We start from the raw sequence: 57,671 nt of genomic DNA, 5'->3' as shown, positions 1-57,671 counted from the left end.
TCCTACGCGGAGGCCGCCGCCTTCGCCGACCTGCACTTCATCGTCGTTGGCACCCCGCAGCAGCCCGGCGAGCACGCCTACGACCTCACCCACCTCTTCTCCGCGGTCCGCCAACTCGCACCCCGTATCAAGAACCCGGCCGTCGTCGCGGTGAAATCGACCGTCCCGGTCGGCACCGCACCCCGCGTCCGCGACCTCCTCCACGAACACGCACCCGCCGAGGACCGCGTCGAGGTCGCCTGGAACCCGGAGTTCCTGCGCGAGTCGTTCGTCATCGAGGACACCCTCCGCCCCGACCGGCTCGTCCTCGGCTTCGACACCGAGCACTCCTGGGCGGAAGCGATGCTGCGCCAGTGCTTCGACAAGATCATCGAAGCGGGGACACCGACGATCGTCACCGACTGGGCCACCGCCGAGCTCGCCAAGGCATCTGCGAACGCGTTCCTGGCCACGAAGATCTCCTTCATCAACGCCGTCGCCGAGGTCTGCGAAGCCTCCGGCGCCGACGTCACCCAGCTTGCCGACATCCTCGGCCACGACGCACGCATCGGCCGCCGCGGCATGCGCCCCGGCCTCGGCTTCGGCGGCGGCTGCCTGCCCAAGGACATCCGCGGCTTCATGGCCCGCACCGGCGAACTCGGCGCCGACCAGGCCCTGACGATCCTCCGCGAGGTCGACTGCGATCAACAACCGGCGCCGCGAACGCATGGTCGACCTCGCCCGCCAGCAACTCGACGGCAACCTCCTGGGCAAGCAGATCACCGTCTGGGGCGCCGCCTTCAAGCCCAACACCGACGACATCCGCGACTCACCCGCCCTCGCCGTCGCCCAGAAGCTCCACGAACTCGGCGCCGAGGTCACCGTCACCGACCCCCAGGCTCTGGATAACGCCCGCAAGGTACACCCCGACCTCGACTACGCCGACGACCCCATCACCGCCGTCCAGGACACCGACCTGCTGCTGCACCTCACCGAGTGGCCGCAGTTCTCCCACATCGACCCCCACCGCCTCGCCGCCCGCACCGCCACCCCGCGCGTCATCGACGGCCGCGGCACCCTGAACGCCGACACCTGGCGCGACGCCGGAAGGACCGTCCGCGCCCTCGGACGCCCCTGAGCTGCAGTTTCGTCGCCCGGCCCGTGACGCCTCTGCAATCGGCGCACGCGGCCGGGGCTACGCCAGAGCCGCCAACAGCGTCCTGACGATCATGGAACGGATGGCACACTGATGGGCCCAACTTGCCCATCGCGCCTGGGAGATCACCTGATGAACGCCACCCCCGCCGCCGACGCCCAGGGAGCCGAAGAAGCCGACGGACGTACCGGCGGCTGCCTGTGCGGCCGCATCCGCTTCACCACCCGGGGTCCGGCCGTCTTCCCCCACACCTGCGCCTGCGAGCATTGTCAGAAGCTCGGTGGCACCCCCGTGATGTGGTGGGTGGGCTTCGAGACGGTCACCTGGACTGGCGAGAGCGAGCCGATCTGGTACGAGACCTTCGAAGGCGAGGCGAAGCGTGGCTTCTGCCCGACCTGTGGCAGCCGCGTCGCGGCGATCGACAGCGACATCCCGGAGATCGGCATCAACGTCACCGCCCTTGACGACACCCGCGGCACAGACCTTGTCCCCATTCACGCGTCCTTCCGCGACAACGCCGTGCACTGGCTGCCCCCGGTGCCGGAGACCGAGCACAGCGCGGCCGGTTGACCGCCCGTCCGCTGGTCGGCGACTTCACCCACACCCTCGATGGTCCCGGCCGGCTGGCGCTCCCCGAGGACATCCCGGACAGCCGACTGCGGTGTCTTCTCCAGCCGTTCGGTGACGACCTGGTCGCAGTCGACGCCGTCGACCGGCCGCACGTGCTGCGGAGCGCGTACCCACACCTGGTACTCCGCAGCCTCCACCTCGCCGTTCTCTCGAACTCTGTACGACGGCATCCCCACCACCTACTAGCTAGCTCCCAGAGAGCTCCTTGTTCTCGATGTCCAGGTCACATGCGGAGCAGACGAGATGTAGGGCGTGAAGACCACGAGGGACTTGTTCGTCTCGTCGATGTGGGTGGTGCCCATCGCGGCTACGCCGACCGATGGCCGCGCCGATCGCCGCGGCGTCACAGTGATCGCCAGGCCGCCATCGACACACCTCGGTCGCCCTGCTCCGTGCTGCGACCGTCGTCGGGCTCGCGTAGCGGAGCCCTCCGCCTGACCAGCCCATAACAAGAGAATCACATCGGCTCGTCCCTTCTGCTGGTTTCGGCGGACGGCATCTAAGGTCACGCCAGCCGCTGCGCCGGAGGATCCCGGCAATGCGGCATGCGCCTCGAAGGGAAAGGACCGATCGTGCGCAAGCGTTCTCTCATAGCTGTCACCGCCGCGTTCGCCGCTGGAGCGCTTTCGCTCACGGCGTGCGGTTCCCGTGACGCAGGATCAGCCGACGACACCTCCGGCGGTTCCACGGTCGTCACCATCGGTTTCGATGCCCCTCTGACCGGAGACCTGTCGGCTCTCGGCATCGGTATGAAGAACTCGGTCGACCTCGCCGTCAACCAGGCCAACAAGAACAAGGAGGTGCCGGGCGTCACCTTCAAGGTCGTGGCGCTCGACGACCAGGCCCAGCCGTCCTCCGGCCAGCAGAACGCCACCAAGCTCGTCGGCGACAAGAGCGTGCTCGGCGTCGTCGGCCCGCTGAACTCCTCCGTGGCCCAGTCCATGCAGAAGGTCTTCGACGCCGCCCAGGTGTCCGAGGTCTCGGTGAACACCAACCCCGCCCTGACCCAGGGTGACAAGTGGGACACGGGGGAGAAGGTCCGGCCGTTCAAGACGTACTTCCGCACCGCGACCACGGACGCCATCCAGGGCCCGTACGCCGCCGAGTACCTGTACAACACCGCCAAGAAGAAGAAGGTCTTCGTTGTCGACGACAAGAAGACCTACGGCGCCGGCCTGGCCGCGACCTTCTCCGCCCACTTCAAGAAGCTCGGCGGCACGGTGGTCGGCAACGACCACGTCAACCCCGACGCCAAGGACTTCTCGGCCGTCGCCACCAAGATCAAGAACTCGGGTGCGGACGTCGTCTACTACGGCGGTGAGTACCCGGCGGCCGGCCCGCTCAGCGCACAAGTCAAAAAGGCGGGCGCCGCGATCCCGCTCATCGGCGGCGACGCGATCTACAGCGACGAGTACCTCAAGCTCACCGGCCCGCGCGGCGACGGCGACCTGGCCACCTCGGTTGGTGCACCCGTCGAGGACCTGCCCTCCGCGAAGAAGTTCATCGCGGACTACAAGGCGGCTGGGTACAAGGAGGCGTACGGAGCCTACGGCGGCTTCTCCTATGACTCCGCCTGGGCGATCATCCAGGCAGTGAAGGCGGTGGCCAAGGACGGAAAGCTGCCCTCCGATGCCCGCGCCAAGGTCACCGAGGCCCTGCAGAAGGTCTCCTTTGAGGGGGTCATGGGCAAGGTCTCCTTCGACGAGTACGGCGACGCCACCAACAAGCAGCTCACCGTTTACAAGGTCAAGGGCAGTGCCTGGAAGGCCGAGACCACCGGCACGTTCGCCGGCTGACCGGACCCGGTCACTGGGCGAGCCGCGGGCGACACTGGACGTCTCGCCCTTCCGGGCAGGCGGCGGCCGTTCGCCCGCAACGACACGAGGCCGGGCTGCTCCTCCCCATGCGGGACGGGGCGCCCGGCCTCACCGGTACTGCGCCCGCGGCCGTCGGGCGCGCCTGCGTCACCGCCGCCCGCCGCGCCGTCAGCGTCGGCGCCGGACGACGCCGTCGTCGGGTTGCGCAAAGCCCAGGCGGAGCACCTGCCGGACATCACGCTGGCTGCGCTGCGCTGGGCTCGCGCCAACGACCCGACCTTCCCCGGCTCGGTCGGTAAGCGCGGCGCTGAACTCCTCTACCGCGTCGGCGACCTCAAGCGCTGGGCGTGTGACAGGGCCAGCGGCAGGTGTCCCAGCTCGCGCGGCAGGTCCGTGGCCTGCGCGTCCAGCAGTCGGGACGTGTCCGTGTCGGTGAACCGGTGACGCAGGTAGGCAAGGGCTTCGTCCGGGGCGTAGGTACCGACATCGACGACCGCCCGGCCGCCGCCGGACATCAGAGCGTCGCGGCGCCGGGACGTGGCCAGCACCCGGCCGTCCGTGTTGGACGATGACGGCGGCCACCACAGCTTGATGCTCTCCGTGTCGGCGACGTCGTCGAGTACGACCAGCCACGAGCGGGAGGTGGCGGCCAGCCACTCCAGAAAGGCCCGTGCGTCACTCTCGGCGTTCTGCCCCTGCGCGCCCTCTGCCCGGACGCGGAGCGCCGCGGCAGCGTAGCCGGTGATGACCTGAGCTGTATCAACGGCGTTCACCCACACCGCCAGTTCGGTGTCGGCGGCCAGGGCCTGCTGTGCCCGGGCGGCCGCGAGCTGGGACTTGCCCACACCGCCGCCGCCGGAGAGCACCACCGAGGTATGTCCGGCCCAGGCCCGGTCGATCCGGTCACGAAGACCGGGGCGGTGCTGGAAGGCAGAGGCCAGGAGCGGCACGTCGCCCACCAGCACCGGCCAGACCACGGGAGGACGCGGCGGAAGCTGGATAGCGACCCGGTCGATGTAGCCGGCCGCGAGCGAGTACGGCTGATTCGCGATGATCGCCATACCCGTGGTGATGCGCGGAAGAGGGGTGCCGCCGGGCGCGGTCAGCTCTGGTCCGGACCCGGCAGGGGAGGGTTTCCGAAGGTCACATCGCCCATCTTCACCGCGGCCGCCGCATGGTTCTGGGCCTGAATATGAACATCTCGGCCGATGGCGATGCCATCGTCCGTGGCCGACACTCCGCCGTCGGCCTGCTGAGCCAGGGCGACCAGCTCCCGCAGCTGGGCTGCCACCTGCTCACGGCCCTCTTCGTCCAGTTCCCCCAGCAGATCCCGAAAACGGATCCGCCAGGCAGTCGCCGCGTCATCCCGCGCCTGCCCGGCCACGCTGGTATCGGCGCTCTCCAGTTCGGCTGCCGTACGGTCCAGCCTGTCCAGGGCTGCTTCCTCGGCGGCACCCGGCGCAGGGCCACGCCCGAAGACACGGGCCGCCCGTTCCCGGAAGCCCTGCCAGGCGTCCGTGCCGGCCGACTGGGCCACTGCTACCCCGGCCGCCGAAGCCAATGCGATCAACGCCTGATCCAACATGCCGCCCCCGTACCCCTGAGCGTGGGTGAAATCGCCCGTTCCGGAGTAATCAGCGTACTGCGGGCGCGGCCGCATCGGCTGGTCCTTCGCACTGGAACAACGCTCAGCTATCACTACAACCCGCGTCTGCCGAGGGCCGCACCTGCTTCGGCGTCGGGGAGCAGGCAGGTGGACCGCAGTGAGGTCGAGCCGTTTTTCCATGTCGAGGTGGAAGGTGCCGTACGGGTTGATGTTCGACCAGAAGAGCGCGGTCAGCCCGCGCCGGTCCTCGCCCGAGAGCTTCTTGGCCCAGGCCGGTTCGGCAAGAACGCATTGAAGCAGCAGGGTGTTGATGTGGACCAGGCTGGACTGGAGAAGGTGGAGCGCGAGCATCGAGGTCTCGGCGTGCTCCTTGTCTGGGCCGGTGAGCGCGCCGTCCCTGCCGTAGTGCAGCACGGTGTTCGCCGAGTTCCAGTTCTCCACGACCTGGAGGCCGCCGTGGATCTCGCGGCGCAGGTCCGGGCTGGCAAGGTAGTCGCACGCGAAGATGGTTCGCACGGCGCGGCCGAGTTCTTCGAGCGCGGCGTAGGTGGGGTGTTTGGTGCCGCCGCGGGTGAAACGGCGCAGGACCTGTTCCGCCTCCGCGGTGCCCAGGCGCAGGGCGGTGGCGTACTTGACCATCTGGTCGTACTGCTGAGCGATCAGGTCCCACTTGATGGCACGGGTCGTCAGCGAGGCGCCGAGCGCCGGCCAGCCGGGCGGGGTGTCGTCCGGGCGGTACAGGCGGATGCTGCCGATGTTCTTCAGCCTCGGCAACAGGCGGAAGTTGAGCAGTTCTGTGAACGCGAAGCCGACGACGGACGCGCCGTGCGTGTCGACGTAGTTCGACTCGATCTCGATGTCGGTGCAGTGCCGCAGCAGGCCCTCGATCATCGCCGCGACCTCGGACGACGAACAGCTCTTGAGCTGCGAGTAGATGCAGACGTTCTTCCGCTCCGCATGCCAATAAATCATCACGCCGTTGCCGGAAGCCCGTGGGTTCGCCGATTCTCGGCAGCCCAATGCGCCGAACCGGCGCGCGGTGAAAGCCCGGGCGGCACTACTGGGACGGGTTCGGCGCAGTCCGATGGGGTTCATTCAGGCTTGTCGGTGCGACTGCCGTCTACCTCGCTGAGGTAGGTGCCCAGAGGCTGGAGAGCCGCCCAGAGCTGATCAAAGTACGCGGCAAAATGGGTCATGAACGTGGGATCCTCGACGCTGAAGCCGTTCAGCCTCTGACGTGGCCCCCCGGAGAACGCCAAGAACACCACGCTGTCGTCGAGCAGCGCCATGTTCAGGCCGTCAGCCACCGCGGTCCACCGCAGTACGTTGGCCTCATAGTTGAGGACGTGCTTGCTGTCCTCGTAGTGCTGACGAGCCCAGGAGAACATGTCACGGTCAGGAAGCCCGTTGCGTTCGGGGATGCCGATGGTGCGCCGTACGCTTCGTTCGTCGTCGCTGTCTTCGCTGGCCCAGTCCAAGGGGCCGGAAGATGTCGTTGATGACCATGGTGGAGACGGGCGGGAGCCGGTCGTCTGCCACGGTCTGCTGGCTGACCAGCAGGTAGGGGTTGGTAGTCAGGGGCCAGCGTCGGTTGCGGTCGCGGCGCCAGTCGGCGGCGAGGGTGTGGGTGAGTTCGTCCAGGTAGACGGTGTGCGGCAGATCCCGCCGGACCGTCAGACGACCGCGAGCGAGGTCGAGATCGGTCAGGAGGAGGCAGCGGGTCTCACGCCGGCCGAGACCGTGGACGGCGACGAGCGCGACGGTGAACTTCGCCATCGGCGTGCTGGCCTGGTCGATCAGGCCGCGGAGTCGGTCGGTGGGGATGGGCACGGGGTCATCGCCCAGATCATCCGCCGTCACATCAGCGCGCACGGCACCGTTCCGATCTGCGTGCGTTACGACCTGCACGAAAAGGTCTGGAGCGAGCCGCTGCCCTACCTGTTCCAGAACATGCACGCCGGGGGACTGCGGGCGATGTCCACCACGACGATGTGGCGGATGATCCGGCGGGCCCCGAGGGACTGGTCGACACCGATCCACGGTTCACCGAGGTGAAGTTCGCTCCCCACGATTTCCGCCGGCTCTTTGCGACCGAGCTCATCAACAGCGGCCTACCCGTTCACATCGGCGCCGCTCTGCTCGGCCACCTCAATATCCAGACCACTCGTGGCTGCGTTGCGGTCTTCGACGACGACGTGGTCCGCGACTACCAGCAGTTCCTCGACCGTCGACGCGCTCAGCGACCCTAGAGCGAGTACCGCACACCGGGTCTGCTGCAGGTTTGGGTGACAGGTTCAGTCACGCGGCCTGGAGGGCCGGTGTGGTCATGACGGTCTCGAATTCGACGGGGGTGAGTCGGCCGAGTGCGGCTTGTCTGCGGCGCCGGTGGTAGGTCCGTTCGATCCAGGACACGATTGCGATCCGCAGTTCCTCGCGGGTGGCCCAGGTCCGGCGGTCGAGGACGTTCTTCTGTAGAAGGCTGAAGAAGGACTCCATGGCCGCGTTGTCGCCGGCTGCCCCGACCCTCCCTATCGATCCGACCACGCGGTGCCGGTCGAGGGCCTGGACGAACTTCCGGGACCGGAATTGTGATCCGCGGTCGCTGTGCAGGATGCATCCGTCGACGTGTTCACGTCGGGCCACGGCGTTGTCCAGGGCCGCGACGGCCAGGCGGGACTTCATCCGCGCGTCGATGGAGTAGCCCACGATCCTGTTGCTGAACACATCCTTGATCACGCAGAGGTACAGCTTGCCTTCGCCGGTGGCGTGTTCGGTGATGTCGGCGAGCCACAGCCGGTTCGGGCCGGTCGCGGTGAAGTTGCGGCTCACGAGATCGTCGTGCACCGGCGGGCCGGCCTTCTTGCCCCGGCCGCGCTTCTTGCCGAACACGCTCCACCAGCGGTTGTCCCGGCAGATCCGCCACGCGGTCCGGTCCGCCATCGAAGCCCCGGCACCACGCGCTTCGTCGGCCAGGAAGCGGTAGCCGAATTCCGGGTCGTCGCGGTGGGCGTCGAACAGTGCGTTCGCGCGATACGACTCTTCCAGCACGGCATCGGCCACCGGCTTGTCGAGCCAGCGGTAATAGGGCTGCCTGGCGAGCTTCAGCACCCGGCACGTCACCGTGACGGGCACCCCGTCCACGGCCAGCTCCTTCACGAGCGGGTAGATCCTTTTCCCGGCAGATGCGCCTGCGACAGATAGGCCGCGGCCCGGCGCAAAACCTCGTTCTCCTGCTCCAGCAGCTTGATCCGCCGACGTGCTTCCCGCAGTTCCACGCTCTCCTGGCTGGAGGTTCCGGGCTTGGAGCCGTCGTCGATGTCCGCCCGGCGCATCCATTTCCACAACGTCATCGGGTGGACCCCGAAGTCGGCGGCCACCTGCTCCACCGTGACCCCCGGACCGCGGTTCCTCGCGACCCGCACGACATCCTGGCGGAACTCTTCCGGATAAGGCTTGGGCACAGCGACATCCTTCCCACCCGCCCCACAGGGCAAGCCAGTTCAGATGTCACCCGATCGTGCATCAGACCCACCGACCAAGACCGAATGGTCGGAGTTCAACGAGCACTTCGACAAGCGACGCGTCGAACTCGGCTCCTGCGGACGCCCCTAGGGAACCCCCTGCCAGCACGAACACGCCTGCATCCGCTGCCCCATGCTGAGCATCAACCCGAAGATGCTGCCCCGCCTGGACGAGCTGGAGGAAGACCTTCTTACCCGCCGCGGGCGCGCTGTCGCCGAGGACTGGCGGGGTGAGATCGACGGACTCGATCTCACCCTCGCCTTCCTGCGCAGCAAGCGCGAGCAAGCCCGACGGTTCCAGCGGACTGGGCACGTCGCCCTGGGATTGCCTGCCGTTCCTCACCAGAAACCCCCGATTGAATAGGCCAGCGCAAGAGCTGCCTGCGCTGCGATAGTCAAGGCATGGATCGAACACATGGACCCGCCGACGGGATGTTCCTGACAACAGAGGAGCAGAAGGCGGTACACGCTGCTCTGGTCTCTGCTGGCGCCGATCGCTGGGCTGGGGGACAGCCATGCACGTTCCACTCGCTGCTCGCGCGTTGGGCCGGCGAAGTGGCAGGGGTGGAAGAGGGCTATTCGTGGTGCGCGCCAGAGCTAACGACCTCGTGCATGGTTGGCCGTGGCTCGTCGATGTCTGCGGTGCCGACGGGGTTCACGCTGGAAGGTTGCGGTCGAGGGTGGTGGTCTGCTGGTGTGAGAGCAGTCCAGCTACGGCTTGGATGATGTCGCTCATGTGCTCGCGACGGCCATGGTGGCGGGCAAGGGCCCTCCAGTTCTTCAGGTGTGCGATGCCGTGCTCGACGCGGATGCGCCGTGAGGAGTGTGCTTTGCGTTGCTGTTCGTGCCGCTCCTCGTACCAGGCGGGAGGGTTCTTCTTGAACTTGCGGTGTGGCGGTGTCACCACCCGTCCGGCGGTCTGCGCGCCCATACCCTGATAGCCGGCATCCGCCAGGATCTCGATGAACGGACCGCCGGCCAGGAGCTTGACCAGTCCGAGCTGGCGGGCCTGGGTGATGTCGGCACAACTGCCCGGCTGGACCGGGCTGCAGAACAGCATTCTCCCCTCGGCGTCGGTGAGGACCATCGACTTCACGGCGTTCTGCTTGGTCTTGCCGGAGACGAACTTGTCCCGGTCCTTTCGGCCTGCAGCTGGGCGTCGCACCCGGATCTCCGTGCCGTCGATGATCCCGGTCTGGCCGTCGGCGCCCAGGTACTCGATGACCTCGGCGAGAGTACGCAGCCGGATGCCCGGCGCGACGGTGCAGCCCCGCTCGGCCAGCAGGGGCCGCACCTCGCCGACGGCACGCGTGATGGTGGAACGGTCCACGCCGAACCAGCAGGCCAGCACGTCATGAGTGGTGCCATGGCGCAAGTTCACCAGTGTGGCCAGCAGTCTGTCGACGAAGACGAACTTGTGCTTTGCCCCGGCTCCGACAGCCCTCCGCCGCGGTCGGTCTTTGAGCCGAGCCTGATGCTGCTCGTGCCACAAAGGGCCCACCTCAGCGATGAGTTCAGAGATCACATCAGGCGACAGCCCAGTGACTCGGTACTCCGCCACGATCAACTCACGCGCCCCAACCCCCGTCACGCACAGTTCAACGAGCTACCCGGGCGCCGAGCCACGGCCAACCATGCACGAGGTCGTTAGCCAACGACATCTGGTGTCGGAGCGCACTGGCGCGCATCTGGCCCCTCTTGCCCCCACGCGTCCAGTCCGTTTGGCAACCAAGGCTCCATGAGCTCGATGGGCGGTTCCGCGCGGCAACGATCCAGTGGCCCGGCCGAGGCGATGACGAGGGACATTGGTGGAAGTGGCGCATCCCTCGACTACTTGAGGCTGAAGCTGGAGACCCCTGTGAACGAGGCTGGCCCTCAGGCTGGGACATGATGCCGTTCCCTAAGCCAGATTCCGTTCACGTGGTCGTCTGAAGAGCGAGCAAACTTCGTCGGTTCTCACCGCGATTTAGTGCAGAGAAGGTCGCGTAGGTCGCGGCCGTTACGTGCCCGGCCATTGCCGCCTGCCGGATCAACTCGGTGCCCAGGAAGCCGCTGCCGCCGATGACCAAGACCGTCATGATGCGAGACGGTAGACCGTCCCGGTCGGTATCGGACACGGCACCACAGAAAGTTGAGCGGGAGTCACTCCCGCTGGGAGATCGTGGACGCCATCGTGCAGCACCCCGAGCGGCCACAGCACCTGCTGGACAGGGGTCTCGGCTGCCAATCATGCTGTGCAGATGTTCCGACGTGGATGGCGAGCGTGGCAGGACCGACTGGCACAGAACCGGGGCGTGGCGGCCGGATGAACGCGTTCTACGACTCGCTGTCGGAGCAAGAGAGGACGTCTGCCCAGGACGTCGCCATCAAGTACGGCCGAGAAGTCGACTACCTGCGCCTACTGCGCGCGAAGAACGCCTCGACCGCCCCGTACTAGGTCGGGCTGTCCTCAGAGATGGGGAGCTTCACGCATGTCACCAAGCGGGTTGTCCTGGGCGCGGACACCATGCTGTTGTCCGAGCACGGCACCGGAGCCGTGCACCAGCTCGGGTTCCACCCGACCCAAACCCATACGGTCGACCCATCAGGATACGGACTTTCCTACACCACAGGTCTGATCAGCCGCTACGGGATGGTGACCAAGGACATTGGCGAGTTAGGCCAGTGGCTTCTGAACGCTGAGCCTCTGCTACGCAGCGGGCTGGTCTGGTATTGCCCGGTCAAGATTTTCGGGACCTCTGTCCAAGATTCGGACCTTGACCGGGAGCCTGCGGAGCCCGATCCACTCCCTTCGTTCAGTGACCGGTCGATCGACTTCGTGGTGGAGCACGGCCGGGCCGTGGATGTATCGAGAGCCAAGCCCCTCGCCAGCCGGGTGGTCCGACCGATCCTGGAGATCGATCTGCCGTTCATCAACGGGCTCAGCCTCAGCGACTTCGCGCAGGTCACCAGCGAGGAGTTCGACTCCTACACCCAGTACCGTGACTTCATGCTCTCTCGGCTCCTCGAACTCGACGACGCGCTGGAAGCCGTCGACTCCCAGGTCGCCCTGGAACGAATCGCGCTACGCCATCCGTGACGAGTTGAGCGCCGCTACCGCTGAGATAGACAAGGCGGCCCGGTCCCGGGCCCTGATCCGGTCCGGTGCTGTGCTGGGTTCGACGAGCGCCGTCCTTGCCGCGGTCCGCCCCGATGCCCTCCAAGGTGCACTCGCCACCAGCGCGACGATCGCGGCTGGTGCAACCGGCCTGTGGCCGACCATCCAGGCGTTTGCCGACATCAAACCCAAACGCGCACACGGCAAGTGGCACTACGTATGGGTCCTGCAAAAGAAGGCCGCCCGCTGAGCCCGCTGTCACTTCTCTCGGCCGGGGGCAACACCGTCTACAACTACGTGCCCCAGCTAAAGGGGAGTCGCCTCGTGCTCGACGAGGCGACCAGCATGACAGAACTGCCCCAAGGACTGGTCACCGCCGTTTGCGGCTGGTGACGATCCTGCTGGCTTATTCGGTCACGCGGCTAGGGAGGTCGAGGCGGGCAAGGCGGCTGACGCGGGTGCGGTCGAGCGGGTGGCCGTTCCACCAGGCATCGAGGCGAATGAGGCTGAGCGCAACGGCGGAGAAGACGTGCTGCGCCTCGGCGAACTGAGGCCCCCGGAACCCGCCGACTACTAGGCTCGCCGCATGACCTCCAACGAGAACACACGCCGCTCGGAACCCTAGTTGGAGGACGTGCAGGCCGCCCCGCCACCAGAAGGCAACGATGGGAGAAGTCCCCTGCGCCGGCGCATCGCTGACCACTGGAACGGCCTTGGGGTCGCCGGCAAAGTGGGTGTGATCGGCGGCGTGGCCGCTGCGGTGGTCGGAGGGTTCGTCGCCGTCGCGCTTTTCAACACCCGCGCGACCGCGGCCGGCGTGCCAGCGGTGAACGATGAATATTGGTATCACTGCCGTGACTGCGGCGGCCAGGGGACTCGATGAGCAGCGGCCGCATGGGGGCCCGGACGGTGAACCGTCCGGGACCCCATGCGCGGTGTGGACGCAGCCCGGGGATGAGGTGCGCTCCCCTGGATTCAGGTCGGTCCCTTCACGGAGTTCGACACGGTCCTGGCCATAGCGCCCGAGCGGGAGAGTCAGCGGGCGGCACAGGGTGCAACACCGGCACCTCCTGCCTGGCCGACCTCAACGGGTAGCGCACGTTCCCCGCGTCACGGCGGGGCACCGTGGACACCTTGAGGCGTGCGGAGATCCGCGGTGAATGCAGCCACGATCTGGCAGCAGCGGCAGCGCTGTTCGGGAGGGCACTGGATGGGGGAGTGAACGAATGCGCTGCGCACGACCCGGTGGGGGAGTGCCTTGCAGTGCGCGACTCATCGCGCCGCGCGCGCCCAGTACGCATCGGTGCGCTGCCGACTCCGGCGTGGTGGCGTGCGTGGTGCGCGACTGTCGGCGCCCGGCGGTTCTACGATCCGCGCGTGGGACAGACCCCGGGACAGAAGGCCGGGAAGGCAGCACGCGGGCAGCAGCCGAAGAAGCGGTCCGGCAAGGTGCAGCGCGAGGCGATCGAGCGGGCGCAGGCGGCGAAGAAGGCGGTGCCGCTGCCGCGGAGCTCGCTGCGGGCTGCGTACCCGGGTGCCTGTCCGGTCTGCTTCAAGGACTACGGCAAGGGCGAGGTCATCACGAAGGTGACCGACGGGTGGGGACACCCCGGTTGCGCGCCCCGGCAGATGTCTGGCTTTGTCCATGAGAACGGGTTCTGGCTCACTTTCCGTGAAGCGTGCACCGTGAGTGACGGTTGGAGGCCGCTCCTGCCGTCCGATAGTTGCCTGAAAACCATCAGTGACGATCCTGGATGGGCTGACAGTTCGGGTCCGTGGAAGAGATGGTGCTCCGGCTGGAGGAGCTGCTGTTCCCGTCGATCGCGGATATCGCGGTGCTGTCGGTCGACGTGAACGATGAGGTGGTACGAATAGAGGCCCGGTGCACGATGGCCGGGGCCGACTGCGTTGGGTGCGGGGGCTGGTCGGAGCGGGTTCACAGCTCCTATCTGCGGTATCCCGCTGACGTGCCCAGTGCGGGGAAGCGGGTTCGGTTGTGTCTGTGGGTCCGCCGGTTCATCTGCGGGAACGCGTTGTGCGAACGGCGGACCTTCGTCGAGCTGATAGCCGGGCTGACCCGGCGGTACGGCCGGTGGACCGAGCGCTTGCGGTCGACGCTGGCTACGGTCGGCCTCGCGCTCGCTGGCCGGGCGGGCGCCCGCATGGCCAGTGTCTTCGGGGTTGCTGTCAGCCGCAGTACCGTTCTGCGACTTGTCGAGGCCCTGCCCGATCCTGATGTAGCGGCGCCGCGGGTGGTCGGGGTCGACGAGTACGCGACGCGCAAAGGCCGCTTCTACGGGACCGTGCTGGTCGACGTCGAGACCCGGCGACCAGTGGACATGCTTCCTGACCGGGAAGCATCCAGCCTGGCCGCGTGGCTGGCTGAACGCCCCGACATTGAGGTCGTCTGCCGCGACCGCGCACCGTTCTTCGCGGAAGGAGCCACTGCCGGGGCGCCCCAGGCGATTCAAGTCGCAGACAGGTGGCACTTGTGGCACAACCTGAGCGAGGCCGCCGAGCGATGCGTCGCCCAGCACCGCGGCTGCCTTGGGGTCTTGGCTCGTGAGCCAGCCGAGTCTGCGGTTGCGGCCCCACCGCCCGAGCTGATGACCGGCTCGCCATGGCCAACAGGGCACCGGTTCGCCGACCGCATTCGGGACAGGCACGCCATCGTCCACACGCTGCTGGCGGCCGGCCATAGCCGACGCTCGATCGGCCGCCAGCTCCTGACCCACCGCACCGTCAAGCGCTTGGCCGACGCCGTTGCTCCCGAAGATCTCTTCCAGGGGCAGTGGCAAAACCGACCCACGGTCCTCGACGAGTACCAGCCCTACCTGGACGACCGCTGGAACCAGGGCTGCACCAATGCCTGGGCATTGTGGGAGGAGATCGTGCCGTTCGGCTACAAGGGCAGCTACCAGCGAGTTCGCGCCTACCTGCGGGCGAAACGCCTCTCACCTGGACCGGTTTCCGCCCGGCCGCCGACCCCGCGGACGGTCTCGGGGTGGATTTTGCGGCACCCCGACAGCCTCGCAGAAGGCGAACAACTCCGGCTCAAGGCTGTGCTGGCCCATTGCCCGGACCTGGATGCCCTCACCGGGCACGTCCGGTCCTTCGCCCGGATGCTCACCGAGCGCAAGGGTAAACGTCTACCGGATGGCTCGACGCCGTTCGGCAGGACGATCTGCCACCCCTCCACACCCTGGCCGCAGGCATCGACCGCGACCGTGATGCTGTCACAGCCGGCCTCACCCTGCCCTGGAACTCCGGCGTCGTCGAAGGACACATCAACCGGATCAAGATGCTTAAGAGGTCGTTTTCTTCCGTTGTTTCATCCCGTAATTGGGGTTTGATCCCGGGGTGCCGGGTCGCGCCAGGAGATTGTGGCTTCGTTGGTGAGGCGGCGGGCCATCAGGTCGGTCATGGCGAGGTGGATCATGGCTTCGGAGCGGGCGGGCAGGGTCTCGTAGTCGCGTGTGAGGCGGCGGTGGAACATCAGCCATCCGTAGGTCCGTTCCACGGTCCAGCGCTTGGGTAGCGGGGTGAATCCCCTGGTTCCGGAGGCGCGTTGGACGATTTCCATGTCGATGCCGAGGGTGGCGGCGTGCTCGACGAGGTGCTGGCGGTAGCCGCCGTCCACCCAGACCTTGCCGATGGTGGGGTGGGCGGCGGCCACCTGGTCGATCAGATGGGTGCCGGCGACGGAGTCCTGCACGCTCGCGGCCGTGACCAGCACCGCCAGCAGCAGTCCGAGGGTGTCGGTGACGATGCTCCGCTTGCGGCCGACAATCTTCTTGGCCGCGTCCGTGCCCTGCCCTGCGGCCGGGACGCTGGTGGAGGTCTTCACGCTCTGCGCGTCGATCACGCACGCGGACGGCTCCGCGCGCTTGCCCTCCTGCTGCCGTAACAGCCTGCACAGTGTGCCGGTGAGCTGGGCGAACACGCCGTCCTTCTGCCACTTGGCGAAGTAGCCGTAGCAGGTCTCCCAGGGCGGGAAGTCGTGCGGCGGGTAGCGCCACTGCACCCCAGTGCGGTCCACGTACAAGATCGCGTTCATGATCTCGCGCAGATCGTGCTCCGGCGGGCGACCGATGTTCAGCGCATGTCGGCGTCGCTCGGCCCGCCAGGCACTGAGCACCGGCTCGCCTTCTACAAGAACCTCAATGCCTCCGCCTCTGCCACCTTCACCAACGTCGCGTTCTACGACGCCAGCAAAAACCCGGGTTCGGTGCCCGGTGAGCGGTTCTACACGGGCCTTGTCGACGCCTTCGCCGCCTGGATGCGATCGTGAGGCCGTACAGCGAGCCACGGGGCCAGGCCAGCTTGCGCCTCATGATCACTGTGCCCATTGCATGCCTAGCTCCCGCAGGGCCTCCAACTGCTGCGCGCTGAGCTTGTCGCACCTCGACTTGGTGTTCGAGACCCGTACGCCCAGCCGCACGGGCACCGGCTCTGCCTCGCCTTCGACCGCGATCTCCATGACGGCGCCGCGGGGTACGGGCCGCGGGCATTCCCTTTCGACCCATTGCGCGAGGGCCGCAAGTCCCCGCTGGAACGCCTGCTGCGCCTTGCTCGGCCCATTGCCGCACTCGCGGCGGTCGGCGCCGGAGACGGCGCCTCAAGCGGCTTCACGCCCAACTCGGAGAGCCGTTCCTGCTGCTCGGTGGACAGCTGCGCCCAGGTGCCTGGCTGTTTCTGCCGCTGAAGCCACTTGCCCAGATCATCGCCGTCCATGAGGACGCCGGGTGCGATGTCGGGGATCCGGCCGCCTGGTTCGTCGGCGGCGAGGTCGGCGAGTGGCTTCGAACGAGTCCGCTGCTGTGGACCCGCCTCGACCACCCGAAAGTCCGGAAGATCTGGGCAGACCAGGGCTTCGCCGGCCGCCTGGTCGACTGGGCCGCGCAGACCCTCAGCCGCGAGGTGGAGATCGCCCGCAAGGACCCAGATCAGCGCGGATTCCAGGTCCAAAAACTGATCGAGGCAGAGGTCAGAGTGAGTCTGACGTCGCTCAGTCATCCCGGGTACAGGGTTTCCGGGACTTCGGATCGGCAGGGAGCAGATCCACCTCGCCGCGGGTGAGTTCCCGGTCGCCGATGATGTTGCACAGCTCGCGGTACCACCGACCTGGCGCCAGTTGGAGAGGTCCGCCGGTGCCGTCGGGGCCGACGTGGAGCACGGTGCTGCCGTCCGCCGAGGCGGCCAGGAACGAGTGCTGCCCGTCGAGTGCGCTGTCGCGCGGGCCGGTGAACGAGTAGAACGACTCGTAGCCGGGCTCGCCGATCCGGTAGACGCGTACGGTGTTGTTCGCGGCGACGAGGTAGCGGCCCTCGCCCTCCAGGAATTCGACGGCGAACGGCGTGCCCGCCGACTCGGCGAGGCTGCGCAGGGGGCCGATCTCCTTGTGCGGCGGGTCGCCACGCCGCCACAGTTCCAACACCGAGCCCCTGCGCAGGATCGCGAAGTACTCGCCCTTGGCGTCGAACTGGGCGGCGAGGATGTCGTCGCCGGTCTTCACCGTCTCGGTGATGCGCCCGGTGGTGATGTCGACGACATGGATGCCGGGCCGGTCCAGGACGATGACGGCGACCCGGTTCGCCACTGGGTAGGGGCCGATCATCACCTCCGCGTCCTTGGCTCCTCCGGCTCGGGAGCGGACCGTCGCGGCGTCGAGGCGCGCGAGTCGCCGGCCGGTGCGCGGATCCCATTGCTCGACGATGTTTCCCGAAGCCGTGATCAGTTTCCCGCCGCGGTCGAAGAAGTAGCCGAAATCGTAGTTCGGGTGCTTGCTGCTGCCCTTGTCGTCGATCTCGATGTCCCCGATCGACGGGGTGGAGTCGTCGAGTCGGGGAGGTTCGGCGGTGGTGACGGTGGTGGTGCGGCGCAGCGTGGTGGCGTCGCGAACGGTGACGATGTTCGCGCCCTCGCGGTCGGCGACGAGCCGTCCGGTGCGGTCGAGGGCGAGGGGTTCGGAGGCTTCGGGTACCCAGTAGGGCTTGCGGCGCGGTACGTCGGCGAGCACGCGGGCGCTGTCCTCGCGCGCGTGGTGCCGTTGCATGCGCGAGCCGTCCGCCAGGACGGTGATCGTGTACTTGCCGTCGTGCGTGAGGAGTTCCTGGGCGACCTCGACGAACCAGTTTCCGGGGCGCAGTTGGACGAAACCGATCATCGACTCGTTGTGGCGGACGTAGTAGAGCCTGCCGCCGGACTCCGCGAGCCATGGGCTGCTCTTGGCGAGCGAGGAGGTCGAGTCGGGCAGGCCGTTGCGGGAGAGGACCTTGCCGTCGCGCATGTCGACGACGGTGAGGCCCTTGAGGGAGCTGAGAGCGACACGGAGGCCGGAGCTGTCGAGGGACTGCACGGAGCAGATGGTGGATGCGAAGTCCTTGTTCTTCTCCCTGTAGGCGTAGCCCTCTCGCGAGCCGTCGCGGACCCGGTGGACGGTGACCTCAGTGGTCTCGCCCCGCACGTGGCACAGGACGGCTCGGGTCCGGTCGCCGGAGATGCGGATCTGGTCGGCGTCGGCGCGTACCACGAGCCGGCTCCTGCCGGTCTTGAGGTCGAGGGCCAGCAGGCTGCCCTTCTCGCCCTGCCCGAAGTCGCGGAACCGCTTGTAGACGGGGACCAGCAACGTCCGGTCGTCGGGGGCTGGCCACATCTTGAACTCGAGGCCCTTGGGCGCCGGAAGGTTCCCGGCGAGGATGCCGTGCGGGCCGCCGTCCAGGTTCCACCAGATAATGCGTTTGCGCACGTGGGCGACCATGATCGTGCCGTCGAGGGACATCGCGGGGGTTACGGTGTCGCTCCAATTCGTACCGATGCCGGGGGCGTCGGGGAGCCGGTGCAGCGGCCCGACGGGCTGCTTCGCGTCGGGGCGCACCTCGAACCACACGGCCTTGCCGTCGTACTGGACGTAGGCGGCGCGTCTCCCGTCGGCGGACACCATGACGTACTGGACCTTGTCGGTGGATGGCACCCGCACGGTGCGCAGCGGTCCGGTCAGGGAGTGCACGAACAGGGTGGCGCCGGAGCGCTTGGCCGCCCCGAGGACCACGTCGCCGTCACGGCTCTTGTCGAAGACGGTGTCGCCGAGCTCGCCGGAGAGCACCCGGTCGTAGTCCTTGTACTGAAGGTACTGGCGCAGCAGTTCGTTCTTGGCCTCCTGTGTGGGGGACGTGTCGTAGGCGGCGAGGGAGAGCAACGCGGCGCGGGCCGGGTCGGTGACCGTCGACTCCGGCGCGGCCTGGGCGAGGGCACGGGAGGCACCGAGGGCGGCGCGTTCCTGGCTGCTGCGGCGTTCGACGACATAGAGCATGCCGAGCACCAGAGCGAACGCCAGGGCCGTGGCCAGACCGGAGAACAGGGCCCGCCGCCGACGGGCGCGGGCACGGCGGTGGGTCCGGCCGGCCCTCAGGTAGTCCCGCTCAGCCTCGCTCAGGACCGCGGCACGCTCCGGGAGCCACTGTTCGGCGCCGGCCACCGCCGCGGAGGTCGGCAGGTGGTCGGGGGAACGGTCCGCCTCCTGCCAGCGCTCCATTTCGTGCTGCACGGCCTCCCGCCAGCCGAGGAAGGACCTGTCCTCGGCCACCCACGCGGCGAGCTTGTCCCACTCACCGATCAGCGCCTCGTGCGTGAGCTCCACGGTCTCGGTGCCTTCGGCGCTGCGGTCGGTGACGAGCAGCCGGGTGTGCGCGGCGAGGCGCTGGGCGATGCGCCACTGGTCCTCGCCGAGGTCGCCGCGCCGAGCGAGGCGCCGGGTGGCCGCAGCGGCACCGAGCGGCAACCGGACGAGCTGGGTGAACAGCCGGCGGGCGGTTGCCTCGTCGTCCGGCGGCACATGTTCGGCCCAGACCCGGTCGGCGTGGTTGCCGAGCGCGCCGGTGACGCCGCCGAGTTCGTCGTACGCGCGGTGGGTGAGCACGCCGTCCTCCTGCCCCTGCCACAGCAGGTCGAGGGTGAGGGCGAGGAGCGGCAGCGCGCCTGGTTCGGTGCCGGTGTCGGCGAGGATGCGTTCGGCGAGGTGGGGCTCGTAGGAGACGCCGGGGAGGCGCTCGACGGGGGTGGTGACAATGTCGCGCAAGCCGTCCTCGCCGAGCGGCCCGAGGGCGTGCAGGTGCCGACCGGTGACGGGTCCGAGGTGTGTGTGACCGAGGACGGGTTCGAGGAAGTCGGCGCGCAGGGTGGCGAGTACGCGGACGGCGGGCGGCAGGGCGTCGGCGGCGAACAACACGTCGGCCAGTTCGCGCACCGCGTCCGGGGGCTGCGACAGCAGCTCCTCCAACTGGTCGACGATCACGAGTAGTCGACTGCCACCCTGGACCTCGAGCAGGCGTTCGGTCGTGTCCGCGAGGCCGTGGTGGCGCAGTTGGTCGGACAGTTCGGGCAGGCGTGCCAGTCGTCGGGTCTCGGGCAGGTCGGGTTCCAGCAGCGGCAGCAGTGCGGAGGCGAGGGCCGCGAGGGGGCTGCTCCCGGACGCGGGCCGCAGGACGACGACGCAGGCGTCACGCGCTCGCAGCCGTGGCGCCACACCGGCGAGCGCCAGCGACGACTTGCCGGAACCCGATGGGCCCACGACGGTGACCCATTGCCGGTCGTCGAGTGCCCGGGCGATCGCGTCGCTCTCGTTCCGCCTGCCGTGGAAGACCGCCGCGTCGGCCTCCTCGAAGGCGGCGAGCCCGCGGAACGGCGCGGGAGGCCGCACGAGTGGGCCCAGTTCGGGCCAGGCGGCCACCAGACCGCTGGTGGGAATCAGATAGCTGACGGGCGGCTGACCGGACTCCGCCACCGTGACCATGCCGACCACGCCCGACAGACCGTCGTCCCACACCGGCCCACCGCTGAAGCCCCGCGACACCGGGTAACCGTCACCGGCGAGATCGGCCTGCATCCAGCCGTCGGCCTGCCGCCCCCGCAGCACCCCCGCGTGCCATACCCCGCCGGGGCGCCCGGCCGGCAGTCCGAAGGCCCGCACCCGATGCCCCCAGAGCTCGTCCGCGGCATCGTCGACGGTTGCGTCGGCCGGCTCGTCCGCGTCGACCAACCGCACGGGTCCCGCACCGGGCAGCGGAGCCGCGAACCGCAACACGGCGACATCGGCGGGACCGGATGCCGCACCGCCCGGCCCCCGCGGCGGCACCCACAGTTCGACGGTCGCGTCCGCATGCGGCACGGTGGGCACGAGAGGCAGGTCGACCGACAGGCGCGCGCCGGGTTCCGGTGGTGCGTCGGCCGACGTGCCGAGGGCGGCGGAGACCACGTGCGCGCAGGTCAGGGCGACCGTGTCGGACACCAGGAAGCCCACGCCGACGGGTTGCCGGCGTGCGTCCAGGATGCGTAGCAGCGCTCTGTCCAGGACCTTCGGGCCGATTGCCGCCGACTGGCGTTCCGGTCCCCGCGCCGACATCATCGCGCCGCCCGGTCCGACGGACGACGCCAGGTCTGGGGCACCGTGAAGCCGGGCTGCGCGGTGGTCCGGGAGATCCGCAGGTCTGCGCCAGCGGCGAGGGTCAGGTCGCGCGGGGCGGCACCCCCGGCGCCACCGGGCGCGGACACGGGTGGTTCGACCGGATACGCCATGCGTCCCCCTCGCTCGGACCTCGTCGTCCATGCTCGCCGGACAACAACCGGCGCTACGGGCACAGTTGCCATGTCTTCGCCTCCGCCGGGAGGTCGTCGCGTTCGTCCGCCGTGAACGCGCGGTCTCCGACGATGCGGCACAACTCCCGCTTCCACAGCTCCGGGTCGAGGACGAGGGCGCTGGCGGTCTTGTCAGAGGCGGCGTGGAGCACGGTCCTGCCGTCCTCGGACACGTCCGGGAACGAGTAGTCCCCCGTCCTGAGGGTCGAATCGGCGAACAGGTACGTGTCGCCGTAGCTCCGCTCGCCGATCCGGTAGGTGCGTACGGCGTTGTCCGCGGCGATCAGGAAGCGGCCGTCGTCGAGGAAGACGGCGCGGTACGCGTCGGCGCTGCTCTCGCCGACGGTGCTCAGCGGGCCGATCACCTTGCGTCCGGGGTCACCGCGCTGCCACACCTCGAGTCCCGTCTCACGGCGCATGACCGCGAAGTACCGTCCGTCGGAGCTGAATTCGGCGGAGAGGACATCCCCCTCGGTGGGCACGCGGGCTGTGACGCGTCCGTCCGTGATGTCGACGACGCGGATGCCGCGCTGCCCCCGCACGATCACGGAGACCTGGTTGCGGTCCGGATACGGGGCGATCGTCACGAGCGCGTCCGGGTCATCGCCGGGGCGCAGCGCGCCGGCGTCGAAGCGGGCGGTCTGCCGACCCGTTCGCGGATCCCACTGCTGGACGACGGTGCCGGAGACCGTCAGCAGGCGGCCGGTGTGGTCGAAGAAGTAGCGGAACTCGTACTGCTGGAAGTGCCAGCTGAGCGCCCCACTGACGTCCAGGTCCCGGACCCAATGGGTGCCGGGCCGGGTCTTCGGCGGCCGGACGGCGGTCACGGTGGCCACCTTCCGCAGCGTCGACGCGTCCCGGACGACCACCGTGTCAGCGGACTCGCGGTCGGCGACGAGCCTGCCGGTGCCGTCGAAGACGGGCAGGTCGGGCTGGTCGGGCACCCAGTACGGCTTCGCCCGGGACGCCTCCGCGAGGACCTGTCCTCTCCGCCTCGGGTCGGCCGGGCGCAGTTCCATGCGGGATCCGTCCTCCAGGACGGTGATCGTCCGCTTCCCGTCGGCGGTGAGCCGCTGCTGAGCGACCTCGGGCAGTCGTCTGCCCGGTGTCAGTCCCAGGAAGGTGATCATCGACTCCTGTTGGCTCACGTAGTAGAGCCTGCCGTGCGACTCCGCAAGGAGGTTCGCGGGCATGGGCTGTGCGCCGGATCGCGGCAGCGGCAACCAGGAGATCGTCTCGCTCCTGTTCAGGTCCACGACGCGCAGTCCTTCACCCCAGGGGAGCGAGACGCGCCGCCCGGTCGCGTCGACGGCGTCCACCGTACATATGTCAGTGACATACGCCTTGTCCCGCTCGCGGTAGGGGCGGCCGATCCCGGCGCCGTCGGAGGTCCGGTGACGGCTGACGACGGTGTGCTTGCCCTCCGCTCGGCACACGACCGCGGTGCGGCGGTCACCGGACACGAGGATCTCCTTGGCCTCGGAGAGGAGTTGCGTGACGCGGCCGGTGCCCATGTCCACGGACTTCAGCGCCTGCGCGCCCGACGCCGTGTAGACCTTCGTCAGCAGCGTCCGCCCGTCCGGGCCGAGCCACAGGGCGGTGTTCATGTCGTGGGGTGCGGGCACCTCACCGGCGAGGGTGCCACGGTCCAGGTTCCACCACACCAGGCGGCCCCGGACGCGCGCAGCGAGGACACGGCCGTCCGCCGACATCGCGGGGCGCACCGAGGATTCCCAGCTGACGTCGGTGCCCCCCGGCGCGTCGGGCAGCCGGTGCATCGGGCCGAGCAGGCCTGCGGCGCCGGTGTCCACCTCGAACCACACGGCCCTGCCGTCCGCCTGGACGTAGGCGCCGCGCCTGCCGTCCGCGGACACCGCGACTCCCTGGACCTGCCCGGTCGAGGGCACCTGGGCGCTGCGCACCGGACCGGAGGTGGCGCCGACGTACAGGACGGCCCGGCCCAGTTTCGAGGTGGCCAGCACGACGTCGCCGGTCGCACTGGTGGTGACCTCCCAGACCGTGCCCAGCACACCGGACAGCACCCGGTCGTAGTCCTTGAAGCGCAGGTACTGCCGCAGGAGCGCGTTGCGGGCCTCCGGCGTCGGCGCCGTGCGGTAGGCGGCAAGTGCCTTCAGCACGCTCAGGGCGGGTTCCGTGCGTACGTCGTCCTCCGCAGCCACCGCGAGAGCGCGGGAGGCGGCTTCCGCCGCGCGTCCCCGGCTCTCCTCCCGCGTGGCGTAGAGCGACGACAGTGCCACCAGGACCAGTGCCACGACGAGACCGACGGCCGAGAGCACCGTCCGCCGCCGACGGACCCTCGCGCGGCGGTGGGCGCGGCCGGCGTCCAGGTAGCGCCGTTCGGTATCCGTCAGTTCTTCGCCGCGTTCGCTCAGCCACTGTTCGGACCGGGCGAGCTGCAGGGGCGTCGGAAGCAACTGCGAGGGACGCTCGGCGTGCTCCCAGCGGTCCATGTCCTGCTGCAGAGCGGCCCGCCACTCCAGGAAGGCACGGTCCCCGGTGGTCCAGTCGGCCAGTTTGCCCCAGTCGCTGATCAGCGCCTCGTGCGCGAGTTCCACGGTCTCGGTGCCCTCGACGTCGCGGCCGGTCACCAACAGCCTCGTCCCCGCGAGCCGTTGCGCGACCCTCCACTCCTCGGCGCGCAGTTCGGTGCGCAACGCCATCCGCCGGATGGGCGCGGGCGTGCCGACCGGGACCCGGACGAGCCGGGTGAACAGCCGCCTGGCCGCTTCTTCGTCCCCGGGCGGCACGCACGCTTCCCAGACCCGGTCGGCGTGTTCGCCCAACGCGCCGGTCACACCGCCGAGCTCCTCGTACGCCCGGTGCGTCAGCAGGCCGCCCTGCTGCCGCTGCCACAGCAGGTCGAGGGTGAGGCCGAGGAGCGGCAGCCGACCCGGCCCCGGGTCGGTGTCGGCGAGGATGCGCTCGGAGAGATGGGGTTCGTAGGACACTCCGGGGAACGCCTCCACGGGCACGGTCACGATCTCGCGCAGGCATTCCGGGGTCGGCGGGGCGAGCGCGTGCAGGTGTCCGCCGATCTCCGGGCCGAACCGCGGATGGGCCAGCACCGGCTCCAGGAAGTCGGCGCGCAACGTGATCAGTACGCGGACGGTGCCGGGCAGCGTGTCGCCCGTCAGCAGGTCGGCCAGCTCGTCGACAGCGTCCGGTTCCAGGCCGAGGACCTCCTCGAACTGGTCGACCACGAGGAGCAGTCGGCTGCCGCGCCTCAGCTGGAGCAACCGGGCCACGAGGTCCGCCGGGCCGTGGCGGCGCAGCACTTCGACGAGTTCCGTGATCCGCTGGGGGCGCTCGGCCTCGGGCAAGCCGGGCTCCAGCAGCGGCAGCACCGCCGCCGCGAAGGCAGTGAGCGGGCTGCTGCCGGGAGTCGGCCTCACCACCGCCACCTGGGCGCCTTCCGCGCGCAGCCGGGGCGCCACGCCGGCCAGGGCCAGCGACGATTTACCGGATCCCGACGGCCCCACGACGGTGACCAGGCGCTCGGCGGCCAGTGCCCGCGCCACGTCGTCGCTTTCGGCCCGCCTGCCGTGGAAGATCGCCGCGTCCGTTTCCTGGAATGCCGAGAGAGCCCGGAACGGCGACGGCGGCAGCGTGACCGCGCGCAGCTCGGGCCGGGCGGCCAACAGTCCGCCGGTGGGTATCAAGTAACTGACGGGCGGTTGTCCGGACTCGGCCACCGTGACCATGCCGACGACACCTGACAGCCGGTCGTCCCATACGGGGCCGCCGCTGAAGCCCCGGGACACCGGATACCCGTTGCCGGCGAGATCGGCCTGCACCCAGCCGTCGGCCTGCCGACCCCGCAACACCCCCGCGTGCCAGACCCCGCCGGGACGGCCGACGGGCAGCCCGAACGCCCGCATCGGGTGGCCCCACAACTCGTCCGCGTGCAACAAACGCACCGGTGCCGCTCCCGGAAGCGGCGTCTGCAGCCGAAGCACGGCCACGTCGGCGGGCTCGACGACATCGTCGCGCGTGGTGGGCATGGAGGACTCGGCGCGCGCGGAGGGCACCGAGGATCCCCCGTCGGGTGTCCGCGGCGGCACCCAGTGCTCGACACCGGCCGTCGTCGCAGGCGTGCCGCCGTCGGGCTGCGGGGCGGGCACGAGGGGAAGGTCGACCTGGACCCGGGCGGAAGCGGGAGGCGCCGCGTCCCCCGTCGTGCCCAGGGCCGCATGAACCACGTGCGCGCAGGTCAGGGCGAGCGTGTCGGAGACCAGGAAGGCGACGCCGACGGGCTGCCCACGGCCGTCGAGGACACGCAGTACGGCCGCGTCCAGGGACTGCGGGCCCGTACCCACCGTACGCTCGGGCGGTAACGCGGGCACCGTCATCCCGCGGCGTCCGCTGCCGGTTCGCCGGACGACTCATTGCGCCAGGTCAGGGTGACCTTGAAGTTAGCCTGTCCGGTCGTCCGGGAGATCACCACGTCCGCCTCGGCCGACAGGGACAGGCCGAACTCGACGCCGATCTCGTCGGGTTGCCGTGCCATGTCGCGGAATCCGTCGACGAAGTTCTCCGCGACCGGCCGGATCCCGGCGAGCATGTCGTTCAGCGACCGGGTCGCCCGCGCCACGACCTGCCCGGGACGGGCGACCTGCACCAGCCCGTCCGCGACCTCGTCGATCTGGACCTTGATGATGCCGGTCGCATCCGACGGAGCGGATCCCGCCCCCTCGCCACCCGCTCCCGCGCCGCCCGCCCCGGAAACGGGCAACTCGACCAGGTACGCCATGCTTCCCCCTTCGCGACACCTGCCACGCCGGGTTCGTACACTACCGATTCGACGGCCTGTCGGGACCGGACCGTCTCGAACTCTCCACATGCGCTAAGTATTTGACGGCAAGTCAGTGGGGACTGAAATCTCGCCCCGTCAATTCGGACGAGCGCAGAACCTCACCCCGCAGGACCAGAGACCAGCCCCGCGCTCCAACATCCAGCAGGCGTGCTCATGCCCAGTCGATGCCCAGTTTCCGTAGTGCGTCCTGCTGCTCTGCGGTGAGTTTGTCGTGGCGGGTCTTGGTGTTCGAGACCCACACTCCCAGTTTAACGATGATCGGTTCGGTCTGGCCGTCGACCGCGGTCTCCTCACTGTGGCCGCGGGGGACGGGCCGGTGGGCGCCTTCTCGTTCCACCCACTGCGTGAGGGCTGCAAGGCCGCGTTGGAATGCCTGTTGTGCCTTGCTCGGGCTCTTCGTCGCGCGCGTGGCCGCCGGGGTGGGAGACGGGGCCGCAGGGGCGGTGATGCCGAGCGCGGTCAGTCGCTCCTGCTGTTCGGGTAGGAGCCGCGCCCAGGTGGTCGGCTGCTTCTGCCGCTCCAGCCACCGCCCGATGTCGTCGCCGTCGTACATCACGCCGGGTGCGATGTGGGGCAGGTGGCCGTCGGCGTCGACCAGGTCGGCGAGTACCCGGTGGTGGCGTTGCCAGTCGAGTGGCCATGGGCAGTTCCAGTCCGGGTCGATCGCCGTCAGCTGCGCGGACCGCGCCTGCACCCGCTCGGGGTCTTTGCCGAGGCCGTCCTTCCTGCGGAGGTTGGCCATGTGTTGCCCGACGGGCATCATCGCCTCGTTCTCGCCCCACACGGCGTCCTGCCTCGGGGCGAGGTGTCCGGTGGCTCGCCGGTAGGACCGCAGTGCTGCGAGTTTGTTCTCCCAGGCTTCTTCGCCGGGTTCCCACACCATTCCGGCTTCGGGCGCGTCCAGCAGCTCCTTGCGCCGTTCCTCCAGCTCCCCGGCCCGCAGTGCCTTCCGCTGCTGGTGGACCCACCGCCCAAGTGGAAAATCCTTCGTCACCCCGACTTCGACCTCAACGTCGTAAGGGACGGCGTACAGCCCGGTGATCTCGTTCTCTGCTCGCCAGCGGAGCAGGGCCTGGTAGCCCTCCAGCCACACCAGTGTGGGTTCTCGTCTCGTCAGAGGCACTTGAGATCGCCTGCTGCTCTCTCGGCTCTGGTCCCTGCCTGAGTATGAGATTGATCTTGATAGTTAGATGTCGCCTGATGAGCTGCACATCTAACGCAGCGTGTACGCATGGCCTGGGGTGTTGAAGGGTCTGAGGTGTGGTCCCTCTATCTGTTTGAGATTCCCTCGCAGCCTTGAGAACCTCTATGAAATCTGTGCGGTTGCCGAAGCAGTCGTGGCCCAGGCTTCGGAGCCCAGTTGCGCGCTGAGTGGAGGACTTGTGCCCCACAGCGACCGCACATCGACGAGCCCTGAGGTCTGGACGTCGACGATCCGGTCCTGCTCGCCTGGCCTTGTCGTGTCATCACGTCACTGCGTCGTCAGTCTTCGCCGGTCGGATCGGATGGAGCTGGCTGCGCGCGCGGTTCCACCAGCGCCTCTTGTGCTGCTCTCGCCAGAGGGACAGGCGGTTGTTCACCGAGACGGTGTACAGATGGTCGGTACCGAAGGTTATCTGGCAGCCGATGAGGGATTGCTCCAGCAGAGCAGTGGCCCTCGACCTGTCGCCTCGCGACCAGTACAGGACGGCGAGATTGACTTGGCATTCCAGGGTTGCGGGGTCCTCAGGACCCAACAGGCGCGCGCGGACCGCAGCGGTGTCCTCCAGTAGTGCAACGGCATGGACGCGTCCATTGGCAGTTGGAGAGGGTCCCTGTCGTTCACGGGCCAGCCGCGCGTCCTGGTGGGGAAAGTCCTCCTGTAGGAGTGTGAAGGCGTCCTTGTGACGGCGGGCGAGGAAGGAGGCCCATGCGAGATCGCGTCGAGCGATGAGGGTCATGGGGTGAGTGCGGCCCAACAGTTGTTCGCTGATGCCGGTCAGCCGCTGCCCGTAGGGAATTGCTGCGGTGGCGAGGCCGGCATTGATCAGACTGCGCAGAGTCCAGCGCAGGAGGTAGTGGCCTTCGACCTTCCACAGCAGGTCCCCGGCGCATGCATCGACGCTGTCGATGTTGGTGCGCAGCACGGCTGTCGTCTCACGGTCGAACCAGGAGACCTCGTCGCATAGTTCTCTCAATGAGTCGACGGCGGTTTTCACGACCGCTGGCACTGTGGCATCGGGAGTGCACTCGCGTACGGCTCGTGCGGTGAGGGCGTGCAGCCGCACCGCGCGGGAACCGGCCTGCGCGTGGTCGGTGAGCAGGCTGTAGCGGTGCAGAAGTCGCAGGGCGGCCCGCACCTGATCGGGATCAACGGTGGCAGCAACTTCGTTGGGAAGTACGGAGCGTTGGGTGTTGAGGTAGCGGGTGACGGCGTCGCTGGCCCACAGGGAACGGGGGTGTCCGGCTGGATCCAGAATGGCGGCCAGACGCATGACTGGAACAGCCAGGCCGACGGGCTCGCTCGCTTGTGCGACATCCAATGAGAGCAGGAGGGCCGCGGCGACCTGCCGCCCGTAACCCTCGGTGTCTGCCGCGCGCGGCAGCAGGTCGTCCAGGCGTGCTGTGCTGTCGTTGAAGCGGTGCAGATAGTCTGCACACGGGACGTCTTCGTTGACCATGTAGGCGGCCGCGTGTGACAGAGCCAGCGGCAGGTAGCCCAGTGCCGCGGCCAGTTTACCGGCTTGAGAGTCCATGAGATGGGCGGCATGCGCCGAGTCGAGCCGCTCGTGCAGATAGGCCTCGGCCTCTTCCGCGCTGTAGGTGTCGATGTCCACCACGGTTCGGCCGCCGCCTGACAGCACCGCGTCGTGGCGGCGGGTCGTCGCCACGACGCGGCCGCAACCGAAGGCGGAGGACGGCGGCCACCACTTCTGCATGGCCTCTGGATCGGTGAGGTCGTCAAGGATGAGTAGCCATGGGCGCCGGGTGGTCGCCAGCCACTGAAGGAACAGTCCGGCGTCGGACTCAGCGCTCTTGCCCAGAAGGTGTTCCGCCGCCTCCACGACGTGTGCGGCGTGCGCGTAACGTGCGATGACCTGCTCGATGTCACTAGCATCGACCCACACCACCAGGTCGATGCCGTCCTCCAGGGCTTGGTGGGCATAGGCGGCAGCGAGTTGGGTCTTGCCCACGCCTCCGCCGCCGGACAGGACCTGGGCCAGCACCACCGTGGTATGGCCGACCCTGGCCTGATCGATCCGATCGCGAACCGCGGACCGGTCCTGGAACGCGGACGCAAGTACCGGTACCGAGCCCAGCCGGACGGGCCAGTGCAACGGCTGGCGCGGCGGGGGAGCGGAGACCAGCACTTGGCTGACATGGCCACTGATGGCCACCGCATGGGCTGCCGAAGCGACCGCATCGCCTGACCGTTCCACCCGCACGATCCCGCCATCCGTCTGGGGGCCCGGGCCGCGGTAGCCGCTCAGCGCATCGCCGCCACCCGTGGCAACGGCATCACCGCTCTCGCTGACACTGACGGGTGGCGCCGTTTGCTCCGTGCCGTCCTGGACGCGGGACGGGCGCCTCACCCGGAACCGTCTCATCGGCCCTCCCACCATTCACCCGCTGTCATGGCAGCCTGCCTCAGCCGGTGTAGTCGATGCCGGTGCCGGCCCTGCTTCCCTGCCCGCGGGCGATCGCATCCCCACTCTGCTCCACACCACCCACTCCGCTGCCCCCATGACGACGGCGAATGCCGGTGTGAGCCTCTCCTCCGCCATACGCTTCAGCCCGTCCCGTCCGCGTGACGGTGTCCCGCGCCCGAGTAGCTGGCTGGATCCAGGCCCACAACAGGCCGCACACCCCTGTGGCGCCCTGGACCGAAGCCCCCACCAACTGCCCGGCATCCGGCCCATCAAGCAGCCAGAAAACGGGAGTTGAGACGATCAAGACCACAGCAGCAACCGTCACCACGATCTTCCGCCCACGCGACATGTCCATCCCTCCACTTACCGTGCGCCACCTCTCCCAGCTCCCGAAACCCGGCAGCCGGCGGGCACGGGATGAAGGACGGCTCTTGCGATCACAGCAGTTCCAGCACTATCCGACGCACAACATGGCTTTCGGCCACGGTCGTACTCGCATGCAGGAGACGAACCACGGACTGCCTCCTGCCGTGTCTCCTTGCCGGTCGGTGGGTTTGGCTCCTTGGTCCCGCTGATCACAGAATCGACCCTAGCGACAGGCACTGACAGTCGCCGTCAGGGTTCGACGTTGATGCCGTAGTCCGCAGCCAGGCCGGCAAGCCCAGTGCCGTAGCCCTGGCCCACAGCACGAGCCTTCCAACCCGAACCATGCCGGTAGATCTCCATGGCGATGGTGACGGTCTCACCCGAGACGAACGGGGCAGGCATGAATGCCAGTCCTCCACCAGAGGGCTGGGCGACCTCAACGTGCCAAGTGGTGGACTGGTCGAAGGAAGCGGTGGGTTGAGCTTCGAGGTCGATGCTGGCGATGACGGCCACTGTGTGGACGTCGTCGGGAACGTGGGGCAGATCTGCGATGACCGTGTCGCCGCTGGTGCGGACTCCGTCGTGGTGCGGGTGATTGTAGAAGACGAGGTCGTGGTCGCTGCGTACCTTGCCGTTGCTGGCGAGGAGGACGGCAGAGACGTCGACCGGCACGCCAGTGGTGATGAGGCGCACCGCTACAGATTCGGTTCGGACAGGGGCGTTGGCCCCCTTGGCCAGCACGTGCTTGGTGCTTTCCGGCGGGCCGGGGGCGGCCTCGGCTGCCCCTGCGGCGGGTTCACTTGCGGGCGGACTGATGTTGGTCAGAGAGGCGAGGGTGTGCTGGAAGAGCGGCCAGCCCTCCACTTCTTCTCCGGGCCATGGCCAGGCCAGGCGTGAAGAGCCGAACTGTTTGGCCGTTGGAGGCTGTCCGAGCGCTTCGTAGAGCTGCAGGTATCGCAGGCTTTCGGAAGCTAGGCGGCTGATTTGCCACTGCCGTTGGGCTTCTTCGGGCTGGTTCATGCGCACGTCGTCGTCGGCGGCGGTGCCGCCGAGCGCGGCGAAGACGCGCCTGGCGAAGTCATAGCCGTCACCCGCCAGGAGACGGGCCGGGCGCTCCTGCTGCGCGGGCGCGGGCTCTCCGATCGCGGTGTAGAGAGCGCCGAGATCGCCGCCGGTCCACTGATTGGCCGCGGCGGTGGCGAACTGGGCGAACTGGACCAGGGTGGGCGGCCGGCCCTTCGCGGCCACGAACCGGTGGTGCGCCTGGGCGACACCTTCCAAGGCGGTGCGCCAGCGCTGCTGCAGATAGCTGTCGAGGTACTGCTCGGCCCAGGCGTGACGATGGCGGGTGATGATGTCGCGGACCCGTTCGAAGCCTTCGCGGCGGCTGCCCCTGCTGATGCTTGACGTCATGGTGAAGGAGCCGATGGCCGTGTCCACCGGGAGCTCTTCGCGCTCCTTGACGATCATCTCTTCCGGGCCCAGGTGCTGCTCAGCGACACGCAGTTCCTGGAACAGGCCCGGGGCGACCGGACAGCCGGCGGCACGCAGCGCGGTGAGGGGGCGGCTGTAGTAGTCGGCCACACCGGACAAGGGAGCGCGGGAGTAGGGGCCTTCGCACACGAACCAGGCGGTCAGTGCGACACCGTGCCAGAACTCCAGGGCCGGGCCGAGGGCTTCGGCCATCAGGTGGTGGGGGAGGGGATTGCTGACGATGCTCTTGGCGTGCCGCTGCAGGGTCACCGACTGCCACAGCCGGTCCACCTGCTCGTTGACGGAGGCGGGCAGCACCTGCCGGTACAGCTGCTGGGTGAAGACGTGCTCGTCCGGCCCGAAGCCCAGGATGCCGTCATCGACGAGTCCCCACAGTGTCCGCATGCCGGGCCGTTGGACGGCGTGCGCCTGGTCGAAGGCCGTCCACCACTCGCGTAGGGCCGCCACGCGTTCCTCGACGGGGGAGAGGGAGGTCGGGCCGCCGAGGAAAGCCGCGAGCATCGCATGGATCTCGTCCTCCGGGATGCCCGCCTCGGCCGCCATGCCGGCCGCATGGGCGGACATCCCCACGTACAGGCGCGGCTCAGGCAGTGCGGTGATGACCTCCTCGTCCGGGTGCGGCGGCGCCTGAAGGTAGTCCAGCACGGCCAGCCAGTCGCCGGCGAAGTAGCCGGAGACGACCGGCTGCAGGGCGCGCGTCAGCACCCGGCGCGCCAGGGCGGTACCGGTCTTGGCGGCCTTCTTCGCGAAGCCGGCCATCAGGGCCTGCAGCTGCAGGCTGCGATGACGGGTGACCAACTGCAGCGGATCGACGGCGGTAAGCGCGTCCAGGAGACGCAGGCGGGCGCGCTGCTGCCCGGGCCGGTCCAACCGGTGCCATCCGCCACCGAAGCGGAAGTCCTCCAGCGCCTCGTCGGCAATACCAAGCAGGCGGTAGCGTTCCTCGATGCCGGACCACAGCCGCCGCTGGTCGTCGATGGACTTCGCCGGGCCCGCCGCCCGCACCCGGATCGGCTCGATCAGGGTCTCGAACAACGGAACCAGCACCGACCACAGCAACACCGCGTCGGCCGAGCCGTCCACCAGGATGATGCCGGCCGAGTCGTCCGCGGCCAACGTCAAGGAATGGGCGGGCCGTTCGCGCACCAGGTGCGGCAGGTTCACCGCCCCGGCTTTCAGTGACATCTTCTGCGGCAGGTACCAGGCACCTCGCCGCTGCTGCTCCTGAACGCCGAACGCCTCAGCGCGCCACGTCTTGTCCCGGGCGGTGAGTCTCAACACCCTGACGCTGTCCGCTGCCTCCGGCCCTGTACCCCTGACCACCGAGGCCACTGGCCGGCCGGTCAGTGCCGCGGCCAGTAGCCGGGCCGCGAGCGCGTCGAGCTGAGCGAACCGCTGCTGCTGTCCGGCAGCTGCCTCCAACGCAAGCGCCTCGTCCGGGTGCGCGCCGAGGGCAGGCTGCCACCAGCGCGGCTGGTCACTGGCCACTCGTCAGCCTCCGCATGTACTCGACGAACTGCTCAAACGGCATGGGAGTCGTGGTGTTCTGCGCGTAGACTGCGTAGCGCTGGGCCATCAGCTGCATCTGCCGCTCCTGCCGCCGGGCCTCCACCCGGTCCAGGTCGTGTACGACCCGTTGCTCGACACGCCCCCGTTCGTACAGCACGAACGCATCGACCTCGCCCGGGAACGCACTGTCAGATGTTCCTTCCCCCAGGCCGTCACTGTCCGTGAAGTCCGCCTCCAGCATGCCGGTGTCAATCAGGGGGACGTCGAGCAGCAGCGCGGGATCCATGTCGTTGTCCTCGCACATGGCCTCCAGATGGTCCTCGAGGCCGAGTTCGGCGTGGCAGACCACATCCAGGTACTGCTGATCGGCCGCCAGACCGGGATGCCGCAGCACCCGCACCCCGCGCCCGATGAACTGGTAGAACTCGCCGAAGCTGCCGTAGGGACGTACGGGTACGACCACGGTGATGGGTGGGAAGTCGTAGCCCTGGCCGAGCATCCGCAACTGCACGATGCCCTGCAGATCACCCGCGTCCGACTCGAAGCGCCGCCGGGTGGCTTTGATCGCCGACGCCGACATGCTGTGATGCAGCGTGGCGCAGGGGATGCCGTGCTCTTCCGCGATCCGGGCGATCTGCCGGGCGTGGGCCTCACCCAACGCCGCAAACAGCGCCCGGGGTTTGACGGGGGCCAGCAGCTTGGCCTGCGCGTCCAGACAGGCCCGCGTCACGGTCATCACCTGCCGGATCGAGGCATCGGACTGCGCGGTGATGCGGGCCATCTTCCGCTCGTCCCCGAGCGCAGCCAGCAGAGCGTCGCGGCCCACGATCTGCTCGCGCCGCCCGTCGGGCCACACCGCCTCATACACCGTCGCCGCCGCATCCGGGGCGAACCGGTGCACGCGCAGGTTCTTCGCCGAGCCGTCCGCAATGGAATCCACCAGCCGGTAGCGGTAGACGACATCGGCGTCGATCGGCTTGCCGTCCAGGCGCTGGAAGCACGCCGACATCAACAGCGTGCGCGCACCCCGGAAGTGGGCGAACAGCCGCTGGTAGGAGGCGCTGGCCGCGATGTGGGCCTCGTCGACGACGATGAAGTCGACATCTTCCGGTTCCAGCTTGGCCAGCAGGTCCCCGTCCTTGTCACCGGTGCCCAATGCGTGAAAGTTCGTGACCAGAACGTCCGCGGCCAGCATCCGCTGCCGGCTCACCCGGCTGATCTGCTCGTCGTCCGCGTCTAGGACCAGTGTGGCCGGCGGCTGGGCACCCGGCAGAAGAGGGCCGCCCGCCAGCCCGTACAGGACGTTGCCCGGCACTCCGGGGTCGAGTGCCTTGGCGAAGGTGCCGCGGATGACCGAGCCCGGAGTCACCACCAGCGCTCGCCGCCTGGTGAACGACAACGCGGCCGCCACCCCCAGCGCGGTCTTGCCGGCCCCGACCGCCATCACCGTGGCCGCATGCCGGCCGCCGGAGGCGTAGTAGTTGGCCAGCGCGGCCAGGGCCTCCTCCTGGCAGGCCCGCAACGGCCCCCGGACAACCCGGGACCGCGCACCGGCGAAGTAGGCCTCATCGGCCGTTGGCTGGACGCCCCGTGGCGGATCGGCCGCCCGCAGCGGATCGCCCACCATCTCCGGGACCTCGACGCGCGGCGCGGCGATCACCAGCGGCGACAGCACGGCATCCTGGCGCAGCATCGCCTGCAGCTGAGCCACGCAGCGGGCGGTGTCCAGGCGCACCGCGTCGTAGGAAAACCGCAGCATCGTCAGCCCCGTGGCCGCCAGATCGTTCTGCCGCAGCCGATCGTAGGTGAAGGCGGCACGGTCACTGTGGAAGGTGAAGCCGTCCAGTTCGACGGCCAGGTGCAGCGACTCGCCTGCGATCAGATAGTCCAGCCGGTAGGTGCGCTCGTTGACCGTCACCGGATGCTGGCTGTGCACATGCGCCACGATTCCTTGCTGCGCGGCTGGAGTGAGTACCCAGCGCAGGAAGGCCTCTTCCAGGTAGGACGCCGAGGGGATCAGCTGCTCCAGCCCAGCACTCATGCCGCCCCGCCAACCGTCGCCTCGGCTGCCAGCGCGCCAATCTTCTCCGAGAGGCGGGCTACCGAATCCTCACCCTGCCCGAAAGGAGCCAGTCGTCGTGCCACTTCGAGGGCGTCGGTCAAGGCGCCTTCGCGCTCCAGCAGCATCACCAGCCGGGGAACGGACGTCACGTGCACGAACGAAGCTGGGACGGGGCCGGTGTCAAAGGAGACCGCCTGTGGGGCAGCCTCCATCAACTCCAAGTCCAGCAGCGCGAACACCTCAAGCAGCTCAAGCCCGTCAGGGTAGGAGCGTCTGCCGCTCCACAAGCGGTCCACCGCACCTTGGAGGACGAAGTGGTAGTCCATCGCTTCACCGGGAAGCTCCAGTGCTTCCCAGGCTCGGGTGACCAGGTCCGCTCCGATTGCCTCCACCGGCACATGGCGGCTGGCCGGCGTTGCCGACGTGCTGCCCTCAGCGGTCGGCCACATCAGTGAGGCGTAGGACATCTGCGGACGGACATGCGCCTCTGCGAGCGCCTCGCGGGCGATACCGGGGCTCCCGGTGAACCGCACACCAGGAATCGCTGCCATACGCTCAAACCACTTTGCCATGTTCCCCCCCGGCCTCATCCCACTCGCGCAGCGTCCAGCGCCATCCAACCCTCACCGGCGTGCTGTGGTTCGGCCGGTCCGGGAAACCGCGTGCACCGGTGACCCGCTGTGTTCTGCCCACCGACCCAGTGAATCTTCTCGCGGAGTCCTTGGTCGGGCGCGGGATTCTCTAGAACAGCACGCCGATTGAGCGAGGCTGCTCAGTGTGGCGCGAGCTGCCGCATCTCCAACCGGGCCGGACGAGTTGGTCCGACGGGCCCCGGCCGAGGTTGCGGCGATGCGGCCAATTCGGGATGAGCAAGTCCAAGGCCCCTTCGTGCGGCCGGAGTTCATGCATACGGGGTAACGGCAGCAGCGATCCGCCTTTGGCGGTCAGTGTCACTTTCTACGCTGCCGGTGAGGGCAGCACATGGGGAGGGTGCCATGGTGGACGGGACTGCAGATACGCAGGAGCTGTGGCCGCAGCTTCTGCAAGTCGTCAAAGAGCGGATGCGCTTCGCTTGGATCCTGCTGAGCCAGAACGCGAGCGTGCTCTTCTACGACGGCACCACGCTGACGCTCAACATGTTCAGCCCGGGCGCATACGACACCTTGATCAGCTCGGATTGCCGCATCGTGCTCGATGAGGTACTCACTGAGCTTGTCAATCCTCCGCCCGCGGTAGAGCTACTCGTGCAGGGCAAGATCCCCTCTCCCTTCGACCTCCCCAGCCCCGAAGGTTCCACGCACGTGCATGCGCCCGGTGCTGCTTCGGCCACCGACACGTCACTGGAACCGGAAGAGCCCCTGACGAGCATCTTGCATCGCATCCTGGCCCAGACGGCGTTCCTGCTGTACGAGGACGGAAACAGCCAGGCCGCAGCCCTACTGACGGACGTGGAAGACCTCGAGCATTTCCCCAGCGACGGACCTGAGAAAGGCGAAGACGTCGCCCTCATCGTGCCGCTCTACCTCGTTGGCCGCTTCACCCCGGACGTCCTCGCCGCCATCCAGTGCCTGTTCGTCCACGTTGCGGCACGTCACGACCTCCTGGTTGACAACGTCAGCGCCATTCCGGCCCTCCCCGAAACCGGTGACGAATGGCGCCAGAACCTCCAAGAGAAGCTGATCAACAAGACACCCCCCAGCCAAGACCCCGGACTCTGCGGCACGGAGGCAGTCGCGACTCTCAGCCGGGAAGGTTTCGCCTTCGACTCCCAGGAGCAACTGCTCGTCTACGATGCGTTGAAGCGGGCGCAGGCACAGCTGCCGAAGGATTCCACCATCGCGGTCTTCCCGCTGCCAAGGGGCCGGCTCGGCAGCGGCAGCGCCTGGGTCCCGGACTTCCTCGTCACCGCCTCCGGCCGGGTGGGTGCCATCGAGGTCGACGACCCCCATCACCACGAACACGTCGCCGCGGACGCCGCCCTCGACAGGTCCTGGCGCAGCAGCGGAATCGCTCACATCGAACGCATCCTGCTCAAGGGATTCAGTGCCGACCGCGAAGTCGACGCCCTCGTCCGGCAGTTCCTTACCCGGCTGCGTGAACACCACTGACCACAGTGTCAGCCCGGCCGATCACCGACCGATGGCAGATCCCCACTTCAACTGACGGTCTGCTCCAGTTGCTTGCCGCCAGCCGGAGCCGGCGACTTGCCGCTGTCCGCCTTGCCGCCTTGTCAGGGCGATGGCGTCGAGGCTGTGGCTGCCGGGTCGTTGGGCGTATTGAACAGATCCTGATAGGCGCGCAGTTCCTCACCCGTCAGTTCCGGGTCGCCGCTGATGGCGCTCATCGTGGTGTCCCATTCCCGGTAGCCGTCGGCGCGGGGAGTGAGCAGCACACCGACCGACGTGAGCTGGGCGAGGTCCGCATGCTCGCCGCGTTCGTGATGGCGCAGCCGAAGCCAGGCGGAGAACGCGGCGCGGGTGTGGTCGGTCAGGGCGGAACAGACGGCGAAGCCCAGCTGGGCCCAATCAGGCCCGGAGACAAAGGTCCGCATCCGCCATACCGTGGTGCCGGTCTCCGGTTCGGGGACCGCGGCCAGCGCGTCCAGCAGAAATCGGCCCAGATCTGTGCGGTACCCGACCGGCAGGCTGTCGAGGCAGGCCAGGACGCGTTGCCGGGCGTCCCACTCGTCCGGGTCCAGTGGGCTGGTAGCCACGTCCTCGAGCATGATGCGGACCATGGTGTGGGCTTCGTCGTCGTCACTGCCGGCCGGGGCGGCGGGCAGCAGCGGCACGCTGTGCGGCCGTCCGCCGCGCCGGTTCCAGGACGGGTCCGCCGGCCCCGGTACTGCTTCGGCGTCCGCGGCGGCCAGCTCGTAGTAACGCTCCGGCTCGCCGCCCAGCACGGGCGCCGACGTGCCGCCCCGGTGCAGATAGCCGACTACGGCGTGGGTGGAGCGCAACTGGTTGAGCAAGAACTCCCAGTCGCGTCGCAGCAGAGCGATCACCGGCGTGCGTCCGTGATGCTCCGCGACGATCAACTCCTGTGGGGGATCAGGGTGTTCGACGATGGCGACACCGACCCAGTCGACGGCCGGTCCGTCGATACGGACCCGGTGGCCTCGCCCGTTGACCATGTGTACGCTCTCCGCCCGCAACCGGCGGACGGTGCCCTCGATCTGCTTGCCGGCCGCGGTGATTTGCTTCAGGACCCAGGACGTCTCCCGCTCTACTGAGGCTGGCTCGCCCTCGCGGGCCTTGATCTGCACGACGACACCCTGGTCGCCGACCACCAGCAGCCCGTCGCTGATCTCCCGCACGCCGCGCCCCTTGCGTTCCACACTCGGGGCCATCACGAAATCCGGCAGACCCCAGGTGGCCGCTGCATCCTGCACGGCCATCTCCGCGGCCGTGCCCCGCCGGTCATGGTGGCGCAGGGGCGTCGCGTGCGGGATGACCCGCTCGAACACCCCGCTCGGGGTGCTCACCATCAACGTGAGCGTGTCGGCGTCCTCGACTCGTCCCAGGCCGATGTCCGAGGAGGCCAGCGCGGCCAGTTGCTCGGCGGACCAGTGCCTGGACGAGCGTGCGGCTGCGATCCAGGTATCCCCGGGGGCGGATTGTCCGGCGGACAGCACGCGCCGGCTGCCCGGCACCTGGCTCGACAGCCACGCAAACGGGCCCCGGAGTCCTAGCTCAGACACCAGCCGCAAGGTAGCGGTCAGGACTTCGTGACCTGGGTCTTCTTCGGCTGACGGGGGACGGTGTTGGTCTTGTCGAGGTGCCCGTACACCGTCGACCGGGGGACGCCGAACATGTCGGCGATCTGCTGGACCGTCTTCTCCCGCTCGTCGTAGAGGCGTTGGGCGAGCGCGGCCTGGTCCTCGGTGAGCTTCGGCCGGCGCCCGCCGACCCGCCCCCGGGCCCGCGCGGAGGCGAGCCCGTCGTTCGTGTTCGCCACGATCAGCTCGCGCTGGAGCTCTGCCAGTACGGACAGCATCCCGAACATCGCCCGGCCCTCCATGGTGGCGGTGTCGATGCCCTGCTCGATGACGTGCAGCCCGATGCCGCGCTCGCGCAGCTCGGCGCCGAGGGTGACCAGGTGCAGCACGGAGCGGGAGAGCCGGTCGAGCCGGGTCACCTTCAGCGTGTCGCCCTCGCGCAGCAGTTGTATGACGAGATCGAGCTTCGGGCGGGACGCCTTCGCGCCGCTGGCGACGTCGACGTGGATGTTGTCGCGGTCGACGCCGTGGCGGAGTAGTGCGTCGATCTGATGATCGGGGTTCTGGTCGGCCGTCGATGTGCGGCAGTAGCCAATGAGCATCGTCGGAAACTATCCGAAGGACCGTTCTCCGACGTTGATTTCCGACGCTAGTTGCCGACACTGCCCACCTGCGGGTTCGTGATCACTGGCCCAAGTGTCGGCAGACGATCGTTTGCCGACACTCGGGACCGCCGGGAAACGGGGCCCGACCGTCGGCTCGGGCCCCGCGAACGATTTACCGGCGGGTGGCGCTCCCCTGCCGCCACATCACGTAGACGCCGAAGACGGCGGTCGCCGTCGGGGCGATGGACTCCGGCGGCATGTGGGAGCCGAAGATCAGCACGACACCCGTGACCAGCACCGCGAGGAAGGCGGCGAGGTCGAATCCGGTCTGGACGGATGAGGAAGCATGCGTATCGTGGGTCTTGCTGGTCGATGCGTCGGGCAGCACTATCTCTCCTTGAGAGTCGTTGCAGGTCCAGGGCAGCTCTGCTTGCCGGCTCGTTGCCCTGGTTCCTGCGGGACGTTACGGACCATCTGTGGCCCGCTCCTCAAACTCTGCCCGACGCCGAACGCCGTTCCGGGGTACCCTGGCTACCGATTGATCCTCATGAGCCGGTAACCGTTAAAAGTTGAAGTGTCGGGTGAAGCCTCATGCGGATTAATCGGTAGCGGATAATCGTGCGAAATTGGTGGGTGGATGGCGCCGAAGGACGGGAAGGTCGAGGTCCGGCAGGACCAGCTGAAACAGCTTCGGCAGGCCGAACTCCCAGCCGTGCTCAGCGAGGCGCAGCGGATCTGGACAGAGGGGCTGCAACCGCCGGTCATCCGCATCCGGCGTTCGTACTACCGCAACGCGGTCATGGAGACCGTGCTTGACGAACGCAAGCCGCTTCCTAGGGAGAAGCGGCCTCCCTCCGCACGGATGATCGCGCCGAAGGGGCTCACCCTGAAGTTGCATCTCACCCTGCTGTTCGCAGCCCAGTGCGCGGCTGCACCGAACAAGCCCTGGCGTGACGTCTTTCCCATCGAGCCCACTGCCGAGAGCAGTAGCTCGTGGATGGCGCTCGTGCCCACCGTCGCCAAATACCACGGGCCCGGCATCCAGGTTGCGTCTGAGGTGACCAACAAGCGGCGTCAGCTGACACAGGCACTCAAGAAGCTGGAAGAGAGCGGCCTGGTCCGTCCGTCTGCGGGTCCTGGTAGGTCACGGAAGGGCTTCATGCTCCTGCACGAGAACGCCAAGAGCACCGCTGCGGCCCCCATCGAGTACACAGTGCCCGGTGACGCAGATCCGTTCCTTGCGGTACCGGTCGAGTTGTTCACACAAGGGTGGGTGCACGTCCTCACCACTAGTGAGATCGCGGCACTGCTCATGTGGCTCGACGCCCTCCAGTTCTTCGGCATGAAGCTCGACAACGGGGTGATCGTCGCCGCAGTCGCGAGCGACATCAGGGCCGGCCACTACGGGTTGGGACGGGAGACCTACGAGACCCACCAGCAGTTGGACGCGTTCGGCCTGCTTGACGTCGTCCGGCCCTGGCAGCGTCACGCTGACGGCAAGTGGTTCGGCTACTCCGATGACAGCGACCTCCGCTGCCATCGGGTCGCGCTGGGACCGGAGGGCTTCAACCGGGACGCCGCTGACGTCGTCGCCAAAGTGCTCGCCCGACGCGACACCCGTGGGGACTGGAGCCGAGAACCCAACGCGCCGCGGAACAGCTTCTAGGCAATCCAGGGGTGTGACCAAGGTAAGTGTGAACGGGAGCATCCGAAGCGACGCTCTCCGCGTTGATCCCCGTACTGTCAGCGGGCAGGGTGGGGCTCCATCACGAGCTGGTCGTCGGCGGTCACCAAAGTACGTGGGCGGGGTACGGCGGCCGGCACACCGAGGTCGAGGCGCTTGTCCATCTCCAGCCGGAACGTGCCGTACGGGTTGACGTTCGACCAGAACAAGGCGGTCAGCCCGCGCCGGTCCTCGTCCGAGAGCTTCTTCGCCCAGTCCGGCTCGGCAAGTACCCGCTGGAGCAGCAGGGTGTTGATGTGGACAAGACTGGACTGGAGAAGGTGGAGCGCGAGCATCGAGGTCTCGGCGTGCTCCTTGTCCGGACCGGTGAGGGCGCCGTCCTTGCCGTAGTGCAGCACGGTGTTCGCCGAGTTCCAGTTCTCCACGACCTGGAGGCCGCCGTGGATCTCGCGGCGCAGGTCCGGGCTGGCAAGGCAGTCGCACGCGAAGATGGTGCGCACCGCGCGGCCGAGTTCTTCGAGTGCGGCGTAGGTGGGGTGTTTGGGTCCGCCGCGGGTGAAGCGGCGCAGGACCTGCTCGGCCTCCGTGGTACCCAGGCGCAGGGCGGTGGCGTACTTGACCATCTGGTCGTACTGCTGAGCAATCAGGTCCCACTTGATGGCCCGGGTCGTCAGCGAGCCGCCGAGCGCCGGCCAGCCGGGCGGGGTGTCGTCAGGGCGGTGCAGGCGGATGCTGCCGATGTTCTTCAGCCTCGGCAGCAGCCGGAAGTTGAGCAGCTCGGTGAAGGCGAACCCGACCACGGACGCGCCGTGCGTGTCGACGTAGTTGGACTCGATCTCGGCGTCCGTGCAGTGCCGCAGCAGGCCCTCGATCATCGCCGCGACCTCGGACGACGAACAGTTCTTGAGCTGTGAGTAGATGCAGACGTTCTTCTTCTCGACGTGCCAGTACACCATCACGCCGTTGCCGCCGTAGCGCGCGTGGTACTCGGTCATGAAGTTCGAGGACCACGAGCCGAACTTCTTCGAGTCCGACGCGCACGCGGTGCCAGTACCCCACCAGGCGGTGTCGCGGGCAGCGAAGGTGGCGTTGACCAGCTTGCGTACGGCGGCGCGGAGGTTGTCGACGGTGATGAAGTGCCGGCGCACGTGCCGCAGCGCGGCCTCGCTCTCGCCGTGCTCGCCGGTCGCCACGATGGCGCGGATGCCCATGTTCGTACCGAGGGCGAACAGCGCGAGCAGCAGGCGGCGCTGGAGGACGGCGCGGTCGATGCGCTCGTACGCGGCGACCGAGGCGAACTCGTCGGTGAAGCCGGTGTCGAAGTCGGCGTTCTTGAGCACGTCCAGGAGGTCGAGCACGCCCCAGCGGCGTATGACCTCGTCCTTGAGCGCCTGGAGGCCGGTGGGCTCGTCCAGCTTCTCCAGCTTCGGCACGGAGATCCACGGCTCGCCGTGCCGGGTGGTCACCTTGACCCCGCCCGCCGAGCCGTCCGCCAGCGCGGCCGTGAGCCGGTCCAGGCCGTTCGTCATCCGCTGCTTCAGATCCGTGATGAACTCCCGTGCGTCCAGCGGCTGACGGATCGCCGCGTAGTGCACGGTGCGGGTGGCCTCGAAGTCTCCGGGCAGGTCGTCCTCCGGGTTGCGCCACCGGGCCGCGCCCTCGATGTAGATCTCGCGCCGCCGGATCGCATCGCGCAGCGCGACCAGGACGCACAGCTCGTACGGGATGCGTTCGACCCTGCCCTTGTCGTCGACGACGGCCTCGCGCCAGTCCTTGCGTACGACGCCGTCCATCGGCACCGCGTCCGCAGCGTCGTAGAAGCGGGTCTTGCCGTCCACCCCGGCGTACTTCTCCAGCAGCGCGAGCGCGTCCATCACCGGCCGGTAGGCGGTGTTGTTGCAGCGGAAGCCCAGTGTCCGCAGCAGCGGCGGCAGCATCTGCCGGTAGTACGAGCTGTACGAGGAGCGCAGCGTGGTGCGGACCTTGGCCTTGAAGACCTTCTCGTTCGCCTTCGCCTCGGCCACCAGGTCGCGCAGCGTCTTCTCTCCCACCACCGGGTAGAGGGCTGTGCGTACGGTCTTGTCGGGCTGGCCGATCGCCGCGTCGACGAGCCTGAAGAGGATGCCCTCCTTGCCGCGGACCTTCTTCAACTCGGCCGTGAGTTGCCTCTCCACCCGACGCTCGGCACGGGCGTTGATCTTCTGCACCAGGGCGATCAGCAGGTCCCCCAGGGCGTCGGTGATCTCCGCCTGCCGGGAGGAGCACAGCGCCGCGAGCAGCGTGATCCGTACGTCCTCGGCGGTGTCGCGGAAGTCCGAGGGGTACATCTTGATCGCGCGTGCCCGCCACGCGGGCCACCAGCTTCTCCGAGCAGTCCGTGAACAGCCCCTCGGGCAGCCCGAGTCTGCGCACGTCGTTCAGCTTGGTGACCTCGGTCAGCAGGGAGTCCAGGCCGACCGCGCCCGGGTCACGCTTGAGCAGCGCCAGCAGTGCGGCGCCGTCCTCGTTTCCCTCCGCGACCAGCGCCAGCAGCCGGGCCACCCCGACCTCGCCCAAGCGCTCGATGGCCCGCGCACAGAACACCCGCTCCCACCGGTTGCGGGCCGCGACCAGCACCTTCTCGATCCGGGTCCGGCCCGGCGGCTCGATGCTGCGTGCCCGGCACTCGACCAGCAGGGCCTCGCGCTGCCGGTCCTCCACCAGCTCGACCGGGCACACCTCCGCGGCCAGCCATGTGGTGAGCTGTTCCTCGTCCTCCAGCGTCGCCGGCCGGAATCCCAGAGCCTCCCTGATCTGCGCGCGGTGGTACTCAGCGGTTCGGCCTGTGAGGGAGTACTTCGCGAAGTCGGCGGCCGGGACCTTCACCAGCCCGGCGACGTACTCCACCGCGGCCTGTGGGACTTCCTCCAACGGCTCGGGGAACCGGCCCTCCAGCTCGAAGAACTTCAGCATCAGGCAGAAGCCGAGCCGCGTCGCCCCGGTCTTGTTGGCCACCAGCTTCCAGCCGCCTTCCACCAGCGTCCAACTCGCCAACAGCTCTTCCGGCGACCACTCCTGACGCACTTCCCGCCCCTCCCTCGCTGAGCCTCTAATCGTTCGATCAGCTCAACGAGGCGCCCGAGGTCGGGAAACGGGCCGTCTGACGACGTGAAAGCTACCCAATCGCAGCTTGCCGATGCTTCGCGCCCCCCTCGAACCTACCGGAGTTGACGTCCACCGAAGCGACCTTGCTTGCGGGGACTGCTGCCCACCGGGCGGCCGGGCGCCCCAGCCGCGGCGACGCGGGACCATCCTCGAAACACAAGTCGCTGTCGACCAGGATCGGCATCTGCTCGGGGATCACAGGCGCGTGTTCGAGTCCCCACGTCTCCCAGCCCTCCGGTTTGAAGAACACCAATTCATTCACCCAAATTAGACCGACCCGCACCCAAAGCCGGTCACCAGTCGCGGGGCGGCGCAACGACGCGGTCCAGGCGACAACTTGGGTTGAAGGGCTTAGCCTGTACCTAAGGGGAGGTGAGGCTGGTCCCCATATGGGCAATGGTAAACGCACCCAATGCCGCCATGGAGGAAGCCATGCCGGATTCAGGCTTGGAGACATCAGCCACGGTACTGGCGATTTCCCTTACCATTCTCTACCTAGGCCTCCTGCGCTTCCTATGGCTTCGCAATAAATCAAGAAATCAGCATAGGCACTCGTTTCGAAAGCCACAGAAGCAAGGAATCCATCCATTCCGGAGGCTCGCATATAAGGCTGCCAGGCGGCAGACGGAGAGACATGTGAATCTCCTTCAGGAAGGCGGCATTTCGCTCAGCGAGGATATTAGGTCCCACATTGAAGTTGCGCGAAGGGTTGCCAGGCTAGGTTTCCTTGGTTGGTATTTCTGGTGGATGCCAATATTCATCGCATGGGAGACCTCAGCCCTCTGGATCTCGGGACCTGAGTCGAAATACAATTACTCGACCGATCAAACCTTGATCTCTCTGCTGATAATTGCCGTAGGAGTGGCAGTATTGGCCATGATGGTTGCCGAATATGCATGGCGGCAGCGGAGGCTCGCCGGCGCCACTGCTGCGGTGGCTGGCATGCAGGCACTGCTTAGATGCGCAAGTGCGATTGTTCAGTACAGAGATCCAGGCAGTCGATCTTCCGATATACCGGGCATTCAAGATGTAACTGCCGAGATCGACCGATTCACTAGGCGGATTCGCCGCTACGCGCGCAGCGGATTCACTACCCAGGACCCGGACGTACGCCAGGCGCTCATCGCCCATGCGGACGCGGTTAGTGCAGAATTCGGCGAGAGGACCCGGGGGCTACTCATCCAAGGCCCGGCTGGTTTGGGAAGTATTGCTGGATCGGTCATTGACACATTGGATGGTATTCGCGAGGAGCGGTGGTGCAGCCTGCTGCAGTCGAGACGACTTCTAGACGTCAACTCCGGTAGGTTCGAGGGGGGCGCGAAGCATCGGCAAGCTGCGATTGCCGCTATCGCAGCACTCGTGCTCACGGCAGGAACAGCCTGGGTGCTTACGCTGGCCAAGCTGCCCGGCCCTGCCTTTGCGCCGATCCTGTCCCTTGCTGGAGCGATCCCTTTCGTGGCTTTGAATCAGCAATCAATCTTCAGTTCACTTAGCCGGACATTCGGCAAGGGTGCCGATACCGAAGATCCATCTACTTGATTCCACCAGTGTCATTCACCCCAGGACGACTGTGGGGGTTGGTTCACTATCAGGCTGGCCTGCGCTGGCCGTGCCGTCCGGCTGAAGCGGCACCTACAACTCATCCGGAGACGCAGCCGGCAAGCTTCGTTACACTCCGTCAGTAAACACCGGGATATTCCAAGGAGCATGTGAGTCCACCGTTCCGACACCATTGCCGACGCCTCAACGAGACACAGCAACAACGCAAGAGAAACGAAGTGCCGCACACGGGCCTACCGGCAGCGGCGTTCGCGTTCAGAAGGCGTCACCGGGTGACGCCTTCACGAGACGCTACGGGCACCCCGGAGCGCGGCGGAGTCGTTGTGCGGGACATGAACCTGGGAGAGCCGCGGCCGCGAGTCGAGGAGCAGGCGGCGGCGGTGACCGACGCGGTGTGCGAGCTGGTCGACACGGTGACGTCGACGACATGGAGCACGGGCGCGGTCGAGGACGCGGCCGACGCCATCGACATGCTCGCCGAGGAGCTGAAAGCGAGCGATGTCGGGCTGGAGTTCCTCACCGGGGAACTGAAGGGCTCCCACGATCCGTCCGGCATCGTGTTCACTGTGCTGGCAGCCATGTCCGGGATGGAGCGCGAGTACATCCGAGATCGCACCCTCGAAGGGCACGAGTCCGCCCGCAAGCGCGGCACGACCATCGGCGGCGCGGGCGTCACCGACGAGTCCATGCTGTCCATGGCCCTCCACCTACGCGACCAAGGTGTGAGCCTGCGCGACATCGCCAAACGGCTCGTCATCACCACGGGAGCGAAGAAGGGACAGCACCCCTCGCCCGCCACCATGCGGATGCTTCGCGAGCACGACGAGCAGGCCGCCACGGCGGCGAGTACGTGATCACGCCGCTACTTTGCGGCTGGTGTCTGAGCTAGGACACCGGGGCCAAACGAGAGGGCGAACCGGGTGACCGCCTCGATCACCAGTGACAGCCGCCGGACGAAGGTGTCCTCGCCGTCTGCTGGGACGAACCCCTCCGTGAAGCACACGTCGACATACGTGCCTGCCTGGGCGCGGTCACAGCACACCCGCTCCGGTAGGAGGTCAGCTGGTAGCGGGCCAGGACCTGTTCCTGTTCACCGAGCGCGCCGGGCTGCGCCGCGGATACACTCTCGACCACTGCGGGTGCCGCGGCACGGACCTGCGGTTCGACGGGGGTCGCCCACGCGCCCATCACCGCCCCGGCATCCAGCGCCGCCTCCCATGCCAGCAGATGGCCCAGCCCCCGGCGGAGCCGGTCGATGACATCGTCGCCGTCGCTGGCCTGGAAGGGCTGGCAGTCCTCCACCATCGCCACCTGCGAACGCAAGGCGCCGTCCATGCACGACTCGGCCAGCGACTCCCGGAATCCCTCAAGAGAATCAGCGACCGGAAAGAACCGGGGACACTCCGGCCTGCGCAGCCGCTGCAGCGCACTGAACGCCTCAACCGACTCCGTCACCAGCGCATCCAGGCACGCCCACAGCTCCTGCACACACCCGCGGAACAGCTCGGCCAGCTGCGCCTGCCCATCCGGCGGCCACGCCAGCCAGGCCGTGATGAACCCAGACCCGTCCGGATGCGTGACCACGCCCTCCTCAACCAGCCCGCCGTCGAGCAGCGTGTTCCACAACCGCGCCATCGCCGTCTCGGCCCGCCGCGCGTTGTCCAGATGCTGCCACGCCCGCGGGTAGTACTCCCTGATCACAGCGTCGACCCTAACGGCGGCCACTGACATCGAACCGGGCCCGGGCTCGACTGCCGCCACAGACGACCTGCCCACAGGCCGGACGGCGGCCGTTACCCTGCACGGCAGCCTCGGCGGAGGCCACCGGCAGGAAAAGTGCGGGCCCATCACCGTCGTGCCGCGGCAAGACACCGACACCGAACGCCCTTACCTGGCTGCCGGTATCCGCGGAGCCTGCACGCTACAGCGGCGTCCCGGCCGCCTGCAGTCCACACGCCGGCTACAACGGGCGGTGCGCCGGGCTGCGCCCACGTACGGCACGCAGGCTTGGCGAAATAAGTACGGAAGAATCCGGGCGCCCCTCTGGGCCCGGTCATCAGCCGCCGATGTCGATGTCTTCCAGCAGTTCCTTGGTGATGTCCTCGAGGCCTTCTTCGATGGCCGTGATGGCCGCCTGACAGATTAGCTGGGACAGCAGTCTGAGGTAGCCGCCGGTGCGGCGGTGCAGGTACTTGGCCTCGCCGACCAGAGCATGCGGCGAGAGCTGGTGCAGGCAGAGAGCCTCTTCGAAGCCGCGCACGACGCTGGGCCAGGTCTCCTGATCGCCGTCGTACAGCGGAATGGGGTCGAGCCAGGTCACCGGCAGCCGGCTGGGATCGGCCTGGGGGAGTACCCGGTGCTGCTTGCCGTCTTCGCCGGTGATGACCGGTGCCCGCTGACTCAGGCCCTCGTGTGCCTCGCTGAGGCCGTCAGCCTTCACGCGGGCCGCCCGCACGATCTCGCGGGCACCGGTGCCGCAGAAGACGGTCGTGATCCCCAGCTGCTCGCGCAGGAGGTCGAAGTAGTGCAGCACCGGGACGAGTTGGTCCGGGTGTACCCGCTGCATGCCGTCCACGAGGAGCAGTTGGGTCCAGCGCCGCTCCAGGACGTGCCACACGGACTGGGAGAGGTCGGGGGTGCGCCGGGGCTGACGGATCTCCTCCTCGGTCAGCGGCGCCGGAGCCAGGCCGAGGAACTCGGCGATCGCCCATACCCAGTTCACGATGTTGTCCGCATCCTGCGGGGCCATGATGTGCACGACGGGGATCCGGTCGTCGTGCACTTCCTCGATTTTGGTCTGGAACTCCCGGCCGATGGCCCGCAGCAGGAAGGTCTTGCCGGTTCCGGGCGGCCCGTCGATCACCCGGTCCATCAATCCCTCGCGCCGGTTGCGGTTGGCCAGCAGCAGCCGGTGCGTCTTCAACAGCGCCGCATCGAATGGGGGATTGGGGACCAGCAGCAGGTGCCCGTGGTAGCGCAGGCGGGGGTCGTCGGAGGTGACCGGGGTGCCGAGCGGGGCCGAGTCCGCGAGCTCAGGACGCTTGATCATCTCGCGTACGTAGGTGTTCCAGCCCTGCAGGGTAAAGATCCAGCGCGGCGCCATCGGAGCGGCCCGTGCATGGTCCAGGATCTGTTGTTCCCGCTCGGCGCGTGCGGCGGTGCGTGCAGCGGCGGAGGTTGCCACGATGTCCTCCTCAGGGACGGGATGGGGGCCACGGCGCCCCCCCCATGGGCGCCGGCGGTGGGCGGTTGTCCGTCACGGAGCGTCTGCGTCGTCCGGTGCCGACGGCCGGTCGATGTCCCGGCCGGCGATGGGCAGGGACGGATAGGCGGTGACCGTCTCGACGTCGATGGACACCCCCGCATACGGGTCCACCACCGGCTCGGGCTCTGCGGCCACCTCCAGCCCCTGGAAAGGAATCCTGGGGGCGCTCTTGTGCGCCTTGCCCGGGCCTTGGCGCAGTGAAGGGCGCAGCGCCCGCATCGCTTTGACGATCGCCAGCTGATCGTCCTTGCGGCCGCCGTTGTCCACGACCGCCGCGGTGGCCCGCTCCCACAAGTCCTGCGTCCAGTCGTCCTCGAGCAGACCCCGGTAGATGAACTCCACCTCGATCCATTCCTGCGTGTACAGGTGGTCGAAGAGGTAGGCCACTTCGGGGTGGTAGGGGTTATAGCGGGCTTTGAACCGGTCGTTGTGCTCGTTGATCCCGGACCGCTGCTCGATCAGCAGCCGCATCCGCCGGTCCGAACTCTGATAGATGCGGTTCTCGATCACGATGCCCTTGTCGCTGATCTTCACCCAGGCCGGGATCAGCAGCTCGCGTGTCTCGGCTGCGGTGATCGGCCGCGGCCGATAGCCCGTCATGGGCATGAGCTGCGCATACATCTCGTTCGGCGACAGAGTCAGGCCCGGGGTGAACGGGCTGCGCAGCCCCTTGTGCGGCGTCTGCTGGTATTCGAGGGCGACCCACTGCTCGGCCAGGTCCTGCAGCGTGTTGACGGGATACAGGGGGCCCTTGTCGATCCCCAGCCCCCGGTGGGCGAAACCGTTACCGGTCCAGCCGACCACGTGCTGGCTGAACCGGCTGCCCAGGGTGCGGAAGAACCGCTCCTTGATCGGCTTGTCGGTCGGAGTGTCCTTGCGCGCATACACGATGGTGATGTCGAGCATGTCGCACACGTACTTGAAATGATCACTCAGGTAGGGGCTGCCCTGATCGATGATCACCGTACGGGGATGAATGACCGGCCGCGCCGCAACCGCGCGCGCGAATCGCTCGTCCGCATCCCGCAAATCCTCGTACGGCAGCGCCGAGTTCGCGGCCAGCGCCAGCGGATCCCAGTGCGGACGCCAGGCAAGCGGGGCAAAACACTGAGCCAGCAGCAGCACCAGGTCGTATGCCCTGGTCGCCCGTCCGCCGATCCGCTTGCCCGGCGAACCCTCCCCGGTGACCACCGGGACAACCATCACCGCGCAGTTGGAACGCGACGCCACATCGATCGCCGAGGTCAACTCGGCCGAGATGACCTGGGCGTCGTCCCCGAGCGCCTTTACCTTCAGCGGTGAGGTGTCGATCTGCACCACCTCGCCAGGCCGCCGCGCATGAGAGGGCCGGTAGGGAGGAAGCGGCTTGCTCGCCCGCTGCGCACGCCGGCGTGTGGGGGCGGCCAGGTACTCGGCGAGCCCGGTGTCGTCCATCCGCCGGTAGAAAGTGGTCCGCTTCAGCAGCAGCCGCTGGGCCTCCTGCGGATCCTCCAGCTCCGCCTTGAAGCGGTCCTGGACGACGTCCAGCACCTCTTCCCAGACGGTCTGGATGTCCACCCCTGAGCCGCGGCTGTGGGACATCACCACTTCCCGCATGATCTCGATGACCCGCGAGTCGGTGCGATGCCCGCTCTCCCGGGGGCGCCGCTCGATCAGAACCAGCGGATTCTCGCCCGCCCGTTTCCACTTCAGCCGCATCGACTCCAGCGTCTTTGCACTGATCTCCATGCCTGCGGCCGCCAACTCCCGTGACTTGCAGGCATAACGCTCAGCCAGCGTCGTTTCTCCCGGCTCGTATCCGGGCCGGGCCTGACTGCTGCCCGGCAGCAGGCCGGTGTCGAGCTCCTTCATGTGCCGATGCCACCGCCTGGCCTCCTTGCGCTGGGCCTTGGACGGCGGAGCATCCACGGCGGGCATCGGGGCCGACGCAACGGGGGAGCCGTCACCATTCAGCACGGCGAAGCCCGGCGCGGAGACCATGGCCGTGTACAGCACCTCCACCGGCGTGGACGTCTCCTCGGACAGGAGCACCACGTTCGACCCCTGGAACGCCACCACCTGGTGGGCCCGGCCCAGCCACGGCACCCGGTCACCCAGACGCACCTGCCCCGGCGTGAACGCGCCCGTCCCGCTCATGCCGCCCCATCGGCAAGCCACGCCGTCGCGCGGGGCATCAGGGGCCGGTCCCAGCGGATGTTCAGACGGCGCTGCCACACCAGCCGGTACACCAGATCAAGCGCCAAGGCGTACGGCACGCCACTGGCCCGCGCCCCCTCGCCGATGGGGCGTTCGCGGCGAAAGGCCTCCTCGACCGCCTCCCGCTCCGCGGCCGCCACCGGCACCGCCTGGCGGTAGTCGGCCGCCCACTCCAGATTGGCCAGGCGCATACCCTCCGGCACCCGCTGAACCGACACCTGCCAGCCGGCCGCCATCGCGACCTGGTGTGCGACCTCCAGATCCTCCCGCCAATGCGGACCGCCTTTCTCGGGCTCCACCAGCACGACTTGACGCGCCCCGGTGACCGTGCGCGTCACGAAATCCGGACGCCAGCGCCGCTTGCCTCCCGCACCCTGCCAGTGCAGTTCCACCGGTTCCCCGCCGATCCAGGTGATCTCCGGATCGAAGTCCAGCTCCAGTGCCACCCGACGGCGCCGCAGCGAACCGCACACCACATGCCCATTGGTCGTGGCGCACCAGCAGTCGGACAGCTTCCCGGGACGACCGTGAAAGGCCACCGGCTCGCTCGGCGGACGCCGCTCCTCCACCGCCACCCCCACCAGATCAGCGGGTGCCGCCGACACCAACTGCTCACGCTCGTCCAGGTAGCACACCCGTACGTCATGCATGGCACCCTCCGTGCTCACCGCTCAGCTCAGGGTCACCGCTGGCGACAGCACACGGCGGGTAAGCGCCGAGAGTTCCTCCGTTCGAGGGGCATGCCCTTGACAGATCAGCGACAAGGTGCGGCTCTCCCCGAGCGGATTTCTGCGTGATCCTGGCTCAAGGGAGAATCGCCGTCCACCCCGCGACGCGGCGGAGCGCACATGTCTCCAGCAGTCGACCCGTCAACTGGACGGGACGGTTCCATTTGGGAGCGTGCGCCGAGCCGGGGACAGCTGAACTCGGCCACCGGGACTGTTCCGATCGAATACTGCCTGCGCGATCGTCTGCGCGTACGGCGGCGGGGGAGAGGCTGAGGTCGGCCACGCTTTCGGCCTCACGATTCTTCGCGGGCATCCCCTTGAAGGCTCATGTGCCAGGCATGCACGAGCGCTGCTGAAGAGAGCCCGCACGGGCCGCGATCCGGCTGTGCCGCTCCGCCAGCACGAGATGGCGCCGCCCTGCTGTTGCGGCTCCCGTTCCCGTCGCGGCAGGGCGGCTGTGGCGCTCCAGCCACTGCAACAGCGCGTTCTTGCCCGCGGCGAAGTCGACGTCCCACAGGTCTGCTTGACGCTGGACCTGAACCAGCCACCTGCCCCGGTCCTGCGGGGTGCGCCCTCCGGCCTGCTCGAATCGCAGCATCAGCCAGGCCAGTTTGACTGCTTCGGGGAAGACGACCAGGGGTACGGCACGCGCCGAGCGGGCCTCCAGCCCCGCCGCCCAGGCGCGCTGCACCCACACCAGCGTGTCGGGCGCATACGTCCACCACTGGTACATGACCTGGCAGGCGTCGGCGAACAGTTCCTCGCCGGCCGACTTGAACTTGCGCTGCAGGCGCAGCCTGTCCCGGTGCGCTGCCACGCACGCTGGTAGCGCGGCCAGCGGCACGGTGTCCGGAACGGTGCTGCGTGAGTCGTCCGTCCACCGCAGGTGCCGGCCGCACAGCTGCCAGCTGTCCGCCGACATCAGCCACACGCGCTCACCGACCTGCCGCCGGTGTCCGCACGACGTGCACCACGGCACCAGATGCCCGCCCTCGGCTTCCCACGGCCACTGCCACACCGCCGGCCCCGTACCGGGCAGCAGCAGGTCATCCGCCAGTGACGGCAACGCCCACTGAAGCAGCCCCACGTCCAGGCCCGAGAGCACCGACAGGTAGGTCCGCCCCGCCGCGTTCACCTTCATCTCGGTGTACTGCGGGTACTTCTCCACCTGCTCCGGGTCCCCGGACCGGGACGCCTCACCCTGCCCGACACGGTCGAGGAACGACGCCAGGTTCAGACCGTTGGCCCGCCCCAGCCGCCGCACGAACGATCCGGTCGACTCCCCGCCCACCGGCCGCACCTGCACCGGCAGCGGACGGCTCGGTCCCAGCAACCCCGCCAAGTCCATGGGACTTCCTCCCCGCCACAGCACGCCTCACCAGGACACTCGTGCCGCTTCGCACAGGCCGTCAAGACCCGGCCACACCTTCGAGTGAACCTGCTCCGACCCGGTCTCTGGCGCGCCGGAAACCTCCTCACCCTCGGGGCGAGGACTGCCATGACACCCAGGGGAGGACACCGCGTGGCAACCCTGACCCTCAACGGCCTCAAGACACCGCTGTACGGTCACCAGGACATGGCCGTGGACGCCATCGTCATCAGCTTCGCCGAAGGCGCCACCCGGGTCACCAGCACCATGGCCACCGGAACCGGCAAGACCCATGTAGCTCTGCACGCCGTTCAGGAGACCGCGCCCCAGGGGCGGGCTCTCGTCCTGGTCCCCTCGCAGGCGCTGCTGGAACAGACCGCACAGACCTGGCACAGGGAGGGGCGCCCGGGCCTCTACCTGGGCGTCTGCTCGCCCGACGAGGCCCTCAGCCGTTCCCTGGCCAAGACGCTGACTGTGGTGAACACGCCCGAGAGCCTCGCCGAGGCCGCCGCAGACGCCGACGGTCCTCTCAACGTGTTCTGCACGTACCAGTCGCTGTTCAAAATCGCCCAGTCACACGCCGATTACCACCTGCCGGACTGGGACGTCGTCGTCGCCGACGAGGCCCACCACACCGCAGGCCGCCTCGACAAGGCCTGGGCCACCGTTCACGACAACGACGCGCTGCCCGCCCGGCACCGCCTCTATATGACCGCCACGTTCCGCAAGTTCAACCGCAGAAAAGGCCCTGACGGCGGGCCCGACATCGAAATCGCCTCCATGGACGACCAGAGCCTGTACGGGCCCGTCGTCTACCGCCTCTCCATGGCCGAGGCCATCCAGGAAGGCCTGCTCGCCGACTACCGCATCGCCGTCATCACGATCACCAATAAAGACCTACGCCGCAGCCTGCGCGGCAGTGTCACCAGCTACACCGGCGAAGGACTGCGGGCCGCCGCCGCCCAGATCGCTCTTCTGGTGGCCCAGAAGCGCTATGACCTCAGGCGCACCCTCACCTTCCACCCCTGCATCGCTGCTGCCGAAGCATGCGCCGAAACACTGCCGCAGACCGCCGCCCGCATGCCCGGCTACGACGTGTCGCGGCTCCAGGTCAACACCGTCAACTCCAAACAGAACTCCTTCGTCCGCTACCAGAACTACGAAGCCTTCCGCACCGCCCCGCTCTCCACCCACCCCGCCGACACCCACCCGCGCCGGGCCGTGCTGACCAACTGCCGCTGCTGCGCCGAAGGCATCGACATCCCCGCCATCGACTCCCTGCTGTTCGCCCACCCCAAGACCAGCACGATCGACATCGTCCAGGCCGTCGGCCGCACCCTGCGCCAGACCCCCGGCGACGGCAAGATCTCCACCATCATCATCCCCGTCTACACCGAACCGGGAGAGGACATCGGGCAGGCCACCCGGCGCACCCGGTTCCACCTGATCTATCAAGTCCTCATCGAACTCAGCGTCTACGACGAGCATGTCTTCGAACGCGTCGAATACCTCACCGGGGACGGCGAGCCCACCGAGCCCGAACTCGCAGCCCACCCCATCCGCGTCGACGAGATCCTCGCCGTGCTGGGCCTCGATCACGTCGATGCCCCCAACCAGGTCTGGGAGATGGGCTTCGAACAGGCCCAGCGCTACCACACCGAACACGGCAACCTCGACGTCGCCAGCAGGCACCTGACCTCCGACCGCTTGTACCTGGGCTGGTGGCTCGGCAAGCAGCGCTCACTGCGCGCCAACCGCATGCTCCTGCCCGACCGCATCAAACGCCTGACCGCACTCAGCATGACCTGGCAGCACCCGCCCCGCAGCATCGAATACAAACTCGACATCGCCCGCGACTACACCGCCCAGCACGGCCACCTCGCGCCCCGCGCCAACGAACATCACGCAGGCATCGCCCTGGGCCGCCACGTCGCCGACTGGCGCCGAGAAGCCCGCCAACGCGCTCTGCCGGACTGCTACCACCGGGCCCTCAACGACATCTACCCCTGGTGGGCCGCCAGATGGAAAGACGAGTGGAAACGCACCTACGCCAAGGCCCTCAAGGCCGCTCGGGGCGGCGACCTCACCTTTCCCGACCTCAGCCCCGACAACGACGACAGCCCCCTCACCCGCTGGCTCGACGACCAGATCGACCGCCTCGGCAGTCTTACCGACATGCAGCACAATCTCCTCGGCGCTCTACCGCTCCAGCATCCCCTAGCCCTTCTCCTGCGCCGGCCCTACGGCCCGTCCGGCTGGGCCTTCGCCCGCGGCCTGCGCGCCGCCCGCATCTTCTGGCGCTCTCATCAGCACCTCAACGTCCCCCGCAGCTACCCGTGCACCGTCGACGGTCAGCCCCTCGATCTGGGCCGCTGGATCAGAGAACGGCGCCGCGAGCCCGCCCGACTCACCCGCGAACAACTCGACGCTCTGGAAGCCCTTGACATGCGGTGGACCTGACCGATCCGACGTTCGCACCCTCCGCCAGCCCTGCCCCGTCGCACGGCCAACGGTCAACGATCTGCACCAGCGCCCCACCGCGCTGTGTTCGTCCATCCCACCGTCGTCCGACACTCGCTTGCGCACACCTGCGGCACACGTCGTTCCCTAGGTTCAACGGCCGGTTGATAGCCCAGTCGGCACCCCCAGGACCTGCACAGCCGCAGGGCTGCTGACATCCGCTCACCTCCGCGTGCCAAGTGTGCGTTTCATGTGTGATTCGATGTGCTTTTCGTGTAGGGTGGAGGCGGAGGTGGCTCTCGTGTCCCATGAGCAGAACGGGCTCTTTGCATCGGTCGATGCCCTGCTGGAACAGGCGGCGGCACCGGATGCCCTGCCGGCCCCCGCCGAACGCAAACGGCTGCGCGAGGCCGCAGGCCTGAGCCAGGACCAGGTCGCGAAGGCACTGGACGTGCGACGCGAGACGGTGACCGGTTGGGAGGCGGGCCGCACCGAGCCACGCCCTCCCAAGCGGGCCGCCTACATTCGCCTCCTCGACGGCCTCGCTGACCGCTTTCCCGTCCCGGCGGCGTCCTCCGGCTTGGCGCCAGGACCGCGTACTGGCCCGCCCGCCATCACAGAGCCACAGGCGCCCGAACCGCCTGTCGCGCCCACAGCAGGTCCCGCGACCCCGATCCGGCGGCCTGCGACGGCACGTCGGTCGGCGCCCCAGAAGCCGGCGGCCGCGCCCGCAGCGGACACACGCTTTGCCGACGGGCCGCTCGTCGTCGTGGACGGCGACGACACGGCCTACGGGGCGGGCGGCCAGGTGCTCGACTGCCCTCTCACCGACCTTCCGGCACTGGTCGACTGGGCGCTGGGCGAGGTGAAACTGGGCGCTGCGCGCCTTCACCGCTCGGGCAAGGACGCGGACCCGCTGATTGTGCTGACCGCCTCAGCCGTCCAACGCCTTGGTCTGCCGACCGTGTTGGAGGACCGGCGCGGGCTGCGCCTGCCCGACGACCACCCGCTAATCAAGCAACTCACCAAGTCGCAGTGGAAGTTGACGAAACGGGGCTTCGGCCCGTGGGCGCGGGTCTACCGCGCGGCCGACGGCGCACGCCGCCAGTGCGTGCAGTTCGCCGTCGTCCCGTGGGGCGCCCTCGACACCCGTTCCTGGGGGACAGCCGACCAGTTGGAGCCCGCCGAACTCGCCCGCCTGCTCGGCACCTACGCCACCCGCGTGCTCACCCCCTGCGGCTCGACCGCCGTCACCGGCCTGGAACTGATGACCGCACTGCGCCCGCCCACCCGCGCGGTGAAGGACCCCGCCACCGGGAACTGGGTCTCCGGCCCGGTGCCCGGCTCGCTGACCGAGGCGGTGGAGTGCGCCCCGCCCGAGGCTCCCGACGGGCACCCGGCCGTCGCCGCCTTGTATCCCCGCTTCCATCAGCGCACCCCCGACCAGGTGCTGGACGAAGAGGCCTACCAGTGGTCCCGGCCGTTGACGGACGCGGAATGCATGAAGCCCTACGTGGTCGGCATCGACGTCAACATGGCCTTCGCCGCGGCCGCCAACCGGCTCACCGTCGGCCTTTCCGCCCCCGTCCACGTCCACCGGCCGCTCTTC

General features: G+C 68.3%; 41 protein-coding genes and 5 pseudogenes (1 of these 46 running past the window's edge). 18 read left to right on the top strand and 28 right to left on the bottom strand.

The genetic code is table 11. The features are described 5' to 3' along the window. Window positions 1-1,117 (top strand): annotated as a pseudogene (locus ACFY3C_RS43125) (UDP-glucose dehydrogenase family protein); it begins 204 nt to the left of the window's first position. Between the two features lie 150 nt (window positions 1,118-1,267). Beyond that, window positions 1,268-1,705, top strand: coding sequence for a GFA family protein (locus tag ACFY3C_RS43120; protein WP_390774803.1), 438 nt, complete (start codon window positions 1,268-1,270; stop codon window positions 1,703-1,705). Here the strand turns inward: ACFY3C_RS43120 and ACFY3C_RS43115 are convergent. After that, window positions 1,630-1,935 carry a hypothetical protein gene (locus ACFY3C_RS43115; protein WP_390774802.1) on the bottom strand — a complete coding sequence of 102 codons (306 nt, stop codon included), beginning with the start codon at window positions 1,933-1,935 and terminating at the stop codon, window positions 1,630-1,632. The genes ACFY3C_RS43120 and ACFY3C_RS43115 overlap by 76 nt on opposite strands. Window positions 1,936-2,337: 402 nt before the next feature. Between ACFY3C_RS43115 and ACFY3C_RS43110 the strand changes: the two genes are divergently transcribed. Further along, window positions 2,338-3,561: a branched-chain amino acid ABC transporter substrate-binding protein gene (locus ACFY3C_RS43110; protein WP_390774801.1), complete on the top strand. Its 1,224-nt coding sequence runs from the start codon at window positions 2,338-2,340 to the stop codon at window positions 3,559-3,561. A 338-nt stretch (window positions 3,562-3,899) separates the two neighbouring features. Here ACFY3C_RS43110 and ACFY3C_RS43105 read toward each other — a convergent pair whose 3' ends face one another. Genes ACFY3C_RS43105 through ACFY3C_RS43095 form a run of 3 tightly spaced genes read right to left on the bottom strand, consistent with a single transcriptional unit; the run spans window position 3,900 to window position 6,576 of the window. Further along, window positions 3,900-4,643, bottom strand: a complete 744-nt coding sequence (locus ACFY3C_RS43105) for an NB-ARC domain-containing protein (protein ID WP_390774800.1) — start codon at window positions 4,641-4,643, stop codon at window positions 3,900-3,902. Window positions 4,644-4,684: 41 nt separating this feature from the next. After that, window positions 4,685-6,283 carry a Tn3 family transposase gene (locus tag ACFY3C_RS43100; RefSeq protein WP_390774799.1) on the bottom strand — a complete coding sequence of 533 codons (1,599 nt, stop codon included), beginning with the start codon at window positions 6,281-6,283 and terminating at the stop codon, window positions 4,685-4,687. Next, on the bottom strand, window positions 6,280-6,576 hold the full coding sequence (locus ACFY3C_RS43095; protein ID WP_390774798.1) for a hypothetical protein: 297 nt from the start codon (window positions 6,574-6,576) through the stop codon (window positions 6,280-6,282). The genes ACFY3C_RS43100 and ACFY3C_RS43095 overlap by 4 nt, the downstream gene beginning before the upstream one ends. A 31-nt stretch (window positions 6,577-6,607) precedes the next feature. Here ACFY3C_RS43095 and ACFY3C_RS43090 point away from each other — a divergent pair, with 31 nt between their 5' ends. Both ACFY3C_RS43090 and ACFY3C_RS43085 read left to right on the top strand, forming a co-directional pair. Continuing rightward, window positions 6,608-7,243 (top strand): hypothetical protein, encoded by a 636-nt coding sequence (locus ACFY3C_RS43090; RefSeq protein ID WP_390774797.1) that lies wholly within the window; start codon window positions 6,608-6,610, stop codon window positions 7,241-7,243. Next, complete coding sequence (locus ACFY3C_RS43085) at window positions 7,240-7,437, top strand: tyrosine-type recombinase/integrase (protein ID WP_390774796.1); 198 nt, start codon at window positions 7,240-7,242, stop codon at window positions 7,435-7,437. The genes ACFY3C_RS43090 and ACFY3C_RS43085 overlap by 4 nt, the downstream gene beginning before the upstream one ends. A 49-nt stretch (window positions 7,438-7,486) precedes the next feature. Here ACFY3C_RS43085 and ACFY3C_RS43080 read toward each other — a convergent pair. Further along, a protein-coding gene (locus tag ACFY3C_RS43080; RefSeq protein WP_390774795.1) for an IS3 family transposase occupies window positions 7,487-8,649 on the bottom strand; the annotation gives its coding sequence in 2 pieces (ribosomal slippage) (window positions 7,487-8,362 and window positions 8,365-8,649; 1,161 coding nt in all). Between the two features lie 193 nt (window positions 8,650-8,842). Here ACFY3C_RS43080 and ACFY3C_RS43075 point away from each other — a divergent pair. Then, window positions 8,843-9,073, top strand: coding sequence for a recombinase (locus ACFY3C_RS43075; protein ID WP_390774794.1), 231 nt, complete (start codon window positions 8,843-8,845; stop codon window positions 9,071-9,073). Window positions 9,074-9,364: 291 nt separating this feature from the next. On the opposite strand, the gene ACFY3C_RS43070 is transcribed toward ACFY3C_RS43075, so the two are convergent. Both ACFY3C_RS43070 and ACFY3C_RS43065 read right to left on the bottom strand, forming a co-directional pair. Further along, window positions 9,365-10,270 (bottom strand): transposase family protein, encoded by a 906-nt coding sequence (locus ACFY3C_RS43070; RefSeq protein ID WP_390774793.1) that lies wholly within the window; start codon window positions 10,268-10,270, stop codon window positions 9,365-9,367. Window positions 10,271-10,688: 418 nt separating this feature from the next. After that, window positions 10,689-10,787, bottom strand: a pseudogene (locus ACFY3C_RS43065) (dTDP-4-dehydrorhamnose reductase); the annotation flags it as partial. A 185-nt stretch (window positions 10,788-10,972) separates the two neighbouring features. Here ACFY3C_RS43065 and ACFY3C_RS43060 point away from each other — a divergent pair. From ACFY3C_RS43060 to ACFY3C_RS43040, 5 genes are all read left to right on the top strand, one after another. Next, window positions 10,973-11,146, top strand: coding sequence for a hypothetical protein (locus ACFY3C_RS43060; protein ID WP_390774792.1), 174 nt, complete (start codon window positions 10,973-10,975; stop codon window positions 11,144-11,146). 18 nt (window positions 11,147-11,164) lie between these two features. Then, complete coding sequence (locus ACFY3C_RS43055; RefSeq protein WP_390774791.1) at window positions 11,165-11,788, top strand: hypothetical protein; 624 nt, start codon at window positions 11,165-11,167, stop codon at window positions 11,786-11,788. A 70-nt stretch (window positions 11,789-11,858) separates the two neighbouring features. After that, window positions 11,859-12,056 carry a hypothetical protein gene (locus tag ACFY3C_RS43050; protein WP_390774790.1) on the top strand — a complete coding sequence of 66 codons (198 nt, stop codon included), beginning with the start codon at window positions 11,859-11,861 and terminating at the stop codon, window positions 12,054-12,056. Window positions 12,057-12,431: 375 nt separating this feature from the next. Continuing rightward, complete coding sequence (locus ACFY3C_RS43045; protein ID WP_390774789.1) at window positions 12,432-12,689, top strand: hypothetical protein; 258 nt, start codon at window positions 12,432-12,434, stop codon at window positions 12,687-12,689. A 901-nt stretch (window positions 12,690-13,590) separates the two neighbouring features. Further along, on the top strand, window positions 13,591-15,159 hold the full coding sequence (locus ACFY3C_RS43040) for an ISL3 family transposase (protein ID WP_390774809.1): 1,569 nt from the start codon (window positions 13,591-13,593) through the stop codon (window positions 15,157-15,159). On the opposite strand, the gene ACFY3C_RS43035 is transcribed toward ACFY3C_RS43040, so the two are convergent. Continuing rightward, window positions 15,138-15,971, bottom strand: a complete 834-nt coding sequence (locus ACFY3C_RS43035; RefSeq protein ID WP_390774808.1) for an IS5 family transposase — start codon at window positions 15,969-15,971, stop codon at window positions 15,138-15,140. The genes ACFY3C_RS43040 and ACFY3C_RS43035 overlap by 22 nt on opposite strands. On the opposite strand from ACFY3C_RS43035, the gene ACFY3C_RS43030 reads away from it, so the two are divergent. Then, entirely contained in the window at window positions 15,909-16,097 is a 189-nt protein-coding gene (locus tag ACFY3C_RS43030; protein ID WP_390774810.1) for a hypothetical protein, read from the top strand. The genes ACFY3C_RS43035 and ACFY3C_RS43030 overlap by 63 nt on opposite strands. A gap of 45 nt (window positions 16,098-16,142) precedes the next feature. Here the strand turns inward: ACFY3C_RS43030 and ACFY3C_RS43025 are convergent. The 10 genes and pseudogenes from ACFY3C_RS43025 to ACFY3C_RS42980 all read right to left on the bottom strand — a co-directional run. Further along, window positions 16,143-16,603, bottom strand: a pseudogene (locus ACFY3C_RS43025) (helicase associated domain-containing protein); the annotation flags it as partial. Between the two features lie 211 nt (window positions 16,604-16,814). Further along, a complete protein-coding gene (locus ACFY3C_RS43020) occupies window positions 16,815-21,209 on the bottom strand; it encodes a trypsin-like peptidase domain-containing protein (protein ID WP_390774788.1) in 4,395 nt (1,464 codons plus the stop codon). Next, window positions 21,206-21,379 (bottom strand): hypothetical protein, encoded by a 174-nt coding sequence (locus ACFY3C_RS43015; RefSeq protein WP_390774787.1) that lies wholly within the window; start codon window positions 21,377-21,379, stop codon window positions 21,206-21,208. Before ACFY3C_RS43015 ends, ACFY3C_RS43020 begins: the two co-directional genes overlap by 4 nt. 53 nt (window positions 21,380-21,432) lie before the next feature. Continuing rightward, window positions 21,433-25,803: an AAA family ATPase gene (locus tag ACFY3C_RS43010; RefSeq protein ID WP_390774786.1), complete on the bottom strand. Its 4,371-nt coding sequence runs from the start codon at window positions 25,801-25,803 to the stop codon at window positions 21,433-21,435. A 2-nt stretch (window positions 25,804-25,805) separates the two neighbouring features. Further along, window positions 25,806-26,210 (bottom strand): CU044_2847 family protein, encoded by a 405-nt coding sequence (locus ACFY3C_RS43005; protein WP_359556435.1) that lies wholly within the window; start codon window positions 26,208-26,210, stop codon window positions 25,806-25,808. Window positions 26,211-26,424: 214 nt separating this feature from the next. Then, window positions 26,425-27,381: pseudogene (locus tag ACFY3C_RS43000) on the bottom strand (helicase associated domain-containing protein); the annotation flags it as partial. A 358-nt stretch (window positions 27,382-27,739) separates the two neighbouring features. Next, window positions 27,740-29,860 carry a tetratricopeptide repeat protein gene (locus ACFY3C_RS42995; RefSeq protein ID WP_390774785.1) on the bottom strand — a complete coding sequence of 707 codons (2,121 nt, stop codon included), beginning with the start codon at window positions 29,858-29,860 and terminating at the stop codon, window positions 27,740-27,742. Between the two features lie 657 nt (window positions 29,861-30,517). After that, the gene (locus ACFY3C_RS42990; protein ID WP_390774784.1) at window positions 30,518-33,094 is read right to left on the bottom strand and encodes a TerD family protein; all 2,577 of its coding nucleotides are present in this window, start codon (window positions 33,092-33,094) and stop codon (window positions 30,518-30,520) included. Window positions 33,095-33,239: 145 nt separating this feature from the next. After that, window positions 33,240-35,312 (bottom strand): DEAD/DEAH box helicase family protein, encoded by a 2,073-nt coding sequence (locus ACFY3C_RS42985; RefSeq protein ID WP_390774783.1) that lies wholly within the window; start codon window positions 35,310-35,312, stop codon window positions 33,240-33,242. Continuing rightward, on the bottom strand, window positions 35,309-35,905 hold the full coding sequence (locus ACFY3C_RS42980) for a hypothetical protein (protein WP_390774782.1): 597 nt from the start codon (window positions 35,903-35,905) through the stop codon (window positions 35,309-35,311). Before ACFY3C_RS42980 ends, ACFY3C_RS42985 begins: the two co-directional genes overlap by 4 nt. A gap of 423 nt (window positions 35,906-36,328) precedes the next feature. Here ACFY3C_RS42980 and ACFY3C_RS42975 point away from each other — a divergent pair, with 423 nt between their 5' ends. Beyond that, window positions 36,329-37,441, top strand: coding sequence for a hypothetical protein (locus ACFY3C_RS42975; RefSeq protein WP_390774781.1), 1,113 nt, complete (start codon window positions 36,329-36,331; stop codon window positions 37,439-37,441). A gap of 122 nt (window positions 37,442-37,563) precedes the next feature. Here ACFY3C_RS42975 and ACFY3C_RS42970 read toward each other — a convergent pair whose 3' ends face one another. The 3 genes from ACFY3C_RS42970 to ACFY3C_RS42960 all read right to left on the bottom strand — a co-directional run bounded on the left by ACFY3C_RS42970 (window position 37,564) and on the right by ACFY3C_RS42960 (window position 40,044). After that, the gene (locus ACFY3C_RS42970) at window positions 37,564-39,033 is read right to left on the bottom strand and encodes a hypothetical protein (RefSeq protein WP_390774780.1); all 1,470 of its coding nucleotides are present in this window, start codon (window positions 39,031-39,033) and stop codon (window positions 37,564-37,566) included. A gap of 17 nt (window positions 39,034-39,050) precedes the next feature. After that, window positions 39,051-39,653, bottom strand: a complete 603-nt coding sequence (locus ACFY3C_RS42965) for a recombinase family protein (protein WP_390774779.1) — start codon at window positions 39,651-39,653, stop codon at window positions 39,051-39,053. Between the two features lie 175 nt (window positions 39,654-39,828). Next, entirely contained in the window at window positions 39,829-40,044 is a 216-nt protein-coding gene (locus ACFY3C_RS42960; RefSeq protein WP_390774778.1) for a hypothetical protein, read from the bottom strand. A 249-nt stretch (window positions 40,045-40,293) separates the two neighbouring features. Here ACFY3C_RS42960 and ACFY3C_RS42955 point away from each other — a divergent pair, with 249 nt between their 5' ends. Continuing rightward, entirely contained in the window at window positions 40,294-41,322 is a 1,029-nt protein-coding gene (locus ACFY3C_RS42955) for a hypothetical protein (protein WP_390774777.1), read from the top strand. Between the two features lie 77 nt (window positions 41,323-41,399). Here ACFY3C_RS42955 and ACFY3C_RS42950 read toward each other — a convergent pair whose 3' ends face one another. Both ACFY3C_RS42950 and ACFY3C_RS42945 read right to left on the bottom strand, forming a co-directional pair. Then, window positions 41,400-43,667 carry a Tn3 family transposase gene (locus tag ACFY3C_RS42950; RefSeq protein ID WP_390774776.1) on the bottom strand — a complete coding sequence of 756 codons (2,268 nt, stop codon included), beginning with the start codon at window positions 43,665-43,667 and terminating at the stop codon, window positions 41,400-41,402. Window positions 43,668-44,004: 337 nt separating this feature from the next. Continuing rightward, window positions 44,005-44,355: pseudogene (locus ACFY3C_RS42945) on the bottom strand (DUF4158 domain-containing protein); the annotation flags it as partial. 765 nt (window positions 44,356-45,120) lie between these two features. Between ACFY3C_RS42945 and ACFY3C_RS42940 the strand changes: the two are divergent. Together ACFY3C_RS42940 and ACFY3C_RS42935 are read left to right on the top strand one after the other, a co-directional pair. Continuing rightward, window positions 45,121-46,023 (top strand): hypothetical protein, encoded by a 903-nt coding sequence (locus ACFY3C_RS42940; protein WP_390774775.1) that lies wholly within the window; start codon window positions 45,121-45,123, stop codon window positions 46,021-46,023. A gap of 353 nt (window positions 46,024-46,376) precedes the next feature. Then, the gene (locus ACFY3C_RS42935; RefSeq protein WP_390774774.1) at window positions 46,377-46,898 is read left to right on the top strand and encodes a recombinase family protein; all 522 of its coding nucleotides are present in this window, start codon (window positions 46,377-46,379) and stop codon (window positions 46,896-46,898) included. A gap of 79 nt (window positions 46,899-46,977) precedes the next feature. Here the strand turns inward: ACFY3C_RS42935 and ACFY3C_RS42930 are convergent, their stop codons facing one another. The 5 genes from ACFY3C_RS42930 to ACFY3C_RS42910 form a co-directional block, all read right to left on the bottom strand. Next, window positions 46,978-47,745: a hypothetical protein gene (locus ACFY3C_RS42930; RefSeq protein WP_390774773.1), complete on the bottom strand. Its 768-nt coding sequence runs from the start codon at window positions 47,743-47,745 to the stop codon at window positions 46,978-46,980. A 355-nt stretch (window positions 47,746-48,100) separates the two neighbouring features. Further along, entirely contained in the window at window positions 48,101-49,228 is a 1,128-nt protein-coding gene (locus tag ACFY3C_RS42925; RefSeq protein ID WP_390774772.1) for an AAA family ATPase, read from the bottom strand. A 72-nt stretch (window positions 49,229-49,300) separates the two neighbouring features. Continuing rightward, the gene (locus ACFY3C_RS42920; RefSeq protein ID WP_390774771.1) at window positions 49,301-51,523 is read right to left on the bottom strand and encodes a transposase; all 2,223 of its coding nucleotides are present in this window, start codon (window positions 51,521-51,523) and stop codon (window positions 49,301-49,303) included. Beyond that, on the bottom strand, window positions 51,442-52,155 hold the full coding sequence (locus ACFY3C_RS42915; protein ID WP_390774770.1) for a TnsA-like heteromeric transposase endonuclease subunit: 714 nt from the start codon (window positions 52,153-52,155) through the stop codon (window positions 51,442-51,444). The genes ACFY3C_RS42920 and ACFY3C_RS42915 overlap by 82 nt, the downstream gene beginning before the upstream one ends. A 403-nt stretch (window positions 52,156-52,558) precedes the next feature. Continuing rightward, entirely contained in the window at window positions 52,559-53,581 is a 1,023-nt protein-coding gene (locus tag ACFY3C_RS42910) for a TniQ family protein (protein ID WP_390774769.1), read from the bottom strand. Window positions 53,582-53,755: 174 nt separating this feature from the next. Here ACFY3C_RS42910 and ACFY3C_RS42905 point away from each other — a divergent pair, with 174 nt between their 5' ends. Together ACFY3C_RS42905 and tap are read left to right on the top strand one after the other, a co-directional pair. Beyond that, entirely contained in the window at window positions 53,756-56,062 is a 2,307-nt protein-coding gene (locus tag ACFY3C_RS42905; RefSeq protein ID WP_390774768.1) for a Helicase associated domain protein, read from the top strand. A 262-nt stretch (window positions 56,063-56,324) separates the two neighbouring features. Beyond that, window positions 56,325-57,671: telomere-associated protein Tap (gene tap, locus ACFY3C_RS42900; RefSeq protein WP_390774767.1), on the top strand; the 1,347-nt coding region annotated here is incomplete at its 3' end.

Source organism: Streptomyces sp. NPDC001410 (genome assembly GCF_042895235.1).
Classification (GTDB): domain Bacteria; phylum Actinomycetota; class Actinomycetes; order Streptomycetales; family Streptomycetaceae; genus Streptomyces.
Note: the sequence above shows the minus strand (reverse complement) of the source record. Positions and strands in the feature narration are given on the sequence as shown.

What these genes read in the sequence shown, in the direction of transcription:
- ACFY3C_RS43120 (WP_390774803.1), top strand. Translation starts at nt 1,268, where the DNA reads ATGAACGCCACCCCCGCCGCCGACGCCCAGGGAGCCGAAGAAGCCGAC.
- ACFY3C_RS43115 (WP_390774802.1), bottom strand. Translation starts at nt 1,935, where the DNA reads ATGCCGTCGTACAGAGTTCGAGAGAACGGCGAGGTGGAGGCTGCGGAG.
- ACFY3C_RS43105 (WP_390774800.1), bottom strand. Translation starts at nt 4,643, where the DNA reads ATGGCGATCATCGCGAATCAGCCGTACTCGCTCGCGGCCGGCTACATC.
- ACFY3C_RS43100 (WP_390774799.1), bottom strand. Translation starts at nt 6,283, where the DNA reads ATGAACCCCATCGGACTGCGCCGAACCCGTCCCAGTAGTGCCGCCCGG.
- ACFY3C_RS43095 (WP_390774798.1), bottom strand. Translation starts at nt 6,576, where the DNA reads ATGTTCTCCTGGGCTCGTCAGCACTACGAGGACAGCAAGCACGTCCTC.
- ACFY3C_RS43090 (WP_390774797.1), top strand. Translation starts at nt 6,608, where the DNA reads ATGCCGATGGTGCGCCGTACGCTTCGTTCGTCGTCGCTGTCTTCGCTG.
- ACFY3C_RS43075 (WP_390774794.1), top strand. Translation starts at nt 8,843, where the DNA reads ATGCTGAGCATCAACCCGAAGATGCTGCCCCGCCTGGACGAGCTGGAG.
- ACFY3C_RS43055 (WP_390774791.1), top strand. Translation starts at nt 11,165, where the DNA reads ATGGGGAGCTTCACGCATGTCACCAAGCGGGTTGTCCTGGGCGCGGAC.
- ACFY3C_RS43040 (WP_390774809.1), top strand. Translation starts at nt 13,591, where the DNA reads ATGGTGCTCCGGCTGGAGGAGCTGCTGTTCCCGTCGATCGCGGATATC.
- ACFY3C_RS43030 (WP_390774810.1), top strand. Translation starts at nt 15,909, where the DNA reads ATGTCGGCGTCGCTCGGCCCGCCAGGCACTGAGCACCGGCTCGCCTTC.
- ACFY3C_RS43020 (WP_390774788.1), bottom strand. Translation starts at nt 21,209, where the DNA reads ATGATGTCGGCGCGGGGACCGGAACGCCAGTCGGCGGCAATCGGCCCG.
- ACFY3C_RS43015 (WP_390774787.1), bottom strand. Translation starts at nt 21,379, where the DNA reads ATGGCGTATCCGGTCGAACCACCCGTGTCCGCGCCCGGTGGCGCCGGG.
- ACFY3C_RS43005 (WP_359556435.1), bottom strand. Translation starts at nt 26,210, where the DNA reads ATGGCGTACCTGGTCGAGTTGCCCGTTTCCGGGGCGGGCGGCGCGGGA.
- ACFY3C_RS42995 (WP_390774785.1), bottom strand. Translation starts at nt 29,860, where the DNA reads ATGAGACGGTTCCGGGTGAGGCGCCCGTCCCGCGTCCAGGACGGCACG.
- ACFY3C_RS42985 (WP_390774783.1), bottom strand. Translation starts at nt 35,312, where the DNA reads ATGAGTGCTGGGCTGGAGCAGCTGATCCCCTCGGCGTCCTACCTGGAA.
- ACFY3C_RS42980 (WP_390774782.1), bottom strand. Translation starts at nt 35,905, where the DNA reads ATGGCAAAGTGGTTTGAGCGTATGGCAGCGATTCCTGGTGTGCGGTTC.
- ACFY3C_RS42975 (WP_390774781.1), top strand. Translation starts at nt 36,329, where the DNA reads ATGGTGGACGGGACTGCAGATACGCAGGAGCTGTGGCCGCAGCTTCTG.
- ACFY3C_RS42965 (WP_390774779.1), bottom strand. Translation starts at nt 39,653, where the DNA reads ATGCTCATTGGCTACTGCCGCACATCGACGGCCGACCAGAACCCCGAT.
- ACFY3C_RS42955 (WP_390774777.1), top strand. Translation starts at nt 40,294, where the DNA reads ATGGCGCCGAAGGACGGGAAGGTCGAGGTCCGGCAGGACCAGCTGAAA.
- ACFY3C_RS42950 (WP_390774776.1), bottom strand. Translation starts at nt 43,667, where the DNA reads ATGTACCCCTCGGACTTCCGCGACACCGCCGAGGACGTACGGATCACG.
- ACFY3C_RS42935 (WP_390774774.1), top strand. Translation starts at nt 46,377, where the DNA reads ATGAACCTGGGAGAGCCGCGGCCGCGAGTCGAGGAGCAGGCGGCGGCG.
- ACFY3C_RS42915 (WP_390774770.1), bottom strand. Translation starts at nt 52,155, where the DNA reads ATGCATGACGTACGGGTGTGCTACCTGGACGAGCGTGAGCAGTTGGTG.
- ACFY3C_RS42910 (WP_390774769.1), bottom strand. Translation starts at nt 53,581, where the DNA reads ATGGACTTGGCGGGGTTGCTGGGACCGAGCCGTCCGCTGCCGGTGCAG.